Origin of the sequence: Pseudoalteromonas sp. TAB23, assembly GCF_000498075.1 — a bacterium.
GTDB lineage: Bacteria > Pseudomonadota > Gammaproteobacteria > Enterobacterales > Alteromonadaceae > Pseudoalteromonas > Pseudoalteromonas arctica.
The window spans coordinates 1-48,685 of record NZ_AUTP01000280.1; the positions used below are offsets into that span (position 1 = coordinate 1).

The window sequence follows — 48,685 nt, forward strand, 5'->3', positions numbered from 1 at the left end:
GTTGCTTATTTAGCGCAAACATTTCGTGCTGAGGCAGGTATTGTAATTAGTGCCTCACATAATCCGTATTACGATAACGGTATTAAGTTTTTCAATGGTCAAGGCTTAAAGCTTGATGATGCAGTAGAACTTGAAATTGAAGCGATGCTTGATGAGCAAATGACATGTGTTGCTTCAGATAAATTAGGCAAAGCATCGCGTTTAGTCAGTGCGGATGGCCGCTATATAGAGTTTTGTAAGAGCCAGTTCCCGCAAGGCCTGTCTTTAGAAGGTCTTAAAATTGTTGTCGATTGCGCAAATGGCGCAACTTATCATATTGCACCTTCTGTTATGCGTGAACTTGGCGCAGAAGTAATAACACATGCGTGTGAGCCTAACGGCGTTAATATCAACCATGAATGTGGCGCTACTCACGTAGATACCCTTAAACGTAAAGTGCTTGAATTTAAAGCCGACGTAGGTATTGCATACGATGGTGATGGTGATCGCGTGATGATGGTTGATCATAATGGCCGTGTTTTTGATGGTGATGATCTGGTTTATATTATTGCTTGCCAAGCAGCCCAAGATGATAATTTGGGTGGTGGTGTAGTTGGTACTGTTATGTCTAACATGGGTCTTGAAAACGCTTTAAAAGCAAAAGGTATCGAGTTTGCTCGCAGTAAAGTGGGTGATCGCTATGTTATGGAATTACTACAGCAAAAAGGCTGGAAAATTGGCGGTGAAAGCTCAGGCCATGTACTGAATCTAGACTTAATTAGCACGGGTGATGGTATTATTTCAAGCTTACAAGTACTTGCTGCTATGGTTGCACAAAATCGTACATTGCAAGACTTAGGCGCTGGTTTTACCAAGTATCCAATGAAGATGATTAACGTGCGTTATACAGCTGGAACTGACCCGACAAAAGCACCAGAAGTGCTTTCAGCTGTAGCAGAAGTAGAGCTTGCTTTAGGCGATAAAGGCCGTGTTTTACTGCGTAAGTCAGGCACTGAACCTGTGGTTCGTGTTATGGTTGAAGCCGAGCAAGAAAAGATTGTAATAGACAGCGCTCAAAAAATTGCAGCTGTTGTAGAATCTATGAGCAAACAAACTGATTAATAACAATAATCTCTTGTAACTTTGGGCGAGAAAAGTTAATATCTCGCCCGCTTTCTAATGTGGAGTGGATAATGGCAATACGCAAGGCGATGGTCGCAGGCAACTGGAAAATGAATGGCTCTTTAGAGTTAGTTAAACAAATGTCTGACGCTATTAACGATGTAAAATCACAAGAGATGGACATTGTTTTATTTCCTCCATTCCCACTTGTACCAGCAATGGTAGCTAGCGGTGTTTCTACAGGAGCTCAAACTGTTTCTGAAAATACACCTGGCGCATATACTGGTGAAGTTGATGCGCAGCTTATAAAAGATTTAGGTGCAACTTACGTACTCGTTGGTCATTCTGAACGCCGCAGTATTTATAACGAAAGTAATGCAACAGTCGCTGAAAAGTTTGCTAGAGCACAGCAAGTTGGGTTAACACCAATATTATGTGTAGGCGAGAGCGAAAGTGAGCAAGAAAACGGCCAAACCGAACAAGTAGTTGCTGCACAAATTGATGCAGTAATAGAGAAATTAGGTGTAGCAGCACTGAAAGATTCTGTGATAGCATACGAGCCCGTTTGGGCCATAGGCACAGGTAAGACTGCATCGCCAGAGCAGGCACAAACTGTTCATAAATTTATCCGTGACAAAATTGCATCACTTGATAGCAATTTAGCACAAGGGCTTACCATCTTATATGGTGGTAGCGTTAATGAAAAAAATAGCGAATTATTATTTGCACAAACAGATATAGATGGCGGCTTAATTGGCGGCGCAAGTCTAAAAGCAGAATCTTTTACTGCAATCTGTAACAGTGCAAAAGGGACTGTATAAGATGTACGAAATTTTATTAGTAGTTTATTTAGTTGTGGCTTTGGCTCTAGTTGGAATGGTTTTAATTCAACAAGGTAAAGGCGCAGATATGGGTTCTTCATTTGGCGCTGGTGCATCAGGCACAGTTTTTGGTTCGTCAGGTGCAGGTAACTTTATGACAAAAACAACCACAAGCTTAGCAACGGTATTTTTTGTATTAAGCATTGTGTTAGGAAACCTAACTGCTGGTCAAATTAAAAAGACTGACGAATGGGAAAACCTAGAAGCAGCTCCAGCAGTAGAAACAGTAGTTCCTGTTGAAGAAGATGTTCCAGTAACATCTACTAAAGAGCAAAGCTCTGACGTACCAAACTAATTTAGCGTAAAGCTATCGTTAAACGATTTATAGTCCTCAAATAAATCACATGTTTAACAATTAAGCGAAAGCTTAAAAAATGCGGATGTGGTGGAATTGGTAGACACGCCACCTTGAGGGGGTGGTGCTTTAGGGCATGGGGGTTCAAGTCCCCCCATCCGCACCAAATTTAGAAACCAGTAGCAGTGATGTTACTGGTTTTTTTGTATCTGTAATTTATTGTGATTGTTTTTTGGACAGTGTGTGGTTGTTGTTAAATAATCCTTCTATTTGTTAGAAAAAACTAGAAATATTACAAATTTAGCTCACACTTATAGATATCAAGCCGANGTATGGCTTCAGGCTTCTCTTTTCAAAACCTAAGCATAACAAAAAAAATACATGCAATAACATGCATTGCGGTAGTGGCTTTTATAGTGATCGTATTGATAAACTATTTAGCTATGAATGATAATAAGGTTTCTCTCGATGAAATGAGTAACTCATCGTATAAAGTTGTAAAAATAACGTCGCAAAACGTAGGGCTTTTAGAAAAACTTGATGAACTTTATACCCAAGCGGTTACGTTTGGTGAGCAAGACCTTATCGTTAAAGCAGACGAGGTATATCAAACTTTAGAGTCTAATATTACCTTAATAACGCAGCTTAATAACTCCTACATTAATAACGATATTATTAATGAGTTGTCAGATTATGAAAAAATATCCTCAAGTATTGCTACAGGTATGGTTAACGGTACTGCTGATTTTAGTAAGATTCAGCAACAAGCGCAGCTTAAAACAAGTTTATATGGATCTGTTTTAGAAAGTTTTAAAGGCGCTCAACAAAAAGCGGATAATCGTTTTTTTGAACTGGTTGCCAACACTAAAGCGCGCTCTGATGAAGCATTAACTCTAATGTTAGCTGTATCCATTATTTCATTAATTTTATTATTGTTTATGGCTATTTGGATTGCTAAGAATATAGGTTCATCTGCGAGTGATGCAGCTAACAACCTTAGTTTATTAGCAAGCGGCAATGGTTCTTTAAGCACACAGCTATCTGTTAACTCAGAAGACGAAATTGGCCAAGTCTCTATTAATTTTAACGCATTTATTTCCTTACTAAGAGAAACAGTTCTTGAAGTTATTGCTGTATGTGAGCCTTTAATGGAAAACTCAACACGACTAGTTCAAGGTATGGAACAAGCTGAGCGTGCTACAACAAAGCAAACCACTGATGCTGAAATTGTTAAGCAATCTATGGAAGAAATGAAGCAGAGTGTTGGTGATATATCAGAATCTGCTGCTAACGCTTCTCACGCTGCTGAAACGGCCGAGAAAGAAGTTGAACAAAGTCGTACACAAGTACAGATGTCAGTTACCGCTTCTCGTACGCTCAGTGATGAAATTAATCGAGCTGCAGGGACTATTAATAAGCTTGCGGACGATACAAAAAATGTATCGCAGATTTTGAATGTAATTACGTCTATTGCAGATCAGACAAACTTACTTGCTCTTAATGCTGCTATTGAAGCTGCACGAGCAGGTGAACATGGAAGAGGCTTTGCTGTAGTGGCAGATGAGGTTCGTGAACTGGCTTCTCGCACTGCACATTCTACTAATGAAATACGTGAACTATTGGGATCATTAACGACTGCCGCAAATGAATCTGTAGCTGCTATGACTTCAGCACGTGATATGGCAACAGATAATGCTACAGCCGCAGAAAAAACAGGTATTTCAATAGAGAAAATCGCAGAGCAAATGTTAGAAATTAATGGTATGAATTCGCAAATAGCAGCAGCAACTGAAGAACAAACATCCGTTGCAGCTATGGTAGTAGATAATGTGTCAAATATGCATGTATCGTTCGAAGATACTATGGACTCATTACTTGCTGTACGCGACGTAGCCAAAAACCTACATTACCTATCTGATAACCTATTAGATGCAACCGCTAAGTTTAGAATCGAGTAAAGCTTAGTACTGAGCCAGTATAAAAATCTACCCTAGGGTTGATGCCAGTTAGTTAACCGCTGACTGGCTTTTTTGTTTGGATAATTGGTTTGACATACCTAGTATATGTCCACTCTCGCTTTATTAGTAATATGTGATGCTCTACTTTAGCTTACTATTGCTCTATTTATTTAGGGATGCTCCCTGAGATCTCAATAAACATAGTCTGAATTAAGTTAATAATATTAATTGCACACGTCGTAACACTCAGTTGACAGAAGTCTTCTGAATTGGGTGCGTAGCTATTGGCTAGAGAAAGTGTTGTAGTGGGTTGCAAAAAAAGGCCTCTGAATAAATTCAGAAGCCTTCATAAAGGAACCCGAAGGCCGGTTTATCGATTAGTTAAATATTTCTCAACCTATCTGTATTAACCTCTGGGTGGTTTTTTATATCAATTTCACTGCTAAAAGGTCGCAATAACTTTTACTTTATCGGTCACTTTAGCGCTATCAACATAGCCAATTGCATTTCCATTAGCTGCAACAAAATCAATAACAGCTTGGTCAGATGTTAGTTTTTCAGGCGGGGTACCTTTACCTGTAAATACAAGCTTTGACCAATATGCATTTAACTGACTGCTAGACTTACCCACTACTTTGTCGTTAAATTCATCAGCTACAGATGTACCGTCTTGATTTATAGGATTAACTTTATCGCCATTACTAAATGACTTACTTTTTCCCAGATAAATCTTTTTTATTGTGTCAGCATCTACAGAGCTAGCATTGCTTGGATTAATAATCACAGCAACTTCTGCAAATACATTAATTGAGCACAATGAAAGTGCACTTACTAAAATTAATTTTTTCATCATAAGCTCCAATTAAAAGACAAGATCTACACCAACAGCTACAACATCCGTCTCTGTATCAGTTATGTCATCTTCAAAACGACTAAAGTCGATCTTGAAAGCAGCGGAAGGATGAAAATCATAACGCGTACCAATTGTATACACATTACTTTGTGATTTAACTCCATCTAATGCGCTGTTTAGATCACTATTTAGTGAAGGGATAGCTTGGATTTGATTGTAACGAGAGGACTCATGCTCATCGTCATTATCTTCATAAGTGAAGTGTACAATTACGTCATCCATTCTGTAACCAACAGAAGCATAATACTGAGTCTGTTTAGCTAAAAGGCTATTGTCAACTTCAAATTGAGTATACTCGGCATCAAATAACACATTGTTATAATCAATTGAAAAACCAATGCCAATAAACGTACCGTCGTCTTCATTAATATCAAGATCATCTGCTTGTGCTGTTAACCCGCTTTGACGCAATACGTTTTCAAGTTCATTTATTTGAGCACCAACTATATCGTCAGTATCATTCTGACCAAGTGCTATTGATGTGTCTGCGATTAAATAAGCAGCACGTGCACTAAACCAGTCATAAGATAGCGTCCAATTGATACCGGCGATATCAGTTAATTCAGCTTTATCATGGTAAGTGACGGCTTCAATTTCACCATCGAAGCTACCATAAATGACTTGTACTGTAGAATCCCAGTCACCAAGTTGCGAATTATAAAGTAAGCTTAACCCTTCGTAAGTAGAAAAAGGGATGCTGTATACTGACTCTGGTGGACGCACCCAACGGTATGCATAACCTACATCAATAAAGTCAGAATAACGGTAAAAAGGCACTCGCATTTTACCAGCGCTTAATTGAAACTCATCATTAAATTCATAAGTTAAGTAAGCCCACTCAAATTCTGCATCAAAATCATTATTACCACGAGCTACAATTTGTGCTGTCGCACTTAATTTTTCTTGTAAGTCAGTAGATAACTGCAGTGCAAACACACTTTCATTTTTAAACGAAATGTCATCATCATAGCCATAGCGGCCGCGATCATCTTCCAGACTTTTACCACCGACAATTGATGCAAAACCATTAATTCTTACCTCAGCACTAGCATAGCTAGATGCTAAAACTGCACATACAGCCACTGCTACAGATAGCTTTTTCATATGTTGTTCCTATTTGTTATTTACATGTTGATTTCTTTATTAGTATAAGTGCATAACGAGTATTTATCTAATAAACAGAATGGTTTAAAGTTTTTATTTAATTTTTAGTCAATATTATTTTGTTTTTTAAATTAATCAGGTGCGAATGTTTGTGTTTAAAAATGTTTAGTACTGGGGTTGGATATAAAGCATACGATTGGTGATTCTTGTTTATAACGTCTTAATGTAACTTACAAGCCGTAAGTATTGCATTTACTACCATATAGATTTGTTAACATTTAATTATAAGTGTTTTACATAAGTTATTTAGTTTAAATGTTTATATTTTATAGTGTTGCATAGTCGAAATTATTAATAAGTAAAGCTAGATATAAGCAAATAGAAACTTTCTAAACGGTGTTTTTATCATAAGATTACTCCTGTCTTAGCTAGGTTGTTCAAAGGAAATGGCGCTGATGAAGAAGCTAACTTGGTTTTTATTATGTTGCTTTGCAATGAATGCATTCAGTAATGATGAAGTAAGTTTAACTCTGGTAGGTCATATTTCACCAGTGTGCGGCTTTACTACTCAAAATAACAACCTTCAGTTTTCTTCAGATGGCCTTGCGAGTACAAAGCTAGTGATTAATTGTAATTCACCTATGCGAGTATCAATGCAATCTGAAAATGGTGGCCTGCGCCACCAGCAAAGTACTCAAATAAATGCTTATAATATTAATTGGTCAATAGAGGGCGTTTCAAGCGACGTTTCCGCAACAGCACTTGAGCTCAAATCTATGTACAATTTTGATGTTGATAAGATTTTATTTAACAGTGTAGCTAAATTACAGTTAAAACTAGATGAGCCTTTAATTTATGCCGGAAGCTACCAGGATGTGCTTCGCATAGAAATGACACCATCGGTTGTATCTGGTGGAGTTTGGTAAACACTAACTATAAAATATAAACAAATATGTCACATGGATAAGGAATATTAAAATGAAAAAGTTAATCGTGTTATCAGCAATTGCAACTCTAACATCTGGCGCAGCATTTGCTGAAAACCTTAATGTTGGTGGTGCAGTGTCATCGGTTTGTGCAGTGAGTAATATTAACACAACACAATTCTTCCAAACATTAACAAATGGTGCGACTAAAAACGTAGGCTTTGATTTGCAATGTAACGATGCCGATGGTGCTACTATGTCATTAACGACATCTGAAGGGCATTTACAGAATGCTGATCAAGAAAATCAAGGTGTTGGCTACACAGCAATGTTAACTGCAGACGCATTTAATTTTACACTTTCAGCTGAAAATGGTCAAAATGATCAGACAGAATCGCAAAGTCAGCCTGGTTCGTCAACGCTTGCTGCAGGAGGAGTCACAGGTAATATTTTATTAACTGTGACTCAAGAGCCTGTTTATGCCGGTACTTATGCAGATACGCTGATGTTGGCAATAACAGCTAACTAATTAGCATAATAAAAGGCAGTAATTACTGCCTTTTAATTTAGCAGGAGGGACTCTATATGCGTTATATCTTTTTAATGATACTTTTACTCAGCTCTTATTCTACACTGGCTTTTCAAGTTAAACCAATGGTCGCAGAGCTTGAATCATCAGGTAGCCAATCACAACAGACAATTCGCATATCAAATCCTTCAGACAGTCCTTTAACTATCGAAATATCTGCTTTTGATTTATTAATTGCACCTAACGGTGATGAAACATTAAAAGCGAACGAAGATGACTTTTTAATTATTCCTATGACTACAATTATTCCGTCCGGGAAAAGTCAATCAGTAATTGTTCGATATATTGGGGAACCAATATTAGAAAATTCGAAAGCGTACCGTGTAGCCATTGATCAGGTATCTGTTGATTTAGAGAAAGCGGGGCAGTCAGGCGTTGGTATGTCAGTTAGCTTTAGGACTTTATTTAATGTGGTGCCTAAAGGTGCTGAGGCAAAATTATTAATTAAAAATAAACGCCAAGTAGATACAGAAACATGGAATGTGCTTCTGGAAAATACAGGCAATAAATATATTCGCTTATCGCAGGCACAGTGGCTTATTAAAGGCGATGATCAAGAGCTATTATTAGAAGGGGCTGAATTGAGTAAAGCACTGACTGGAAAAATTTTATTACCAAAATCTAGCCGTGAGGTCTCAATAAAAATTCCAACAAAATTTAATGCAGCAAGCAGTGATCTAGAGGTCAATTTTTAATGCTGCGGATATGCAGTTACTTTCTTATATATGTAATTGTAATTGCACCGACCTTTGCTGTAGAAGTAACGCCTATGGTGGTTACTTTCTCCCCTGATAGTCGTTCAAGTAACGCTTCTAGCTTGGTTCACAATCAGTTACCAAGAGACATTGCTTTTGATATCCAAATTTACGAAATTGACTTTTCTCAAGGCACGCCTAAATTAATTTCTTTAGATGACTCTCCATTGTGGGTTTTTCCTCCATCGCTATTTTTGCAACCAGGGCAAAGCCAGCAGTTGCAATTTAGGTGGTTAGATAAAAAACTTCCTAGTACAGATAAAAGCTATCAAGTTAGTTTGATTGAGCAGCCCATTGCAAACCAGTCTATAAATAAACAGTCACAACTTACGATGCTGTTAAATGTAAATTTAATTGTTCATTTGGATCAACCTCGATTAGTTCCTAAACTGACTATAAAAGAACCTCATGTCGAGGATGGCTTTATCGTCACTGAAGTATTAAATGAAGGAAAAGGGGCAGGACGATTAAGTGATTATGAAATAAAAATCACTAAAAATAAAACCCTGAGCGATCGAATTTTAAAAGATCAATTAAAAGCAAACGGATACGATGTTTTTTTTGCTCCTCATAGCACCAGTGTCATAAAAGTCCCTATGCCACAATCTTTACAGGAAGGAAGTTTAAATCATCTACGTTTAGTGCTGGCTCGCTAGTTATGCGAGTTTTATTATGCATATTTTTATTGAGCTTTACTCAATTATGTTATTCAAAAATTAACCCGTCTAAAAGAACCATCGAACTCAGTGTTGAAGCAGAACTGAATAAAAATGCTATTGGTAAATTAACTCTTGCAGTTGACCCAAATGATAATTTATCACTCAAATGGAGTGAAATTAAAGTTTCATTCGAACGACTTTTATTTTCAGAAGATTTTGATTCTTTAGAGTCTAAAGTTAATAAGAATGTCATTGATACAAAAGCATTAGAGTCATTTGGATATAATATTTCATTCGATATGAGTGATTTTAGCTTAGAAATATCAGTACCTCTTACACTGACTCGCCCTCAACAGCTAAGTTTAAAATCTGATTCAAGGAATTTAACAGCATCGGAACCCGCTAAACTAAGTGGATTTGTTAATGCTTATTCAAGTTATTTTTATCAGCAAGATAAAGGCGAGGACACAACAGATGAGCTCTTAGCTATTCGCTCTGAAATGGTAGTGAGCTGGGAAGGCTGGGTTTTAGAAAACGAAGTGGAGTATTTATCTGAAGTAGCTCCTACTTCATCAAATATTAGGCGCTTAGGTACTCGTATAATACATGACCTACCGCTTAGTGGGTTACGTATATCAGTCGGTGATAATTATAGCTCAGGTAGTTATTTTCAATCAACAGCACGGGTACTAGGTTTGTCGCTTTCACATGATTTTTCGCTAGTTTCTGACAGACCTATCAGACCCAGTGCTTCTCGTAGCTTTACCTTAGAGAGTCCATCCTCTGTAGAGGTGTTAGTTGGCGAGCGGATAGTACAAAAACTTAATTTAGCCGCAGGTATATATTCTCTTGATGATATTCCCCTTAATGAAGGAAGCAATAATATTACTTTGAGGATCACTGATATAGCAGGAGTTGTGCGTTTTGTTGATTTTGACGTAACGACAGGTTTAGATCTTTTTGCTCAAGGGCAACTTGAATATGAGTTTCATTTAGGCGTTCCTTCACGCTTAGGTAGTGAGCTAGATTATGATTACGACGAGNATGGCATTACACCTAGCTGGACAGCGGGTGCGGCAGTACAGGGTGATGAGTATTCTCAGCAGGTTGGTTTTAAAAATATTTATGCAGCTAAAATTGGACAGATTGCGTTTGAAAATGCGATAAGTTTCAATGAAAAAACAGGCCATGCTTATCGCATTGTTTATAGTAACTATAGAAATCATAGTGATAATAACACTGACATTACGGTGGGTTATGAATACTCATCAAGATATTTTACAGGCCTTGGTTATCGGCCTGATTCTCAATCTAGTTCTCGCTTAAGAGAGCATTATATTCAGGCTAATTATAGTTTTTTTTGGGGCGATAATACGCAAACATCTTTTTTTACAAGCTTATCAAGGTCATATGATGAAGCTCAATTTGATAAATCAATTGGGGTTAGTCTTTCTGGTGAGATCGATAATAGCCAATGGAGATATAGTTTAGGTGGGCAGTGGGAGGGTCTCGCTGAAGAAAGTCAATGGGATGTAAGGTTGTCTGTCACTTATAAGTTTTCTAATACTCGACGGGCTAAATTATCTCACCAATCTAGGCGTGACAAAACACGTTTAGAATTCTCTCAAGATAGTAATCAGCGCTATGTTGGAGCTTTGAACATAAGAGCTGGGCTTGAAAAAAATGATCAAAATGAAGCTATTTTTGATTTAAATACTCAATATAACGCGAATCGTTTTGTTATGAACTTTGATCATGGGAGTTTTTACGAGCAATTTAATGAGGACTCAGCTTACCATCAGAGCCGATTAAGCTTGGCGTCAAGTATAGCATTTGCAGATAAGAGTTGGGCTGTTGGGAAACCCATATACGATAGCTTCGCTTTAGTAAAACCTCACTCTAGCCTTAAAGGAAAAAAAGTTATATTGGGGCAATATGAAGATGAATATAGGGCAGATAATGAAGACTTCGAGACTATTTTATTGAACGATATAAGTTCATACGCCTCAACCAACGTTGCAGTCGATATTGATAACTTAGCGCCAGGGTATGATATAGGTTCTGGTATTATTACTCTTTATTCACCTTATCGAACGGGTCATGCAATTACAATAGGGACTGCCGCTAACATATCAGTCATTGCAACGCTGTACGACCAACAAAAAAAGCCACTATCGTTACAGGTTGGAACGGCTATTTGTTTAGATAATAGTAGTAAGAAAGAGCATACATTTTTTACGAATAAAAAAGGACGATTTGCATTAACAGGTTTAACCGCCTGTAATTATGAAATTACACTTAAGAATGCAGAAAAGTCACATTTTACGATTGAAGTATCTGAAGGTGAACAATTACAGCGCAAAGGAGCTATTTATGTACAATAAAAAAGTAAGTTTATTATTGGGTGGTTTAGCACTATTTATTTTTACGCCTTTAATTCATGCGCAATGTGCTGCTAGGTTCGATAAGGTTGAACATATTTATGATGATTTTGAAAGCTACCATGCCTTACAGCAAGTAGACTCTAAGAAAGAGCTACGTATAAGCGTTATTAATGATGAGAGTTGTCAATTACAGCTCTTGATTACAAGTGAGAACCAAGCTCAGTTGAAAGGGCAATTTCAAAGTCTTCCGTACCAAATGCAAAGTATACAGAGTCGGTTAGTTAGCACATCAACTTTAAAGTTGAGCTTTACTAATTCTTCGACGATATTGTCATTACTAATACCATCAGGAACGCCGATTAAAGCTGGTGTCTATACAGATAGACTCCAAATGAAATTATACGATCAGGGGAGCAAGTTGTTAGATGAACGAGAATATAGCATTCAAGAAAATATTGCGCCTAGAACAAGTCTTTCTGTACTTGGGTATAATACATTTTCAAATACTATTAATTTGGGAGAGCTAATACCGGGTAAGGAATACACTATGTTACCTAGTTTACAAGTTGTTACTAATTCAGATATTCAATTATCTGTAAGTTCAGATAATAATGGTAAATTAATACACAGTCTCTATAGAGATAAATATGCAATTAATTACAGTCTAGATCTGGCAGGAAGTTGGCTTGAACTAAATAACGTATCACAACATAAATTCTCATATTCAGGGCAAACCGTTTATTTATTACCTTTAAAAATTCAGCTAAATGATTTTGAAAGGCAAGCTGCCGGTGAATATTCTGACATAATAAGGTTTCAAATAAGCCCACTTAACTATTAATTCTATTTAAGTTTTTTTGACACCAAAGTAATGCTTGTTGCTTATTTTTTACAGCAATTTTTTGGTAAACCTTGTGTAGGTGGACGCGAACAGTAGCTTCACTTATAAATAAAGTGTCGGCAATTGCACTTGAATGTAAGCCAGAAAATAATAAGTTTAATACTTTCATTTCTTTGCAGGTTAAGTTGTTTGATTGCAGCGTAGTTTGTTGTTCACTCGCTAGCATTTGCCTCATCCAATCATCGGTTACTGCACGAGGGAACCATAACTTTCCTTGTTCAATGGCTTCTAATCCTTGTTGAAGTAGTACTTCGTCAGTGCCTTCGTAAAACAATCCTTTTAAATTTGGCCACTCTTTTAATGCTAGTACATCGCAGTCTTTTGGCACATCAAAAATTACCAGTCCTTGGTGACCATTTTTTAGCATGAATTGATTAATAAGTTCATAATTGGTAATGACGTTTAAAGCTTGATAATTAACAAGTAAAACGTTGAAGTCAGCTGCAACACAAAAAAGTGAAGTGTAATTTGGATTTGTGAAGCATTTGAGGCTTTTATCAGCTGTGTTTTCAATATTCATAATATTCTATCCATAGACTACATTTTAGTACTATATTCTTATTTTTAGTTAATTTCAATGATAGGAGAATGTGTTGTAGCTCTTTTTTTATACACTAAAGTACATGTGTAAAATACGTTTTATGTGCTTTTTAAAATTGTATTTATGCGGTTTTTTGTTTTAAAACAGCTTTTTAGTGAGGTTGATATTAATGTTCTTTATTTATGATAATCCACCTAAAGCCAACAATGCCTAAATTGCTTTTATTCTTTATGCATTTATTTAAATAATTTATACATTTCTTCACAATTCTGTCATATAATACCCATCCAGAGGAAAGATGCATTACGCATCTTTTTTTATGCCTGAAATTTATACTCTTAAGTATAAATGCATAACTAAATCACACGGTATCCTTTGGAGAATATTTTGAAATTACGTAACCTCTCACAGCTAAGTCTAGCAATTTTTGCTGCACTCACTACCTCTGTAAACGCCGAAGAAACTAAAACAACAGCTAAACAAGACGCATTTGAAAAGATAGAAGTCACAGCTCGTAAACGTACAGAGAGCCTGTTTGAATCTCCAACCGCTATCACTTCAATTGGCGCTAACCTAATTGATAAAGCCAATATGAGTAACCTAGAAGATATTGGTAAATATGTTCCAAATTTAAATATTACCCGCTATGGCGTGGGCAATTCTGCGCATGCGTCTGTATTTATCCGCGGTATAGGTTTGCAAGATCACATAATAACTACCGATCCGGGTGTGGGTGTGTATCTTGATGGTGTGTACTTAGGTCGTCAAATGGGTTCTAACTTATCATTACCTAATGTTGAGCGTGTTGAAGTGCTTCGTGGCCCACAAGGTACTTTATATGGCCGTAATACATTAGGTGGCGCTGTAAATGTAATTACAAAGCAACCTGGTGATGAAGGTATTGTTACTACTACAGCTAAGCTGGGAAGTCGTGGACGTATTGCCGGTGATGTTTATTTTAATAACTCACTAACAGATGATGTAAGTATGTCTGCAAGTGCATCGTACAAAACACGTGATGGTGTGGGCGAAGCTGTTAATTTAGCAAACCCAGAAAAAGAAATTGGTGAGGAAGAAGAATTTAGTGGTCGTGTTGCACTTAAATGGCAAGCAAATACCGACTTAGCATTCACTTTTTCTTTAGATGGTGTTGATAACGAATCTGGCCAATCGCCTTATACAATTGAATTGACAGACCCACTAGACTCAAATGATGTTTTTAATGGCGACTTCCCATTATTGACTCAAGATTTAATTCCATCAGACCCTGATGATTTAGGCACAACTGTTGCAGGTATTGAATCTACCTCTTACTCAGGTTGGGGCACATCGTTTTCAGCCGACTGGGCAATTAACGATACTTATACCACTAAGTTTATCTCAAGCTACCGTACATCTGAGTATGAAGGTGGCCTAGATGATGATGCATCACCTTTAAACTTGTCTGAGTTTCCAGAGGAGGGCGGTGCTGATCAGTACTCATTTGAAGTTCAGCTAAATGCAACATTCGATAATATGGACTTTGTATCTGGTCTTTACTTTTTTAATGAAGATGGCTTTACACGTTCAGGCCCATTTGTATTCAGCCCATTTAATACACCTAATGGCTTGTTGAATGATGGTGTAACAGAATCATTTGGCGGTTACGGCGAATTTGAAATTAACCAAGAAACTAATTCGTATGCAGCATATATAAATGCCAGCTACGATTTAACTGACGATTTAACGGTAGGTGGTGGCCTTCGTTATTCAAAAGATAAGAAAGATGCAAATGCTATATTCCCATCATTTCCAACTCGTAAATATGTAAGTGCTGATTTTGATGCAGTTACATGGGATGTAAATGCTTCTTATCAGCTTAGTAATAATATGAATGTTTATGGCCAGATTCAAAAAGGCTATCAAACAGGTGGTTTTCCACCGCGTCCATTTGGTGGACCAGATCAATTTGTATCGTTTGACGAAACAAAAGCGATTAACTACGAAATGGGCTTAAAAGGCCAAGTACACGAAAATGTATCTATGATGCTTGCGGTATTTGTGACTGATTACACCGATTTAGCATTGCCGTTTTCAGATCCAACAGCGGGTGGTGGCTTTGTAACAATTGTAGAAAATGCAGGTCAATCTAAAGCGCAAGGTATTGAGCTTGAAACAACTGTTGCTATTACCGATGACTTTACTATTCGTAGTGCAGTTGGTTATTTAGATTCTGAAATAACAGAAGTGGCTGAGGGCGTACAAGGCATAGGTAAAGGCGATTCACCAGCACTGACGCCACGCTGGACTGTCATGGTTGCACCTTCTTACTTTATGGATTTAGAGAGTGGCGCAACACTTGCGTTTAATGCTAATTATTCGTATCGCAGTGAAATGCAAGGTCAATCAGTTTACAACCAAAGTGAGACTATTGATTCTCGTGAACTAGTTGGTTTTAATATTTCGTACACTAATCCATATGGCGATATGGAAGTTACACTGTATGGTGAAAACGTTCTAAACGAAGTTTACGATGTTGGTCGCCTACAACAATCAGGTTTTGTTGGTGTAATGCGCAGTAATGACCGCAGTGAATTTGGTTTGAAATTCAAAAAAGATTTTGAGCTATAAACTAAAATCAAGTAAATAAAATTCAATGTAATTGAAGTTTATTTTTCATAATAAAGGCCTAATCATGCTGTGATTCGGCCTTTATATATTCAATAGTAAAATTATTATCCGCATAATTTAAATCCCTAATTTAAATTGCTGATTTAAAACAATCAACATAACCACTTTTAAGTATTTGTATCAGCTAAAATGCGCCTTTTTAGTTTGTGTAAAGGCTTGGTTGTTCGTTACAATGGCGCCACTTAATTGCCAAACGGACTCAGTGATGAAAATTCTTGCCGATCAAAATATGCCTTTAGTTGAGCAGTACTTTGCAGACTTTGGTGAGGTTGAGCGTTTTGATGGTCGTAAATTAACGCCTGAACAATTAATAAATGTAGATGTACTCCTTACTCGTTCAGTGACTAATGTTAATCATGAACTATTGGCACAAGCTAACAAGCTGAGCTTTGTGGGCACTGCCACAATTGGCATTGACCATATTGATACGCAATTACTACATGACAGAAATATTGCTTTTACTAGTGCTCCTGGTTGTAATGCAGTTGCTGTAGCTGAATATGTAATTAGTAGTTTATTTGCATTAAGCCAAGAAAATGCGCGCCCATTGTGTGGTCAAACAATTGGTATTGTAGGAATGGGTAACATTGGCACGTGTTTGTCGCAAAAATTAAAAGCATTAAATGTCGACGTACTGTTATGCGATCCAATTAAGTACGAACAGGGCTTACTACAAGAGCATGTAGCGCTTGATGAGTTATTAGCGCAATCAGATGTTGTTACTTTTCATGTTCCACTTATCAAAAGTGGCGAGCACAAAACGCTGCACATGATGGGTAAAGAGCGGTTACAAGCACTTAAGCCAGGAACCACGCTAATTAATGCAAGCCGAGGCGACGTAATTGATAATCAAGCATTGCTTGAGGTAATGGAAGCTGGGGCTGATTTAGATATAGTACTTGATGTATGGGAAAAAGAGCCCAATATTCTAACTGAATTACTAGAGCATGTGCGTTATGCCAGTGTGCATATCGCAGGGCATACACTTGAGGGGAAAGCACGAGGTACACAAATGTTGTATCAAAAATTGTGTGACTTAAAAGGTGTAGAGGTGAGTAAATCGTTGGATGATTTTTTACCAATACCTGCTATTACAAATGCAACTGTTACGCAAAGCCTTAGCGAGCAAGATATTGCCCGTTTGGTGCATTTAATTTATGACGTACGCCGCGATGACGGAATTTTACTTCGTCATTTAGAAGGTGAGGGCTTTGATAGTTTACGTAAAAACTATCCGGTAAGGCGAGAATTTAGCACCTTATTCCTACAAGGTGATAGCCCACAACTAGCAGCACTTAGTCAACTTGGCTTTAGCATAGCTAAATAATTATTTAACTAACGATGTTGTTTTAATGTCGTTTATAGAGGAAGAAATATGTCGCAAAAATATAACGTTGCCGTACTTGGCGCTACTGGTTTAGTAGGCCGTCAAATCATTGAAACGCTAGCAGATCGTAAGTTTCCTGTAGATCAGCTTTTTTTACTTGCGAGCAGCCGCAGCGCAGGTGAAGACATAAAGTTTCGTGGTGAGACCATTGAAGTACTTGACGTTGAAGGCTTTGATTTTAGCCAAGCGCATATAGGTTTGTTTTCTGCTGGTGGTAGTGTATCTGAAAAATATGCTCCTATTGCTGCTGATGCCGGCTGTATTGTAATCGATAATACATCGCACTTTAGAAATGATTTTGAAATCCCACTAGTGGTGCCAGAAGTTAATGCTTCAAGCCTAGCTGATTTTAGGAATCGTAATATTATTGCTAACCCTAACTGTTCAACTATTCAGATGATGTTAGCACTTAAACCAATTTATGATGCTTACGGAATAGACCGTATTAACGTATCTACTTACCAAGCTGTATCGGGCGCAGGTAAAGAAGCGGTTGATGAACTTGCAAAGCAAACAGCTAACTTGATGAATGCACGCCCTATGGATAATAAAGTATTTCCAAAGCAAATTGCATTTAACGTTATTCCTCAAATTGATAGCTTTGAGGATAATGGCTATACACGCGAAGAAATGAAAATGGTAAATGAAACTCATAAAATTTTGGGTGATACCACTATTGCAGTAAATCCTACATGTGTACGTGTTCCCGTGTTTTTTGGTCACTCAGAATCAATTAATATTGAAACGCGCATGCCTTATGACTTTGAACACGTTAAGCAACTTTTAAAAGACGCGCCTGGTGTCGAGCTAATTGATGATGAAGGTGATTACCCTACAGCAGTGTCTGACGCTAGTGGTAACGATACTGTTTATATAGGCCGATTACGTGCTGATATTTCTCATCCTCATGGATTAAACATGTGGGTTGTAAGTGATAACACTCGCAAAGGTGCTGCAACTAACAGTATTCAAATTGCAGAAGAGCTTATTGCTAATTACATGTAATAGTTAATAGCGCTGAACACACTTTCGAAGCGGTAAACATTATTTGTTTGCCGCTTTTTGTTTATAGAGCTTGTCAATTTTTTGCCGTTTATTTTTAAAAGTGTAAAAACTGATTGATAACACTCAATAAATTAATATTTATAAAGATGTTTTAAGGCATTTATTTTCAAGGTGTTGCGATGGATATTAAGCCTTAACTGGTTTATAGTTTGTAATTGGAATAGAGCTTGCAATAAAAATAGATTGTAATAATAAATGCGAGTCAGTCATTTGGCTGATAACAGCAATAATCAACAATATTTATGCACTTAAGCTTTAAGTGTTTTGTTAATATTTAAATATTAAAGGATCAGCATGCGCGGTTTAGTTACACTTATTATATTAGCGTCTGCATTGATAGTAACGCCAGTTTACTCTCAAGACAGTACCCAATTAAAGGGGCCTAAAGGCGTTGACTATGGTGCGCAAGGGCGATCTATTGGGCCAATTAAACCAACTGATACACTTTGGCGTATAGCGGCTAAAGTGCGCCCAGATAACTCCGTCAGCATTTATCAAGTTATGCAGGCCTTGTATAACAAAAACCCCAACTCATTTTTAGAACAAAATCTTAACCATATTCAAAATGGTGCCTATTTAAAAATCCCAACTTTAGCCGAAATAAAAGGTGTAAATACACAGCTTGCAAAGCAACGTTCTGAGCAAGATGATGCATTATGGGAAAAGAAAAAAAATGGCACACTTACGCAAAGCGAAATTGCCTCAGCACAAACAAAAGTAACTCAAGCTCGTAAAGTCGACGTAGACGATGCCAAAAAAGAGATACAGAAAGAATTAAATGAAATAAAAACAGAGCAAAGTACTAAGCTTGTTGAGTTACAACAACAGTTTAAAAATTCTGTAAGCAATGTAGAAGAAATTTTAGTTGAGAATAATAATCTTAAAAAACAATTATCAGGTATTTCAAACGAACTCGAAAACTTACGCTTACAGTTAGGACAAGACAGTGAAATTCAAAATCAGTTAAAAGAACTAATTGTTAAGCAAAACGAGATTATTGCACAACAAAAAAAACAAGAGATAGTACCAAAAGAATCGTTTGATTTAAGCTCATTATTTTCAAATCCGATAGTGCTAGGTTTATTAATGTTTATTCCTGGGCTACTGATTATTTTTGCAATTGTTATGTTTTTACGCAAACGAGCAAGTAATCAAGAAGAGCCACAAAACGATGATGACTTTTTACCACAAACTCCAATTTACACTGGCGATGATGATTTAGGCCCAAGTTTAAATGACGATCCAATTGTACCCGACCCTTTAGATGACTTGAGTGTTCAACTTGATGATAATCTCGAAAATGATATGTTGCCTGATGATGATTTAGATGACGGCCTAGATGATTTTTCAGGTGGTGAAAATTTACTCGATCAGGATGAGCTTGAAAGTCTACTAAGTGATGACATTGTTTTTGATGATGAAAATACCGATGACGATGATGAACTCGATATTTTTATGCAGCAAGGGTTTGATCAACCTTCAGATGAAAACGCTGAAGATATTGATTTAGACTTATCTGATGACTCAATAAACAATGATGAAATTCTAACTAATGACGATTTAGATAGCTTGTTTGATGAAGACGATAGTCTACCTGAGTTTGATGCACCGCAAACAAGCGAAGCTTTAGAGGATGATAGCTTAGAGTCTCATGATGAAATGGCGGCTTTAAGTGAGGAGCTTGCAGATGATGATAATTTTGATATAGATGAATTATTAGATCAAACATCAACAGAATTAGATACCTCAAATAACACTTCAGCTGAACTTGATACAAGCGACGACTTTGATTTAGACGATATAGATAGCTTAATTGATGAAGCGAATGATCCAAAAAGTGATGTGGCAGATGACTCAATTGATGCAGAGTTACTCGACGAAGATGAACTTCTAGAAGAAAGCGACGATTTTGATTTAGATGACATAGATAGCTTAATTGATGAAGCAGCGGTTGACACTGCAGATGATTCATTAGTTGAGGAAAGCGACGATTTTGATTTAGACGACATAGATAACCTAATTGATGAGGCAGCAGTTGATACTGCAAATGATTCATTAGTTGAGGAAAGTGACGACTTTGATTTAGACGACATAGATAGCTTAATTGATGAGGCAGCGGTTGATACTGCAAATGATTCATTAGTTGAGGAAAGTGACGACTTTGATTTAGACGACATAGATAACCTAATTGATGAGGCAGCAGTTGATACTGCAGATGATTCATTAGTTGAGGAAAGTGACGACTTTGATTTAGACGACATAGATAGCTTAATTGATGAGGCAGCGGTTGATACTGCAGATGATTCATTAGTTGAGGAAAGTGACGATTTTGATTTAGACGACATAGATAGCTTAATTGATGAGGCAGCGGTTGATACTGCAGATAAATCATTAGTTGAGGAAAGTGACGACTTTGATTTAGACGACATAGATAGCTTAATTGATGAGGCCGCGGTTGATACTGCAAATGATTCATTAGTTGAGGAAAGTGACGACTTTGATTTAGACGACATAGATAGCTTAATTGATGAGGCAGCGGTTGATACTGCAGATGACTCATTAGTTGAGGAAAGTGACGACTTTGATTTAGACGACATAGATAACCTAATTGATGATGAACTAAAAAATTCAGATGTAAGAGATTCAGAAATTGATAATGCATTAGCAGACTCAGTTGAGGATTTAGCAGATGCTCAAGAAGAATTAAATGTTGATGATATTGAGTCGCTTGCTTCATCATTAAATGAAGAGCCAGATCTTTTAGAAGAACTTGAGCCTTTAGAAGAGCCTGAGCTTGAAGAAGAGCCAGAGCTTGAAGAAGAACCAGAACTTGTAGAAGAGCCAGAGCTTGAAGAAGAGCCTGAGCTTGAAGAAGAACCAGAGCTTGAAGAAGAACCAGAACTTGAAGAAGAGCCAGAGCTTGCAGAAGAGCCTAAGTTTGAAGAAGAGCCAGAACTTATAGATGTAACGGTTGATGATTTTTCAGACACATCAGAGTCGCTTCTTGATCCTGAAGATGCACTTGAAGAATATACAGATGATACTTTAAAGAGCGTTGATGAGCTTTTAAGTGAGCTACAACAGGCCACTGATGACGACTATATAGAAACACCTGATTGGTCTTTAGATGAGCTTGATGATGATCTTGAAGAAATAGAAGTTGATCTTGGTGACGATCCGCTAGCGGGCGACGATGACTCAGATCTTACTGAAATTGAAGAGCAGCTTGATAGCGAGCTTGTAACGCCAAGTGAAGAGTTGGATGAATATCCTGAACTTGAATTAGACGATGATCAATCATTATTAGAGAATGAGCCTTCGTTTGAGCCGCAAGAGCTTAAAGGAGATGCATCGGGTGATGAAAATGCAGTAGCACTTAGTCAAACAGAGAAAGATCTCGCAAATGCGCTTATGGCAGATGGTGATTTAGATAGTTTAGAAGATGATTTTGATGATGAACTATTAATTGATAATGACTTCTCTGAATTAGAAACTGAAACGGAGATTGAAGATGAGTCGCTTGATGACGATTTACTTCAAGAAATTAATGATGAGGTTGATTCTGTTGAACCACCAAGTATAGAAGATGACATCAAACCTCTTAACCTTGATGAAGTTCAAGAAACATTAGAAAGTGAGTTGCCATTTACCCCTGAAGAATTACAAGGGGATGATTTAGATGGTGAGGCACCGGGAGTCGCTTCCAGCCAAGCTGAGCAAGATTTAGCAAACGCACTTATGGCAGATGCTGATTTAGATAGTTTAGAAAATGATTTTGATGATGAGATTTTAATTGAAAATGATTTTTCTGAATTAGATGCTGAATTTGACGAAGATAGTTTAGAGCAAGCGCTAACTGATGAGTTATCAGACGAATCGCAAGAGCAAACAAATGCAGAGCGCGAAGCACAGTTAACAAGCTTAGATGAAGTGGGTAGCACTGATATTAGCTCTGACGACGAACTTGATGAAGAGTTTATGTCGAATTTGACGCAAACTGATTTTGATTCATTACTTAGTGAGTTAGCAGAGCCTGAAGACTTAAGTGTTGATGACAGCAGTGAATTTGATGTTGACTTTGACAGCTTGCTAAAAGAAGACTTAGAGACAGATGATTCATTAACTACAAAAGAGTCACTTGTTGAAAGTAGTGATGTTGAGCAACTTGATAATGACGAATTTGTAGATATTGATTCATTGTTAGAAGAAAGTGACGACGCTGAACTTGAACACGAACCTTACACCGACGTTAATATGGATGTCGGCTTNGTTGATGCTGAAAGTGGTGGCTACTCAGCTAAACTTGATTTAGCGCGTGCTTATATTGAAATTGATGATTTTGATTCTGCGCTTAAAGTTATTGAGGATGTCATTAACAAAGGTCCTGAAGAAGTTCAAGAGGAAGCACTTAGCTTAAAAGCTAAACTAAAATAATTAAAATGTTTATAAGAACCCGTATCTAGCTTAGCTAAATACGGGTTTTTTTATGTGTATTGGTTTGATTACGACAGGTCTCCTTTTATTGCATCGTTAGATAGCATAAAATACCTCGTTCATTAGCACAGTAGGTAAAACGGTAATTATGCGAGTAGCACTTGGAGTTGAATACAACGGCGCACGTTATAGTGGTTGGCAGCGTCAATCACATGTAAATAGCGTACAGCAAGAAGTAGAAAAAGCGTTGTCGCGTATTTGTAATCATCCTGTTGAAGTTATATGTGCAGGGCGTACAGATGCTGGTGTGCACGGTACAGGCCAAGTAATACACTTTGAAACGCAAGCCGATCGGGATATGGTCGCATTTACACTAGGTATGAATACTTTAATGCCTAAAGATATTGCTATTCGCTTTGCCCAACCGGTTGCTGATGACTTTCATGCCCGTTTTAGTGCTACAGCTCGTCGTTATCGCTATGTTATTTATAACTCCCCCCTACGAGGTGCGGTATTAAACGAGGGTGTTACGCATTTTCATCATCATCTTGATGAAACAAAGATGCAAGAGGCGTGTCAGTACTTAATAGGTAAACACGATTTCACCTCTTTTAGAGCGATACATTGCCAAGCGAATACACCGACAAGAACAATTCATCATCTGTCGGTACAGCGCCAAGGTACTTACGTTATTATTGATATTAAAGCGAATGCATTTTTACATCACATGGTACGTAATATCACAGGCAGCTTAATGGATGTTGGTTTACATAAACAACAACCTATATGGATAAAAGAGCTACTCGATTGTAAAGAACGCGCAAAGGCCAGTGCTACCGCTAAGGCTGCTGGTTTGTATTTAGTGGATGTTGACTACCCTGAGCAATTTAATATTCCTCAAACACCTCTAGGCCCTTTATTTTTGCCTGATATAGATGTGGTATAAGTACTTTTTATGAGCACTTTTAACTACTAAGACCAGTTTTTTATACCGCGTTAGTGTAATTCATGTTTTAATTGAAAAAATTTGTCTGCTAATTGCTATTAGCAGGCTCGCGACACAGAACAGTATTAAGAGAGTTGCAAATGAGTTGGCTAGAAAAAATCTTACCTAAAACGACAAAATCATCAGGTCGTAAAGAAATCCCAGAAGGTGTTTGGGCTAAGTGTACATCGTGTGATTCAATTTTATATAAAGCTGAATTAGAAAAGTCATTAAACGTATGTCCTAAGTGTGACCATCACATGCGTGTTAGTGGCCGTAAGCGCCTAGAGCACTTTTTAGATGAAGGTGATCGTCAAGAGCTTGGTACACAACATGAGCCTAAAGACATTCTTAAGTTTAAAGATTCTAAAAAGTACTCTGACCGTATCAGTGCAGCCCAAAAAGCAAGTGGTGAAAAAGATGCACTTGTGGCGATGAAAGGCCGATTAAAAGGTATTCCAGTGGCAGCGGTAGCATTTGAGTTCTCATTTATGGGTGGTTCAATGGCTTCTGTTGTTGGCGCTCGCTTTGTTGATGCTGTTGATCAATGTTTAGAGCATAACATGCCGCTTATTTGTTTTTCTGCATCAGGCGGAGCACGTATGCAAGAAGCGCTTATGTCGCTTATGCAAATGGCTAAAACAAGTGCTGCACTTGCAAAAATGACGGAAAAAGGTCTTCCATTTATTTCAGTAATGACCGACCCGACAATGGGTGGTGTATCTGCATCACTTGCTATGCTGGGTGATATTAACGTTGCTGAACCTAAAGCGTTAATTGGTTTTGCAGGTCCTCGTGTTATTGAGCAGACTGTTCGCGAAACATTACCTGAAGGTTTTCAGCGTAGTGAATTTTTGCTAGAACATGGTGCAATTGACATGATTATTGATCGCCGTGAAATGCGCGATACCCTTGCACGCATTTTAGCTAAATTTATGAACTTGCCTTCTACGGAACAAGAGCATAGAGTAGCGTAAATTTCAGCTTTACTGATTACACGCTATGACAAAAACAATTCCTAGCCAATCATCAAGCCTTGATGATTGGCTTTTTTATTTAGAAAGTGTTCACCCAGCTAACATTGCAATGGGCCTAGAACGAGTTGCTAATGTTGCCAACAATATTGGCCTTTTAAACACTCCAAGTAAAATTATTCTTATTGCCGGTACAAACGGTAAGGGCACCACTGCACGTTGCTTAGAGTCGCTATTGCTAGCGCAAGGTTTTAGCGTGGGTACTTACGCATCTCCTCATTTAATTCGTTATAACGAGCGTGTACGAGTTAATGGCGAAGAACTGGCAGACCAATTCCATATAGATGCTTTTCACCAGCTTGAGCAAGGCCGTAAAGACACTCCTTTGACTTATTTTGAATATGGTACTTTGGGTGCGTTGGCAATTTTTAAACGCTGTAAGGTCGATTATGTATTACTAGAGGTTGGTCTAGGCGGGCGCTTTGATGCTACAAATATAGTAACTCCCTTTGCAAGCGTGATCACCACTATCGATTTAGATCATAAAGAGTACCTAGGTAATACACGAGAGTTAGTGGCTTATGATAAAGCCGGTATTTTTCGTGAAAATACGCCTGCTATTATAGGGGATTTGAATATTCCTCACACAATGACTGATTACGGCAAAGAAATTAATGCCAATATGACGTTGTCGGGCAGTGACTTTATTTTCAAAGAGAATGCTGAGAGCTTTAATTGGCAATATAAAGAACATAATCTTGTAATAGATAAGCCAGCAATACCGTGTCAAAATGCAGCAACGGCGTTAACTGCGCTAAGCGTTTTAAACTTATTACCAAGTGAGCAAGTCATACGAAGTTGCCTCGCTAATTTAGTTGTAGAAGGGCGGTTTCAGCAGTTAAGCGCTGAGCCTTTAGTCTTTACCGATGTAGCACATAACCCTGAGTCGGCGCGTTATTTAGCCAATAAGTTATCAAGCTATAAAGATAAAGGCTTTAAAATTCATGCATTAGCCGCTATGCTTGCTGATAAAGATAAAGTGGGTGTACTTAAAGAAGTAAGTCACTTGGTCGATGAGTGGTCATTAGCGAGCTTAAGTGGTCCGCGAGGCGACACTGCAAGTAATTTACAAAATGCGCTGCAGGGTATATCTCATCATAATACTATCAATAGCTATGATAGTGTGGCACAGGCACTGAGTGTAATTTTACCAAAACAACAAAGTGATACTATGTTGATTGTATTTGGTTCATTTTTTACAGTGGCCGGCGCTATTAATTACTTTAAAAAATAGAGAGGATGTCGGTGAACTCAAGTTTTATTAATCGCTTAGTCGGAACAAGTATAGTAGTGATCGCAGCAATTGTGTTTATCCCTAATATACTCGATGGCGAAAAAGTGCATTATAAAGAGGGCTTTAAAGCGATACCTGATCGCCCTGAGTTCAAAACAATCGATCTTCAAGAGTCAATTGATGAAAATGTTGCTAACGCTGAGCCACTAAAACAAGATGAAATTGAAGATATTCAAGCTGACGATGAAGCTTTTGAGCAGCAAAACGCTATGGATGAGAGTGACTACGCTGTAGAGAATAAAGTTGTTGAAGCGACTATTGAACCCAAAGCTACACCGATCACTAAGGCACCGGTTCAGGCTAAACCAAAACCTATTGCGCCTCGTAAAAGTGATGAAAACCTAACAAGTATGGCTTACGTTATTCAATTAGGTAGTTTTTCACATGTTGCAAATGTAAAAGCATTACAGGCTAAATTAAAAGTTGAAGGGTTTAAAACGTTTACTAAACCGATTAAAACCCCAAATGGGACATTAACCAAAGTATTTGTTGGCCCTTCACTTGATAAAAGTGAATTACAAAAGCAGCTCCCCCAGCTTAAAAAGCTTACTAAATTAAATGGTAAAGTTACGCAATACGAAGTAACAAAATAATTATAAAAAAGGCTTGTATAACAAGCCTTTTTTATTTATTAATATTTGTTTTTATGATTATCACTCGCCCGCAATACCCATTCTATAATGTTAATTTTTTGTATTGACTACAACCCAGTAATCTCCCGTTTAAACTTGCATACTAACGATGTTTGGGTATAGAATGCGCCCCAAATTAGCGACTAATTGGTTCTTATGATCTGGGTTGATTACGCCATTATTGGCATCATTGCATTGTCTACCATCATCGGTTTAATACGCGGCTTTGTAAAAGAAGCAATGTCATTAGCGGTATGGGCTGGCGCCTTTATCATCTCTAGCTTATTTTACCAATATTTAGCTTCCTTCCTAACAACCATTTCTGAACCCCTTTTAAGAAATGCTGCGGCCATAGCCATATTATTCTTTGCGACGCTACTGTTAGGCGGTTTACTAAACTATATTTTAGGTGAGCTTGTACATCGTACTGGTTTATCGGGTACCGACCGTGTTTTTGGCATAGTGTTTGGTGCTCTACGAGGCGTGTTGGTCGTGAGCGCGTTACTCTTCTTTCTTGATGCTTTTACTGGTGCACCCAATACGCACTGGTGGGGCAATTCTATTTTGATTCCAGAATTTGGCTTTGTTGTTGAATGGTTCTTTTCGTACCTAGAAAACAACTCGAGCTTTTTAAATTCAGTAAACCGTTAATCGGCGAGGATAAATTACATGTGTGGTATCGTTGGAATAGTCGGAACATCCCCTGTGAATCAGGCGATTTATGATGGCTTAACTGTTTTGCAGCACCGTGGTCAAGATGCCGCGGGTATCATTACCATTGAGAATAATACGTTTAGCTTGCGCAAAGCAAATGGCTTAGTGAAAGATGCCTTTCACACACGTCATATGAAACGACTACAAGGTACAATTGGTCTTGGCCATGTGCGCTATCCTACAGCAGGATCTTCAAGCTCATCTGAAGCACAGCCTTTTTATGTTAACTCACCGTTTGGTATAGCACTTGCCCATAATGGCAACCTTACTAATGCAGAAGCTTTAAAAGAGCAGTTATTCTCAGAAGCACGTCGTCACGTTAATACAACATCAGACTCTGAAATTTTACTTAATATCATGGCACATGAATTAAGCAAATCTGATAAGTTGCATTTAGACCCTGAAGATATTTTTACTGCGGTAACCGAAGTAAACAATAAAGTAAGCGGTGGTTATGCAACTATTGCTATGATTATCGGCCACGGCATTGTTGCTTTTCGCGACCCTAATGGTATTCGCCCACTTGTATTTGGTAAACGCGAAACCGAAAAAGGTACTGAGTACATGTTTGCCTCAGAAAGCGTTGCGTTGAAACCGGACGGTTTTGAGTTTGTACGTGATGTAGCCCCTGGTGAAGCTATATATGTTACAGAAGAAGGTGAATTCCATTCACTTAGTTGTGCTGATAAGGCATCTTACTCGCCGTGTATTTTTGAATTTGTTTATTTTGCTCGACCTGACTCAACAATAGACCGTATGTCTGTGTACGCAACACGCGTAAACATGGGGACTAAACTAGGCGAAAAAATTGCACGTGAATGGGCTGACAAAGATATTGATGTAGTTATCCCAATCCCAGAAACTTCATGTGATGTAGCACTGGAAATCGCACGTGTACTTGATTTACCGTATCGCCAAGGTTTTGTTAAAAACCGTTATATTGGTCGTACATTTATCATGCCTGGCCAAGAGATGCGTAAAAAATCAGTGCGTCAAAAGCTAAACGCAATTGATCGCGAGTTTAAAGGTAAAAACGTATTATTAGTTGATGACTCAATTGTTCGTGGTACAACATCAGCACAAATTGTTGAAATGGCCCGAGAGTCTGGCGCTAAAAACGTTTACTTTGCATCAGCGGCACCTGAAATACGCTTCCCTAATGTGTACGGTATTGATATGCCTTCAGCCGCTGAGCTTATTGCTCACGGACGTGAAGTAGAAGATATTAATGCAAGTATTGGTTCTGACGGTTTAATCTTTCAATCGTTAAAAGATTTAATTGCTGCGGTTAGCCAAGAAAATCCTGAAATTACTAAGTTTGAAACTTCAGTATTTGATGGCCAATATATTACTGGCGATATTGATCAAAACTATTTAAATCGTATTGATAAGCTACGTAACGATTCAGCAAAAAGCACCCGAGAAAGTGCGATGTCTTCAGGTTTAGAAATACACAACCAAGACGAAAACGAAGCTGATTAATGATTAGTTAATAAAAAGTCGTTACACAAAAAAAAGGAGCTAATTAGCTCCTTTTTTGCGAAGGAAAGAAAGGGAACATTTCTATCAAACATGACTCTTTTTTTAGGTGAAATTTATTAAGTAAACATTGGGCTAACAATCCCATTAGTCCAAAGCATAGCTGTTACAGCTAAAATAATAACCAGTAATATTAATCCACACGTTACTACCGAGCTGGCGTAAATAAAGCCGCGCTCTTCTGGGATATGCATAAGTATTGGTACGCCGGTATAGAGTAAATAAACCGAGTAAGCCAGTGCAATAATTCCAATACACACTACAAACCAAAGTACAGGCCAAAAAGCGGCGAGTGCCGACATAAACACTGGTGTTGCAGTATATGCTGCAAGTTCAAGTGTTTGTGTAAATGTAGGTTTAGAGCCAAATGTAACCGCCATCCAATGGGCTAAATACGCCAATGCAAAAACACCCGCTATTAAAGCAAAATACATTGCACCTGCAATTAGCAGTGCACTATCGTGCGTTAAAAATACGGGATTGCCTGCACCTATACTCCATCCTAAATAAACAGATGAGTAGTAGCCCATTATTGAAGGAAATAAAGCAATCAGTAAAATATGCGACAAACTATAGGTTAAACTTTCATGGCGATTATCTATTGTTTGCCATTCTTCAAGTGGGTGAGCATAAATGCCCCAGAGGTGATTTAGTATCATAGTACTTACTCCATAAAAGGAACGTATTATTGTTTTGGTTGGTTTATTTTTATACAGTCTATGTACAGTTATGGTTCACTTATTTTGCAAAGTCAAGTTAACTCGTTATTAACATTTAGACGCAGATAAGGGCTTTGATTTATCCCAAGCAAAATTTCGTGTTAAAATAACGGTCTATCAAATTTATTTAGTAATGAGCAGTCAACGTGCCACATAGCCAACTTTTAGAGCCGATTAATAACTTTTTATTGTGTACCACCCCAGAGCAATGGGTGGAGCAAGCAATTAAAAAAGAAAACTTATCAGTCATTTTAATAGATCACTTAATTTGTGAATTAAAAGCAGCTCAAAGTGCGATGTTTTTAATACGTAAATACGCGGTAGATAAAGAGGGTAGTGATGCATTACTCGAGTGGCTAAAGCCATTTGAAACGCTTATTTACAAGCGAGAAGGGAATTGGCGCGATCTGGCTGCTAAAAATAAGCTCACTAAATCAATAATTCCTAAATCGAGTTCTCCATACGGGCAAGGTCTAATCGATAAAATGGTTTTGCTGATAAAAGAAGAGCTGCATCACTTTTATCAAGTGCTCGAAATTATGGACGAGTACGGTGTAGAGTATCAAAGCATTACACCATGTCGTTACGCAAAAGGCATGCTCCGTCATGTTAAAACGTTCGAGCCCGATGCATTAGTCGATAAGCTAATAGTAGGCGCTTATATTGAGGCGCGTTCGTGTGAGCGTTTTGCAAAGCTTGCACCGCATGTTGACAAACGTTTAGGTGATTTTTATATTTCGTTGTTACGTTCAGAAGCGCGTCATTACCAAGATTATTTAACTTTAGCGCAAGAAATTGCTGATTTTGATATTACCGAACGCGTAAACTTTTTTGGTGAAAAAGAAAAAGAGCTAATTTCTACAACCGATACTGATTTTAAATTTCACAGCGGTGTTCCAATAGCGCAAAGCTAATTTTCTTTTAAGAAATTAATATACTCTGCTATTTTCTGATTGCTGAAATTATGTTTTTTCATAATTTTAGCAATGCATCCATTTTTAGTTATTATATCAATTCCTCTATTAAATTTTTGTAAGTATTCTTTGGCTCTATAATTTGATTTAGAGACAACTAAATATAGTTTATGAGAAGCAAGATCTGGCGATAAGTACTCAATATTATTATCATCTGAATCTTCGGTTTTAGTGTGTTCAAGCCAATAATTTCCAACCTCTTTAGTACCCGCGACTAAATCAATACGCCCTTGTTGTAGTAAATATAAGCTTGTAGGAAGGCTTTTAGTGGACGTTATTGCCAGCTCCCTATTTCTAGCAAACTCTTGGCTTACAACGGCATTGTCTTCTGTGCCAATACTATAAGGTGTTAATGATTGAACTGTACCATCGAAATTAATAACACTCTCTTTTCGTTTGAAAACTCCTGAGTGAGCAACTGCAAGTGGACGAGAGTAGTAAAAAACTTCATTTCTTTTTAATGAATAAAAAGCACCTAAAATAGCGGTTTTTCTGTTTTTTTCTAATAGCTTTAGGGCGCGGTCCCAGGTCGTAAACTCGGCTTCGCTATTAATACCTTGCGTTTTAAGAGCTGATTCGGCTATTTCATATAGCCAGCCATTACTAGGTAGGTTTTCGCTAAAATAGGGAGGGTAGTTTTCTGTAACAATTTGCCATGTTTGCTTGCTAAATACTTGTGTAGGAATGGCAATTACTACGATGAAAATTAACAGCTTAATCATTCAACCTCTCACTATTATTCATATATATAGATAAATAATAGTCAGAATTTTAAATTATGCGAAAGGCGTGCTAATTAATTCTTGTGATTGAGGGGTAACGACTAAATAAGAGCCTTGGGTATACCAGTCACCTAGCACTGTGCGAGTAAGTGTTTGTTCATTAACTTTATACGTATGAACATTAGGGCGATGAGTATGACCATGAATCATATTCGTAACGTTATGTTTGGCAAAGGTGGCAAGTACAGCCTCATCGACAACGTCTAAAATTTCGATAGGTTTATCAGCTTGGCTTAACTTACTTTTTTCGCGGGCATTACGCGCTATTTTTTTACGATACCAAAGCGGCATTGCAAGCATCAATTTTGGCCACCACCAACCACGGCTCTTTTTACGAAAGTTTTGATATTCAGTGTCTTGAGTGCACATTTCGTCGCCATGTAAAATAACGGTAGGCGTGCCATATAAATCAATGACCGTTTGTTCATCGAGTAATGTCATTGCGGCCATGTCGGCATATTGCTTGCGCATAATGAAATCACGATTGCCATGTATAAAATAAACAGGTGTGCCACCATCATTAACGGCGCTTAAATGTTTTGCTACATCGGCACTCAGTGCAGTAATGTAGTCATCTCCAACCCATACTTCAAAAAAATCACCCAAAATATAAAGTGCATCTACATCTTTATTTAATATATGTGTATTTAAAAAGTCAAAAAATGCAGCGCTAATGTCGGGGCGGTTTTCGCTTAGGTGTAAATCTGCAATAAAGTAAGTTTGGCGAGTCATAGGTCAGTCTATTCTAGTTTTAAAAAAACGGGCATATACTAATAGTATACACCCGCTTATATACTCACATAATATGAGTAAACGTTACTAGTTAACAGTAACGCTTTCGATGATCACATCTTCAAGAGGTACGTCTTGGTGAAAACCAGTACTACCTGTTGCAACTGCTTTAATCTTATTTACTACGTCCATGCCTTCTACTACTTCAGCAAAAACACAATAACCCCAACCTTGCGATGTTTCGCTGCTGTGGTTTAAAAAGTCGTTGTTGTTCACGTTAATGAAAAACTGTGCTGTAGCTGAATGAGGATCAGGTGTACGTGCCATAGCTAAAGTGCCTACTTTATTAGACAGGCCATTATTAGCTTCATTCTGAATTGGGTCGTTTACTTCTTTTTGTTCCATACCTGGAACAAAACCACCGCCTTGAACCATAAAACCATCGATTACACGATGAAAGATAGTGCCGTTGAAAAAATCAGCATTTGCATACTCTAAAAAGTTTTTAACTGTGTTTGGAGCTTCTTGCTCAAACATTTTAATGGTGATGTCACCAAAATTCGTGTGTAGAACAACCATGTGTTTTCCTATGTCCGGTTTAAATATTGGCGCTATTTTATCGTAGTTGGCTAAGATTAACAAAGTAGATGTTTGGTTTGTTATAAAGCGCTAGAGCAGGGGCTTTTCAAGTGGTAACATAACTGTTCAAGTAAATAGTCAAGGACTCAAAGTAAATGGTAAATATATACAACACACTCACGCGACAAAAAGAGCAATTTAAACCTATGGTCGAAGGAAAAATCGACATGTATGTGTGTGGTATCACCATTTATGATTACTGCCATATTGGACACGCTCGTACTTTTGTAGGTTTTGACGTTATTGTGCGCTACTTACGCCATATTGGTTACGATTTAAAATATGTACGTAACATTACAGATATCGACGATAAAATAATTAAACGTGCGAACGAAAATGGTGAGTCAATAAACGACTTAACTGTGCGCATGACTAAAGCGATGCATGAAGATTTTGATAGCCTAAATATGCTACGCCCAGATATTGAGCCAACAGTTACAAGCCATATGGACGAAATTATCGTTATGGTTAAGCGCTTGATTGAAAAAGGCCATGCCTATGTTGCAGCCGACGGCGATGTTTTGTTTGATGTATCAACGTTTGAGCAATACGGTGCACTTTCTCAGCAAGATTTAACTATGTTGCAATCAGGTTCTCGCGTTGAAGTGGCGCAAGATAAAGACGATCCACTTGATTTTGTGTTATGGAAAAAAGCAAAAGCAGGTGAACCATCATGGTCATCACCTTGGGGTGAAGGGCGTCCGGGTTGGCATATTGAATGTTCGGCAATGAGCTCAAAGCACTTAGGTGAGCATTTTGATATTCACGGTGGGGGGTCTGATTTACAGTTTCCACATCATGAAAACGAAATTGCCCAATCGTGCTGTGCAAACAACGGCAAGTATGTAAATACATGGATACATACTGGCATGGTTCAAGTAAACAAAGAAAAAATGTCTAAGTCGTTAGATAACTTCTTTACAGTGCGTGAAGTTTTAAAAGCATACGATGCTGAATCTGTTCGTTACTTTTTAATTTCAGGTCATTACCGCAGCCAACTAAATTACTCACAAGAAAATTTAGACCAAGCGCGTTCATCACTTGAGCGCATTTATACAGCGCTTCGTGATGTCGAACCGGTAGAGTGCGATTTAGAAGGTAATGAGTTTGTTGCTAAATTTAGAAAAGCAATGAATGACGACTTTAATACACCAGAAGCACTACCTGTGTTGTTCGAACTTGCTAAAGAATTAAACCGCGTAAAAGAAAGTGACGCAGTTCAAGCTGGGCAACTTGCGTTTATATTACGCAGTATTGGTAACGTTTTAGGGGTTGCTCAACAAGCACCGGAAGCCTTTTTACAAGGCGGGCAAGATGACGACGAAGTTGCGACAATTGAAGCATTAATTGTGAAACGTAATGAAGCACGTGCAAGTAAAAACTGGGCTGCTGCTGATGAAGCACGTGATGCGCTTAATGCGTTAGGTGTAATACTTGAAGATTCAGCCGGTAAAACAACGTGGCGTAAAGCGTAAGCGTTTAAAGTAATTCACGTTCAACTAAAAAAGGGTTGCCAAATGGCAACCCTTTTTTGATTTTTTAACAGCTTAGCTGTGATATTTCTCACACGCTTCAAGTGTGTTTTCAATTAAGCTCGCGACCGTCATCGGGCCAACGCCACCTGGTACAGGTGTAATAAAATGCGCTTTTTGTTCAGCCACACTGTATTGAACATCACCAACTAATTTACCCGTGTCTAAACGGTTAATGCCTACATCGATGACTATAGCGCCTTCTTTTATCCAATCTCCAGGTATAAATTCAGGTTTACCTACAGCCACAACTAATAAGTCAGCGCGGCGAACATGCGTTTCTAAGTCTTGAGTAAACTTATGGCATACTGTGGTAGTACAACCCGCCAATAAAAGCTCTAACGACATTGGACGACCAACAATATTTGACGCGCCAACGACAACTGCATGCATCCCTTTATAACGTACACCCGTTGAATCAAGTAATGTAATAATACCTTTAGGGGTACATGGGCGAAGGGCAGGCATACGCTGTGCTAATCGACCAATGTTATATGGATGAAATCCATCAACATCTTTATGTGGGGTAATGCGTTCTAAAATCTTTTCAGCATCAAGACCTTTTGGCAGTGGTAACTGCACTAAAATTCCATCAACTTCGGCATCATTATTTAGCTCGTCAATTAAATCTAAAAGAGTTTGCTCTTGCGTGTCTGCTGGTAAATCAAATGATTTGGATATAAAACCTACTTCTTCACAGGCTTTACGTTTTGAACCAACATAAACTTGGCTTGCTGGATCAAGTCCAACAAGTACTACTGCAAGTCCTGGTGCACGTAAACCATTTGCTACACGTTCACTTACGCGTTCTGCTACAGCGCTACGTACTTGTTTTGCGATTGCCTTACCATCAATGATGTTTGCCGTCATGGGTGACCTTTAATTGGGGTTAATTAACTAGATACCGATACTCTAAAAACGAATGCATAATAAAATAGGGGTAAAAATGCTAATAAAGAAAACATACTCTTTATTTAACTCGTTTTATAATGTGCCTACTATTTTCGCAGAAAAGCATAGCAGCGCCAAGTTGCTTTTAATGTATATAACATTTGAGTTATTAAATAGTTTAAATTTCAGCCTACTATTGTAATATTTAACCATTGTGCACTAAAAATGAGCACTTGATTGGTTTTATTAAAAAAACGTTTGACCTAACCCCGTCAAATCACTATTATGCACCCCGTTGTCAACGAGGTCACTCGCTAACAATAATAAGTTTCGGCGATTAGCGCAGTTTGGTAGCGCACTTGGTTTGGGTCCAAGGGGTCGCAGGTTCAAATCCTGCATCGCCGACCATTTTTATAATTTATTATAATCGAATAGCTTATTGGTAAACTATGAAGTTTTCGATGCGCCCATAGCTCAGCTGGATAGAGCAACGCCCTTCTAAGGCGTGGGTCGAAGGTTCGAATCCTTCTGGGTGCACCATTTGAAAACATGTAAATATAGCGGTGATTGTAGCTCAGTTGGTAGAGCCCCGGATTGTGATTCCGGTTGTCGTGGGTTCGAGCCCCATCAGTCACCCCATTTACAACGAATATCGGCGATTAGCGCAGTTTGGTAGCGCACTTGGTTTGGGTCCAAGGGGTCGCAGGTTCAAATCCTGCATCGCCGACCATTTTCTTAAAATGGTCTTAAACTCTCAGTTTAAGTGTTCAGTATGAAAAAAGAAGTTAACTCTTCAATGTCGGCGATTAGCGCAGTTTGGTAGCGCACTTGGTTTGGGTCCAAGGGGTCGCAGGTTCAAATCCTGCATCGCCGACCATTTTCTTATCTAATAAGAATAATAAGTAAATTCCTCTAAGTTATAAATCTAAATCTGTTAGCCTATAATTCTATTAAATAATTTCTACTTTAATCCATTCAATGTCTAGTTAGCCTGTTTTTTATTCAGTTAGTCTCTATAGTCCCTTATCTAGTCCAAATAATTGCCCCCTATACTCGACTATCATAAATATTAGGTTATAATGCCGCGTCTATTGTTTAACATAGTGCCCGAAGGGCAAAGCAGCAATGGTATCTCATGGTAGCGACGGATGCTTTTAAGTGTGAAAAACCGCTTAAACTTTATCAAGACTCATGCAGATCACTTTGTTTGTAAAGGAAGGCGAACAGTCGCCAAAATTGAATATTGAGGTAAATCATGCAAGTTTCTGTTGAGACGACCCAAGGCCTTGAGCGCCGTATAACTATCACCGTTCCTTCAGAGAACGTTGAGACCGAAGTAAAAAAACGCCTACAACAACTGTCAAAAACACAGCGTATAGATGGTTTCCGTGCTGGTAAAGTTCCAGTATCTGTAATTAACAAGCGTTTTGGCCCTGCAGTTCGTCAAGAAGTTGCTGGCGAAGTAATGCAACGTAATTACATTGAAGCAATCGTTTCTGAAAAAATCAATCCAGCTGGCGCGCCTACATTCGCACCTAAATCACTTGAAGCAGGTAAAGATTTAGAATTCTCAGCAACGTTTGAAGTTTACCCTGAAGTTGAAGTTCAAGGTTTAGATAAAATTACTGTTGAGAAACCAGCGGTAACAGTGACTGACGAAGATTTAGCTAACATGCTAGAAACACTTCGTAAGCAACACGCAGCGTGGGCTGATGTTGATGCAGCTGCTGGCGAAAACGACCGTGTAACAATTGATTTCGTAGGTACTATCGACGGTGAAGTATTTGAAGGCGGCAAAGCTGAAGACTTCCCATTAGAACTTGGCCAAGGTCGTATGATCCCAGGTTTTGAAGATAACATCGTAGGTAAAAAAGCAGGCGAAGAAGTAGTTGCTGATGTAACTTTCCCTGATGATTACCACGCTGAAAACTTAAAAGGTAAAGCGGCTCAATTCACTATCACAGTGAAAAAAGTTGAAGCGCAAGAATTACCAGAATTAAGCGAAGAGTTTGCAACTAAATTCGGTGTTACCGAAGGCGGAGTAGACGCGCTTAAAGAAGAAGTTAAAAAGAACATGACACGTGAGCTAGACCAAGCGGTTAAAGCAAGCGTTAAAGACCAAGCAATCAAAGGTCTTTTAGCTAACAACGAAATCGAAGTGCCTAAAGCACTTGTTGATCAAGAAGTTGATGCTCTACGTCAGCAAGCAGCTCAACGTTTTGGCGGCGACGCTCAAAACATGCCAGAGCTTCCAGCTGAATTGTTCCACGAGCAAGCTGTAACACGTGTTAAAACTGGCCTTTTATTAGGTGAAGTGATTAAAGCTAACGAGATTAAAGTTGATGACGCTAAAGTTGAAGCATTAATCGCAACGGTAGCTTCTGCATACGAAGATCCAACTGAAGTAGTAGAATACTACAAAGGTAATGATCAACTTATGCAGCAAATGCGTAATGTAGCAATGGAAGAGCAAGCTGTTGAAGCTATTTTAGCTAAAGCAGTTGTTACTGATGTTGAAAAAGCATTTGATGACATCATGAATCCACAGCAAGGTGCTTAATAAGTCATTGACTTAAGCTCTCGCTAACGATTAAATGGCTCGTGCTACTCTGTTTATACAGCGTGCCCGGGCCATTTTAGTTTTTGGCTCTAAATTTGCGAAAAACGATAACTATGCTTCCTTATAATAAGGATAAGTATAAGCGCATAAGGAATTAAATAAGTATGAATACTGGTATTACAGATCCCCTAAATGCATTGGTCCCAATGGTTGTTGAACAAACACCGAAAGGCGAGCGCTCGTATGATATTTATTCGAGATTATTAAAAGAGCGTATTATCTTTTTAACAGGTCAAGTTGAAGACAACATGGCAAATCTGATTTTAGCGCAAATGCTATTTTTAGAATCAGAAAATCCTGATAAAGATATCTTTTTATACATCAACTCACCAGGTGGTTCAGTAACTGCGGGTATGGCTATTTACGACACAATGAACTTCATCAAACCAGATGTAAGTACAATATGTGTAGGTCAAGCTGCAAGCATGGGTGCTTTTTTACTTACTGCTGGCGCTAAAGGTAAGCGTTTTTGCCTACCAAACTCACGTGTGATGATTCACCAACCATTAGGTGGTTTCCAAGGTCAAGCATCTGACTTTGAAATACATGCTAAAGAAATTCTGTCTATTAAAGCTAAGCTTAATCGCTTAATGGCTGAGCATACAGGCCAACCATTAGATATTATCTCTAAAGACACAGATCGTGATAACTTTATGAGTGCCACGCAAGCTGTAGATTACGGCTTGGTAGACTCTGTGTTTACAAATCGCGACAAAAAGTAAGCGCTTGGCGAGCAGGATTGCCTGTTTGCCACTTTGAGTTACTATGCGAAAACTAATAAATTTTGGTATAGTTAAAGCGTATTGAAATAGCCGCCAACAGTTTTGGTGGCCAACGTAATAAAATGAGGTAGCTGAATGTCTGACACTCCTACAGACGGCGACAAAAGTAATAAATTGTTATACTGCTCTTTTTGTGGCAAAAGCCAACATGAAGTGCGTAAATTAATTGCAGGCCCTTCAGTATACGTTTGTGATGAATGTGTAGAGTTGTGTAACGATATTATCAGGGAAGAGATCAAAGACATTGCTCCTAAGCATGATACGTCTGACAAACTACCTGTACCAAAAGAAATTCGTAAACACTTAGACGATTATGTTATTGGTCAAGATCATGCTAAAAAAGTATTGTCTGTTGCCGTTTATAACCATTATAAACGCCTACGTAACCAATCGACTAAGCAAGACATTGAATTAAGTAAAAGTAATATTTTGCTTATCGGCCCAACAGGTAGTGGTAAAACATTACTTGCAGAAACATTAGCGCGTCTACTTGATGTGCCGTTTACTATGGCCGATGCCACTACATTAACCGAAGCAGGTTATGTAGGTGAAGATGTTGAAAACATCATTCAAAAGCTTTTACAAAAATGCGATTACGATGTTGAAAAAGCGCAACGTGGCATTGTTTACATTGATGAAATTGACAAAATTTCTCGTAAATCAGATAACCCGTCAATTACACGTGATGTATCGGGTGAGGGCGTTCAACAGGCGCTACTTAAACTGATTGAAGGCACCGTTGCTTCTGTTCCACCGCAAGGTGGTCGTAAACATCCACAACAAGAGTTTTTACAAGTAGATACGTCTAAAATCTTGTTTATTTGTGGTGGTGCATTTTCAGGCCTAGATAAAGTAATTGAGCAACGTAGCCATAAAAATACCGGTATCGGTTTTGGCGTTAGCGTAAAAGAATCTGCGGCGAGTCGTTCTTTAAGTGAAACATTTAAAGACGTAGAACCAGAAGATTTAGTTAAATACGGCTTAATTCCTGAGTTTATAGGTCGTTTGCCAGTAGTTGCTACGTTAACAGAACTTGACGAAGCTGCTCTTGTGCAAATATTGAGTGAACCTAAAAACGCGATTACTAAACAGTTCTCAGTATTGTTTGGTATGGAAGACGTTGAACTTGAGTTTCGCGATGATGCCTTAGCTGCAATTGCCCACAAAGCAATGGAGCGTAAAACAGGTGCACGTGGTCTTCGTTCAATCGTTGAAGGTGTGTTACTTGATACTATGTACGAACTTCCTTCAATGGATGACGTAAGCAAAGTGGTTATTGATGAAACCGTTATTAAAGGTGAGTCAGACCCAATCTTGATTTATGAAAATAATAAACAAGATAAAGCTGCATCAGAATAGTTTTTAAGCTATTTGAATGAAAAAAGGAGCCTTAGGCTCCTTTTTTTATAATTAATTTAATCGAGTATGGGAAAATTGTTGAACTTTAATTAGGTTATCCCCATATACTTGAGTAATCTTTAAAATAAATGAAGTGCGAAGAGAAACTATAATGACGCTTGAGAGAACCGACCGAGTCGAAATCCCAGTCCTTGCACTGCGCGATGTTGTGGTATACCCGCACATGGTGATCCCGCTTTTTGTTGGCCGTGAAAAATCAATAAAATGCCTAGAAGCGGCAATGGACAAAGACAAACAAATTTTCTTGGTTGCACAAAAAGATGCAACTGTAGATGAACCAGAGCAAGATGATATTTATCGTATCGGTACTATTGCCACTGTACTTCAGTTATTAAAATTACCAGACGGTACAGTTAAAGTTTTAGTTGAAGGTACACAGCGCGCACAAATTGAAGAATTTGTAGATAACGATGACTTTTTTGTTGCTAATGCTCAATTTATTGAATCTGATTCGGTAGACGAGAAAGAACAAGATATTTTTATTCGTAGCGCAATTAGCCAGTTTGAAGGCTATGTAAAGCTAAACAAAAAAATTCCACCTGAAGTACTAACTTCAGTTTCAGGTATTGATGAGCCAGCACGCCTTGCCGATACAATGGCAGCTCATATGCCGCTTAAAGTACCTGAAAAGCAAAAAGTGCTAGAAATTTCAAGTGTTACAGAACGTCTTGAATATTTAATGGCATTAATGGAAGGCGAAATAGACTTACTGCAAGTTGAGAAGAAAATTCGTACCCGCGTTAAAAAGCAGATGGAAAAGTCTCAGCGCGAGTATTACCTCAATGAGCAAATGAAAGCCATTCAAAAAGAGCTGGGTGAGCTTGACGATGTACCTGACGAATTTGAAGCACTTAAAAAACGCATCGAAGAATCGGGTATGCCAACAGAAGCACAAGACAAAGCGACGACAGAGCTTAACAAGCTTAAGATGATGTCGCCAATGTCTGCAGAAGCGACTGTAGTGCGTTCATACATTGACACATTAATTAATGTGCCATGGAAAAAACGCTCTAAAGTGAAAAAAGACTTAGCGGGCGCGCAAAAAATTCTTGATAGCGATCACCACGGCTTAGATAAAGTAAAAGAACGCATTATTGAGTACCTCGCGGTACAACAGCGTACTAATAAGCTTAAAGGGCCAATTTTATGTTTAGTTGGGCCACCAGGTGTTGGTAAAACATCACTTGGGCAATCTATAGCGCGTTCAACTGGTCGTAAGTATGTGCGTATGGCGCTTGGTGGCGTACGTGATGAAGCTGAGATTCGTGGTCATCGTCGTACATATATTGGTTCAATGCCAGGTAAGCTAATTCAAAACATGACAAAAGTGGGCGTTAAAAATCCATTATTTTTGTTAGATGAAATCGATAAAATGTCATCAGACATGCGTGGCGACCCAGCATCAGCACTATTAGAAGTGCTTGATCCTGAGCAAAACAGCCACTTTGCTGATCATTACCTTGAAGTAGATTACGATTTATCTGATGTTATGTTTGTAGCAACATCAAACAGCTTTAACATTCCGGGCCCATTACTAGACCGTATGGAAGTTATTCGCTTATCGGGTTACACCGAAGATGAAAAGCTAAACATTGCAAAAGAGCACTTAATTACTAAACAAGTAAAACGTAACGGCTTAAAAGAGTCTGAAATAGTTATCGAAGATAGTGCAATTATTGGCATTATTCGTTACTACACACGTGAAGCGGGTGTACGTAACTTAGAGCGCGAAATCTCAAAACTATGCCGTAAAGCAGTTAAAAATATCTTACTTGAAAAAGACACTAAAACAGTGACTATCAATCAAGATAACCTAGAAGACTTTTTAGGTGTGCAACGCTTTGATTATGGTAAAGCTGAAGATGGCGACCGTATTGGTCAAGTTACAGGTTTAGCATGGACAGAAGTTGGCGGTGATTTGCTAACAATCGAATGTGCGGCTGTACCAGGTAAAGGTAAACTTACTTATACCGGTTCACTGGGCGATGTGATGCAAGAGTCGATTCAAGCGGCAATGACGGTAGTACGTAATCGCGCAGATACATTTCGTATTAATAGCGACTTTTACGAAAAACGTGATATTCACGTTCACGTACCAGAGGGCGCAACACCGAAAGATGGTCCTAGTGCGGGCGCAGCAATGGTAACAGGTCTTGTATCTAGCTTGACGGGTAACCCTGTACGAGCAGATGTTGCAATGACCGGTGAAATTACGCTACGTGGTGAAGTACTTCCTATTGGTGGCTTAAAAGAGAAATTATTGGCGGCGCATCGTGGTGGAATTAAAACAGTAATCATTCCAAAAATTAACGAACGTGACTTAAAAGAGATACCAGACAACGTGCTGGCAGGTCTTGATATTCACCCAGTTACTTGGATTGACGAGGTGTTAAAGCTTGCTTTAGTGCATCCTGTTGAGAGTTTTTCGGTCGAAACACCTAAAAACCAAGAAAAAAGCTAAAAAAAGTGCTTTTTAGGGCTTTTCAAATCTAAACGGTATGATAAGTTAAGCACTGGTTTTCAAGCCTAGCCCTTATGGGGCGTAGGCTTAAGAAAAATATAATCATGTGAGCATTAAATGTTTGCTCTACAATTTTCAAAAAAGTGATGTTAGTTTAAAAAACCATCGCTCTTGATAATAACAATGAAAGAGGATGATATTGTGAATAAATCTCAATTAATCGATCAAATCGCAGCTGATGCTGACATTTCTAAAGCGGCTGCAGGTCGTGCACTAGATTCATTCATCGAATCTGTATCTGGCGCGCTAAAAGAAGGCGACTCAGTTGCACTTGTTGGTTTTGGTACTTTCTCAGTACGTGACCGTGCTGCACGTTCAGGCCGTAACCCGCAAACTGGTGAAACAATCCAAATTGCTGCTGCAACTATTCCAGCTTTCAAAGCCGGTAAAGCGCTTAAAGACGCAGTAAACTAATCACTGTTTTAAACACATTAGTTATGGCGAGTGTAAAGTTACTGATTCACCACAACAGATGAATTAAGTAACTTTACCGCCAGTTACTTCAAGTGAAAAAGCGTATCTGGTAAGATACGCTTTTTTTACATGTGACAAGGTAAAATACCTTGATCAAAAAGAGATAAACAAATGCTTGAGAAAATCAGAGAAGGTTCGCAAGGACCTGTAGCCAAAATAATTTTAGGCGCGGTGATTTTATCTTTTGCCTTAGCAGGGATCGGTAGTTACTTAGGTCAAACCACAGAACAACCCGTTGCTGAAGTAAATGGAATTAAAATTAGTCAAACCGATTTTAACCGTGCTTACCAAAATGAACGTAGCCGTTTAGAGCAACAATTTGGTGAATATTTTACACAAATTGCCGCTGATCCAAATTACATGGCGCAAATTCGCCAAGGTGTAGTTGACCGCTTAGTACAACAAGAATTGCAATCACAGCTAGCGGCTGATTTAGGCCTTCGCGTAAGCGACGAAAGTGTACGTAAAACAATTTTAGAGCTACCGTACTTTCAAATTGGTGAAAAGTTTAATAACGATCGTTACTTACAAGTAATTCGTCAAATGAACTTTCAACCAGATGCTTTTCGTGAATACTTACGTAAAGATATGACACGTAGTCAGGTTGTATCAGCTGTTGCAGGTACAGACTTTGCCCTAGAGAGCGAGCTCAAAAGCGCAATTGCTCTACAGCAGCAAACTCGTAGTATTGACTACTTAGTCATTAATAAAGAAGCGCTAGCCGCGGACGTAGAAGTATCAGAGCAAGAAGTGTCTGACTACTACGAGCTAAACGCATCACAATTTTTATCTCCAGAGCTTATTTCAGTAAGTTATATTGAGCTTAGAGCAGCAGGTATTAATGTTGAATCGGTAACCGAGGATGACGTTAAAGCCTATTACGAGCAAAACAAAGCGCAGTACATAGAACCTGAAAAACGTCGCGTATCACATATCTTAATTGATAACAGTGAAGACGATGATGCAGCAAAAGAAAAAGCCAATGCACTTCATGCACAACTAGAGCAAGGTGCAGACTTTGCTGAGTTAGCAGAATCATCATCTGACGATATCGTTAGTGGCGAAATGGGCGGCGACCTTGAATGGATTGAACGTGACGTAATGGACCCTGCATTTGAAGATGCGACTTTCGCACTGCAAAACAAAGGTGACATTTCTGAGGTTGTTGCTTCTGAGTTTGGTTATCACATAATTAAACTTACAGACATTCAACCACAACAAGTTAAAGCGTATGACGATGTTAAAGCTGACTTACGTGCTGAATTAGAACAAGCTGAAAAAGTAGATGCATTTTACGAAAAGCAAACAGAAATGGGCGCACTTGCATTTGAAATTTCAGACCGCTTAGACGACGCTGCAGAAGTTGCTGAAGTTGAAGTTAAATCTACACCTCTTTTAGCACTTAATGCTCTACCAGAGCCTTTAAACAGCCCTGCAGTTGTAACAGCACTAACATCAGTTGATTTACTTGAAGATAAAGTAAACTCTGAAGTTATTGAGCTTGGTGAGGAGCATGCAATTATTGTTCGTATTAACGAGCATAAACCTGCTGCTACTAAAGCGCTGGATGAAGTAAGCGAGCAAATTAAAGCGCGTTTAGTTAATGAAAAATCATCTGAGCTTGCTAAAGAAAAAGCGCGTAGCTTATTTGCAGAAGTACAAGCAGGTAAGAGCTTAAACGATGTAGCTAACGAGCAGAGCTTAACACTTCGCCAAGAAGCGCAGTTAACACGTCAAAGCTACACTGTTTCACCTGCTATTGTGACTCAAACATTTAAAATGGCTCACCCAGCAGGTTCTGCGGTAGTTGAGCTTGTTAATTTAAATAATGGTGATGCAGCAATTGTTGCGCTTAAGTCGGTAACAGATGCACAAGTTGCAGCTAATATTGACCCTCAAGCAAAACAAAGCATTACTATGGCGCAAGCTAATAAAAACTACATGGTATTTATTGAAGCGCTTAAAGCCAATGCTGAACTTAACTTACCAACGGCTACACAAACTGTTGAATAATTAATTTTAGCTCATAAAGAAAGGCGCTTTTAAAGCGCCTTTTTTATTGTCTTAAATAAAGTTGGTACATTACCAATTCGCTTAATTAAGTATTATTGCGGATTGGTATTAATTACCTCTGGCAATAAACTCAATTCGATTGCCGCTAGGCTCTCTTATCATCATATGTTGGGTTGGACCTTTACCTAAGTTTTCTGGTGCAAACTCTATAATAATATTATTTTGCATTTTTAAGTGTGTATGTAGCTCGCTTAACTTTTTGATACTTTCTACACTGAGTGCTAAATGGTGTAAGCCCACATTTTCTGCCCGATTAAACTCCACACGTTTTTCATCATTTTTTACGCGCCATAATGTAATGGTTATTTTATTGTTTGATAAAAAATAAGCGGGGTAGGTTGGATCACTTCCTAGCGTTTTAAAACCAAGTACATCAGTAAAAAATGCTTTGGATGCATTTAAGTTTGATACGGTTAAACCTAAATGATCAACGCCACCAACCCAACTTTTAGAGCTAGAGTTTTCGTCAGCTATTGAGGTTGTTGATAGCAGTAGTAACGCTAATGATGAAATGCCTGTGAGTAATGTTTTTTTTAGCATAGATCCTCTTTATGGTTTTAGTTGTTAAATTGCGCATTTAACAAAGACCTTCATAAAGGAGATTACATTACACGCTAGGCTGCGTTTAGCAGCTAAGTAATCGCTGCGTTACTTTTGATTGGGGGTTTTGAAAAACATCTTCAGTAGGGCCGTATTCAACTACTTCGCCTTTATCGAGTACAACCACATAATCACTGATGTGGCGCACTAGACTTAAATGATGGGTGATCATCACATACGTAAGGCCTGTGTCGCGCTGCAGCTTAAGTAATAAATTCACTATTTGCGCGCGTATAGAAGGGTCTAAAGACGAAACGGCTTCATCAAGCACAATCACCTTAGGATCTAAAATTAATGCACGAGAAAACGCAACACGCTGTAGTTGCCCCACACTAAACATATGCGGGTAGTAGTATTTATGATCGATTAACAAACCCACCTTTGAAAGCGTTGCATCGATCTTTTCAGTGCGTTCACTAGCATCAAGCTCAGTATTATATTGCAGGCAATCATCAAGCATTTCGCCAATGGTCAACCCCGGGTTGAGCGATGCAGCTGAATCTTGAAAAATCATACGAATATCCCGGCATTGATTATCGCGTACGCCATTATCTTCGATAATATTATTCTCGAGCAAAATTTGCCCGCTATCAGCAGTATCAGCTCCTGAAAGTAGTTTTGCTAATGTACTTTTACCTGCACCTGTTTCACCAATTATGGCAATACTTTCGCCTTTACCGACACAAAACGAAATATTTTTAAGTACTTCAAACTTTTTACGTGAAAAAAGCCCTGCTCGCACATTGAATGTTTTTGATAGCGCTTGTACTTTTAACAGTGGCTGCATTATTTCATGTCCTTAATTAACGGAAAATGGCACGCATAACTATGACCATGATGCTTAGTAAGGGTGGGAGTTACCACGCAGGCTTTTTGTGCTTGCGGACAACGCGGCCCGAGGCGGCAGCCAATAGGCAAGTGTTGCAGGGTAGGGATAGTCCCTTTAAGTGCATAAAAAGGTTCTTTATGCGCTAAACCTTGTTCGTAGTCTGGCAAGCTTTTTAGTAATGCTTGCGTGTATGGATGGCGAGGCTGTTTAAATATTTCATGGGTTGGGCCTGCTTCAACCATTTGCCCGCAATATAAAACATGAATGCCATGCGACCAATGTGCAATCTCTTCAAGTTCATGAGAGATCATCAAAATAGACATGTTTTTAAGTTGGTTTAAGCTTTTTAGTAGTCTAAATACTTGTGCGCGAGTTGTGCTCTCAAGTGCTGTAGTTGGCTCATCAGCTATTAATAACTTAGGCGTGCGAGCAATGGCCATCGCAATCATTACTTTTTGACATACGCCCTCTGAGAGCTCATGAGGGTAACTACTTAATACTGCTTCGTGGTTTTTAATGCCCACTTTATGAATAAGCGCTTTTACTCTGTCTTTTCTCTCGCGGTTGCGCTTTAAAAAGAAACCTTTAGTTGCGATCTCTGGCAATGTTTCGGCAATTTGGTCAAATATTTTAGCGGTTGGGTCAAGGCAGCGACTTGGATCTTGATAGATCATCGCTATATCTTGGCTTACTATTTTACGGCGTTTCTCTGGACTTAAACGCATTAAGTCTACGCCGCGCCAATGAATACGGTCGGCAGTAATATCCCAGCGTTCGTTCAATACACCAATAATCGCTTTTGCTATTAGGCTTTTACCAGAGCCAGACTCGCCCACAAGCGCATGTACTTCGCCTTCTTTTAAGCTAAAGCTCACTCTGTCTACGGCTCTAATTACAGTTTCAGAGGTACGTAGTTCAATTGTTAAGTTACGAACATCGAGTAATTGCATTTAATCAGCCTTACGTGCTTTTAGCACTTGTCGCAGGCCATCGCCTACTAAATTAGTAGATAACACGGCTAAAAATAACAGTATACCAGGTAGCGCTACAGTCCACGGTGCTAAATAAATGAGGCCTAGGTTTTCGGCTAATATTGCGCCCCATTCGGTCGTCGGTGGCTGAGCCCCTAATTTTAAAAATCCCAGTGCTGAAATATCTAATATAGCGGTAGATAGCGCCATCGTGAATATAACCACAATATGCTCATAAATATTAGGAAAAATACCACGCGATATAATATGCCAATTAGACGCACCATCTAGTCTAAACGCAGTAATGTAGTCTTTACTTAATTCATCAACAATCAGGTTACGCACTGAGTGAATAAACTGCGGCAGTAATGCTAAAATAATTGCCCATACGGTATTCATTAAACCCGGGCCGAGTATGGCGATTATTATTATTGCCAGTAACAAAGAAGGAATAGAAAGCGTTATATCAAGCAAGTGATTTAAAAAGCTTGAACGCAGCCCTTTACTAATCCCTGCAAAAGTACCCACTAACACACCAAAAATAGTCGTGATTAGGGCGGCTACAACAGAGAGGCCAAACGTATACGTAGCACCATTCATTAAGCGCGAGAGTACATCACGGCCTAAATCATCGGTACCTAAAAGAAAGCGTACATCGCCCATTTCTCGCCACGATGGCGGAATAAGCAGTGCATCAGTGTGTTGTTGGTTTACACCATACGGGGCTAAAAAAGGAGCGGTGGCGGCTAATAGTGCAAACGCCATAAATATCCATAAACCAACCAAAGCAGGGTGGTTATTTTTAAACTTTCGCCAAAATCGCGCCAGTGGCGATTTATTCGACTCTTCAGAAAATAAATTAAACTTTGCCATGGGCCTGATTCCGCGAGAGTGGATCGAATAAAGTGTAAGTAAGCTCAGCTGTAATAGAAGCTAAAATAACAAATAAAGACACTGCCATTAACCCGCCTTGAATTGCAGGGAAGTCACGCTGATAAATACTATCGATTAACCATCGGCCAATACCCGGCCACGAAAAAATAACTTCGGTAATCATCGCAAGCGTTATTAGCGTACTAAATTGCAAACCAATTTGCTTAATTACCGGCAGTAATGCATTACGCAGTGCATGGTGCATGATAAGTTGGCGGCGGTTAAGGCCTTTTGCCCTAGCTGTTTTAATAAAGTTTTGATCCATTACTTTAAGCATAGACTCGCGAGTAAAGCGCACTAATACAGTGGTTGGATACATCGCCAGTACAATAGTCGGAAGTGTTAAATGGCGCAGCGCATCAACAAAGGCCATTCCTTTATATGGAAAGCCAGCCAGTGCAATATCAATTAAAATAAAACCAGTACTGGCGGG

41 protein-coding genes and 6 tRNA genes are annotated in these 48,685 nt (G+C 38.6%); 34 read left to right on the forward strand and 13 right to left on the reverse strand.

Going from position 1 to position 48,685, the window contains the following annotated elements; all coding sequences use genetic code 11:
• The 5 genes from glmM to L654_RS0117345 form a co-directional block, all read left to right on the forward strand.
• Positions 1 to 1,101 (forward strand): phosphoglucosamine mutase (gene glmM / locus L654_RS0117325; protein ID WP_024608602.1); only part of this gene is annotated, 1,101 nt, incomplete at its 5' end.
• A gap of 71 nt (positions 1,102 to 1,172) precedes the next feature.
• Complete coding sequence (tpiA, locus tag L654_RS0117330) at positions 1,173 to 1,922, forward strand: triose-phosphate isomerase (RefSeq protein WP_024590961.1); 750 nt, start codon at positions 1,173 to 1,175, stop codon at positions 1,920 to 1,922.
• A gap of 1 nt (position 1,923) precedes the next feature.
• Positions 1,924 to 2,277, forward strand: coding sequence for a preprotein translocase subunit SecG (gene secG, locus L654_RS0117335; protein ID WP_002962769.1), 354 nt, complete (start codon positions 1,924 to 1,926; stop codon positions 2,275 to 2,277).
• An 81-nt stretch (positions 2,278 to 2,358) separates the two neighbouring features.
• Positions 2,359 to 2,443: transfer RNA gene (locus L654_RS0117340), tRNA-Leu, on the forward strand.
• A 166-nt stretch (positions 2,444 to 2,609) separates the two neighbouring features.
• Positions 2,610 to 4,235: a methyl-accepting chemotaxis protein gene (locus L654_RS0117345; protein ID WP_024590962.1), complete on the forward strand. Its 1,626-nt coding sequence runs from the start codon at positions 2,610 to 2,612 to the stop codon at positions 4,233 to 4,235.
• A gap of 442 nt (positions 4,236 to 4,677) precedes the next feature.
• Here the strand turns inward: L654_RS0117345 and L654_RS0117350 are convergent, their stop codons facing one another.
• Positions 4,678 to 5,085: a phosphate ABC transporter substrate-binding protein gene (locus L654_RS0117350; protein ID WP_024590963.1), complete on the reverse strand. Its 408-nt coding sequence runs from the start codon at positions 5,083 to 5,085 to the stop codon at positions 4,678 to 4,680.
• A 12-nt stretch (positions 5,086 to 5,097) separates the two neighbouring features.
• A complete protein-coding gene (locus tag L654_RS0117355) occupies positions 5,098 to 6,252 on the reverse strand; it encodes a porin (RefSeq protein WP_024608603.1) in 1,155 nt (384 codons plus the stop codon).
• A 455-nt stretch (positions 6,253 to 6,707) separates the two neighbouring features.
• Here L654_RS0117355 and L654_RS0117360 point away from each other — a divergent pair, with 455 nt between their 5' ends.
• The 6 genes from L654_RS0117360 (at position 6,708) to L654_RS0117385 (ending at position 12,406) form a co-directional block, all read left to right on the forward strand.
• Positions 6,708 to 7,178: a hypothetical protein gene (locus L654_RS0117360; RefSeq protein ID WP_024590965.1), complete on the forward strand. Its 471-nt coding sequence runs from the start codon at positions 6,708 to 6,710 to the stop codon at positions 7,176 to 7,178.
• A gap of 52 nt (positions 7,179 to 7,230) precedes the next feature.
• A complete protein-coding gene (locus tag L654_RS0117365; RefSeq protein WP_010553857.1) occupies positions 7,231 to 7,707 on the forward strand; it encodes a hypothetical protein in 477 nt (158 codons plus the stop codon).
• 56 nt (positions 7,708 to 7,763) lie between these two features.
• A complete protein-coding gene (locus L654_RS0117370) occupies positions 7,764 to 8,462 on the forward strand; it encodes a molecular chaperone (RefSeq protein WP_024608604.1) in 699 nt (232 codons plus the stop codon).
• 74 nt (positions 8,463 to 8,536) lie between these two features.
• Positions 8,537 to 9,178 carry a hypothetical protein gene (locus L654_RS0117375; RefSeq protein WP_225305775.1) on the forward strand — a complete coding sequence of 214 codons (642 nt, stop codon included), beginning with the start codon at positions 8,537 to 8,539 and terminating at the stop codon, positions 9,176 to 9,178.
• A 2-nt stretch (positions 9,179 to 9,180) separates the two neighbouring features.
• A complete protein-coding gene (locus L654_RS0117380; RefSeq protein WP_024608605.1) occupies positions 9,181 to 11,565 on the forward strand; it encodes a fimbria/pilus outer membrane usher protein in 2,385 nt (794 codons plus the stop codon).
• The gene (locus L654_RS0117385; protein WP_024608606.1) at positions 11,555 to 12,406 is read left to right on the forward strand and encodes a hypothetical protein; all 852 of its coding nucleotides are present in this window, start codon (positions 11,555 to 11,557) and stop codon (positions 12,404 to 12,406) included. Before L654_RS0117380 ends, L654_RS0117385 begins: the two co-directional genes overlap by 11 nt.
• Here L654_RS0117385 and L654_RS0117390 read toward each other — a convergent pair.
• Entirely contained in the window at positions 12,396 to 12,986 is a 591-nt protein-coding gene (locus L654_RS0117390) for a LuxR C-terminal-related transcriptional regulator (RefSeq protein WP_010553852.1), read from the reverse strand. The two genes, L654_RS0117385 and L654_RS0117390, sit on opposite strands and share 11 nt — an antisense overlap.
• Positions 12,987 to 13,394: 408 nt before the next feature.
• Here L654_RS0117390 and L654_RS0117395 point away from each other — a divergent pair, with 408 nt between their 5' ends.
• The 10 genes from L654_RS0117395 (at position 13,395) to purF (ending at position 28,704) form a co-directional block, all read left to right on the forward strand.
• Positions 13,395 to 15,617, forward strand: coding sequence for a TonB-dependent receptor (locus L654_RS0117395; RefSeq protein ID WP_024608607.1), 2,223 nt, complete (start codon positions 13,395 to 13,397; stop codon positions 15,615 to 15,617).
• A 265-nt stretch (positions 15,618 to 15,882) separates the two neighbouring features.
• Positions 15,883 to 17,004, forward strand: coding sequence for a 4-phosphoerythronate dehydrogenase (locus L654_RS0117400; protein ID WP_024608608.1), 1,122 nt, complete (start codon positions 15,883 to 15,885; stop codon positions 17,002 to 17,004).
• A gap of 48 nt (positions 17,005 to 17,052) precedes the next feature.
• Positions 17,053 to 18,069, forward strand: a complete 1,017-nt coding sequence (locus L654_RS0117405) for an aspartate-semialdehyde dehydrogenase (RefSeq protein WP_007586655.1) — start codon at positions 17,053 to 17,055, stop codon at positions 18,067 to 18,069.
• Positions 18,070 to 18,423: 354 nt separating this feature from the next.
• Positions 18,424 to 22,563 (forward strand): FimV/HubP family polar landmark protein, encoded by a 4,140-nt coding sequence (locus L654_RS0117410; protein ID WP_024608609.1) that lies wholly within the window; start codon positions 18,424 to 18,426, stop codon positions 22,561 to 22,563.
• Positions 22,564 to 22,711: 148 nt separating this feature from the next.
• Positions 22,712 to 23,509 carry a tRNA pseudouridine(38-40) synthase TruA gene (gene truA / locus L654_RS0117415; RefSeq protein ID WP_007584098.1) on the forward strand — a complete coding sequence of 266 codons (798 nt, stop codon included), beginning with the start codon at positions 22,712 to 22,714 and terminating at the stop codon, positions 23,507 to 23,509.
• Between the two features lie 140 nt (positions 23,510 to 23,649).
• A complete protein-coding gene (gene accD / locus L654_RS0117420; RefSeq protein ID WP_007376856.1) occupies positions 23,650 to 24,525 on the forward strand; it encodes an acetyl-CoA carboxylase, carboxyltransferase subunit beta in 876 nt (291 codons plus the stop codon).
• Between the two features lie 25 nt (positions 24,526 to 24,550).
• Positions 24,551 to 25,816, forward strand: a complete 1,266-nt coding sequence (gene folC, locus L654_RS0117425) for a bifunctional tetrahydrofolate synthase/dihydrofolate synthase (protein WP_024608610.1) — start codon at positions 24,551 to 24,553, stop codon at positions 25,814 to 25,816.
• Between the two features lie 11 nt (positions 25,817 to 25,827).
• Positions 25,828 to 26,469 carry an SPOR domain-containing protein gene (locus tag L654_RS0117430; RefSeq protein WP_024608611.1) on the forward strand — a complete coding sequence of 214 codons (642 nt, stop codon included), beginning with the start codon at positions 25,828 to 25,830 and terminating at the stop codon, positions 26,467 to 26,469.
• Positions 26,470 to 26,664: 195 nt separating this feature from the next.
• Positions 26,665 to 27,159 (forward strand): CvpA family protein, encoded by a 495-nt coding sequence (locus tag L654_RS0117435; protein ID WP_007376853.1) that lies wholly within the window; start codon positions 26,665 to 26,667, stop codon positions 27,157 to 27,159.
• An 18-nt stretch (positions 27,160 to 27,177) separates the two neighbouring features.
• The gene (gene purF / locus L654_RS0117440; RefSeq protein ID WP_007580920.1) at positions 27,178 to 28,704 is read left to right on the forward strand and encodes an amidophosphoribosyltransferase; all 1,527 of its coding nucleotides are present in this window, start codon (positions 27,178 to 27,180) and stop codon (positions 28,702 to 28,704) included.
• Between the two features lie 116 nt (positions 28,705 to 28,820).
• Here the strand turns inward: purF and L654_RS0117445 are convergent, their stop codons facing one another.
• Complete coding sequence (locus tag L654_RS0117445) at positions 28,821 to 29,420, reverse strand: Yip1 family protein (RefSeq protein WP_007580923.1); 600 nt, start codon at positions 29,418 to 29,420, stop codon at positions 28,821 to 28,823.
• Between the two features lie 206 nt (positions 29,421 to 29,626).
• Here L654_RS0117445 and miaE point away from each other — a divergent pair, with 206 nt between their 5' ends.
• On the forward strand, positions 29,627 to 30,394 hold the full coding sequence (miaE, locus tag L654_RS0117450; RefSeq protein ID WP_024608612.1) for a tRNA isopentenyl-2-thiomethyl-A-37 hydroxylase MiaE: 768 nt from the start codon (positions 29,627 to 29,629) through the stop codon (positions 30,392 to 30,394).
• Here miaE and L654_RS0117455 read toward each other — a convergent pair.
• From L654_RS0117455 to L654_RS0117465, 3 genes are all read right to left on the reverse strand, one after another.
• Entirely contained in the window at positions 30,391 to 31,176 is a 786-nt protein-coding gene (locus L654_RS0117455; protein WP_007580927.1) for a transporter substrate-binding domain-containing protein, read from the reverse strand. The two genes, miaE and L654_RS0117455, sit on opposite strands and share 4 nt — an antisense overlap.
• Positions 31,177 to 31,230: 54 nt before the next feature.
• Positions 31,231 to 31,968, reverse strand: a complete 738-nt coding sequence (locus tag L654_RS0117460; RefSeq protein ID WP_007580929.1) for a UDP-2,3-diacylglucosamine diphosphatase — start codon at positions 31,966 to 31,968, stop codon at positions 31,231 to 31,233.
• Between the two features lie 87 nt (positions 31,969 to 32,055).
• Positions 32,056 to 32,547: a peptidylprolyl isomerase gene (locus L654_RS0117465; RefSeq protein WP_007580931.1), complete on the reverse strand. Its 492-nt coding sequence runs from the start codon at positions 32,545 to 32,547 to the stop codon at positions 32,056 to 32,058.
• 155 nt (positions 32,548 to 32,702) lie between these two features.
• Here L654_RS0117465 and cysS point away from each other — a divergent pair, with 155 nt between their 5' ends.
• Positions 32,703 to 34,082, forward strand: a complete 1,380-nt coding sequence (cysS, locus tag L654_RS0117470; protein WP_024608613.1) for a cysteine--tRNA ligase — start codon at positions 32,703 to 32,705, stop codon at positions 34,080 to 34,082.
• Between the two features lie 72 nt (positions 34,083 to 34,154).
• Here the strand turns inward: cysS and folD are convergent, their stop codons facing one another.
• Entirely contained in the window at positions 34,155 to 35,009 is an 855-nt protein-coding gene (gene folD / locus L654_RS0117475; RefSeq protein ID WP_002958348.1) for a bifunctional methylenetetrahydrofolate dehydrogenase/methenyltetrahydrofolate cyclohydrolase FolD, read from the reverse strand.
• 352 nt (positions 35,010 to 35,361) lie between these two features.
• Here folD and L654_RS0117485 point away from each other — a divergent pair.
• The 11 genes from L654_RS0117485 (at position 35,362) to L654_RS0117535 (ending at position 44,859) form a co-directional block, all read left to right on the forward strand.
• Positions 35,362 to 35,438 (forward strand) — tRNA-Pro (locus L654_RS0117485).
• Positions 35,439 to 35,493: 55 nt separating this feature from the next.
• Positions 35,494 to 35,570: transfer RNA gene (locus L654_RS0117490), tRNA-Arg, on the forward strand.
• A 23-nt stretch (positions 35,571 to 35,593) separates the two neighbouring features.
• Positions 35,594 to 35,669, forward strand: a tRNA-His gene (locus L654_RS0117495).
• 14 nt (positions 35,670 to 35,683) lie between these two features.
• A tRNA-Pro gene (locus L654_RS0117500) sits at positions 35,684 to 35,760 on the forward strand.
• Positions 35,761 to 35,830: 70 nt separating this feature from the next.
• Positions 35,831 to 35,907: transfer RNA gene (locus L654_RS0117505), tRNA-Pro, on the forward strand.
• Between the two features lie 378 nt (positions 35,908 to 36,285).
• On the forward strand, positions 36,286 to 37,590 hold the full coding sequence (gene tig, locus L654_RS0117510; protein WP_024608614.1) for a trigger factor: 1,305 nt from the start codon (positions 36,286 to 36,288) through the stop codon (positions 37,588 to 37,590).
• A gap of 164 nt (positions 37,591 to 37,754) precedes the next feature.
• Positions 37,755 to 38,372 (forward strand): ATP-dependent Clp endopeptidase proteolytic subunit ClpP, encoded by a 618-nt coding sequence (gene clpP / locus L654_RS0117515; protein WP_024590978.1) that lies wholly within the window; start codon positions 37,755 to 37,757, stop codon positions 38,370 to 38,372.
• Positions 38,373 to 38,507: 135 nt separating this feature from the next.
• Positions 38,508 to 39,791 (forward strand): ATP-dependent protease ATP-binding subunit ClpX, encoded by a 1,284-nt coding sequence (gene clpX, locus L654_RS0117520; protein WP_002958344.1) that lies wholly within the window; start codon positions 38,508 to 38,510, stop codon positions 39,789 to 39,791.
• A 151-nt stretch (positions 39,792 to 39,942) separates the two neighbouring features.
• A complete protein-coding gene (gene lon / locus L654_RS0117525) occupies positions 39,943 to 42,312 on the forward strand; it encodes an endopeptidase La (protein ID WP_024608615.1) in 2,370 nt (789 codons plus the stop codon).
• Between the two features lie 183 nt (positions 42,313 to 42,495).
• Complete coding sequence (locus tag L654_RS0117530; RefSeq protein WP_157823336.1) at positions 42,496 to 42,786, forward strand: HU family DNA-binding protein; 291 nt, start codon at positions 42,496 to 42,498, stop codon at positions 42,784 to 42,786.
• 171 nt (positions 42,787 to 42,957) lie between these two features.
• Positions 42,958 to 44,859, forward strand: coding sequence for a SurA N-terminal domain-containing protein (locus L654_RS0117535; protein WP_024608616.1), 1,902 nt, complete (start codon positions 42,958 to 42,960; stop codon positions 44,857 to 44,859).
• A 108-nt stretch (positions 44,860 to 44,967) separates the two neighbouring features.
• Here L654_RS0117535 and L654_RS0117540 read toward each other — a convergent pair whose 3' ends face one another.
• The 5 genes from L654_RS0117540 to L654_RS0117560 form a co-directional block, all read right to left on the reverse strand.
• Positions 44,968 to 45,459 (reverse strand): VOC family protein, encoded by a 492-nt coding sequence (locus L654_RS0117540; protein ID WP_024608617.1) that lies wholly within the window; start codon positions 45,457 to 45,459, stop codon positions 44,968 to 44,970.
• A gap of 85 nt (positions 45,460 to 45,544) precedes the next feature.
• Positions 45,545 to 46,306 carry an ABC transporter ATP-binding protein gene (locus L654_RS0117545; RefSeq protein ID WP_024608618.1) on the reverse strand — a complete coding sequence of 254 codons (762 nt, stop codon included), beginning with the start codon at positions 46,304 to 46,306 and terminating at the stop codon, positions 45,545 to 45,547.
• On the reverse strand, positions 46,306 to 47,298 hold the full coding sequence (locus L654_RS0117550; RefSeq protein ID WP_007580952.1) for an oligopeptide/dipeptide ABC transporter ATP-binding protein: 993 nt from the start codon (positions 47,296 to 47,298) through the stop codon (positions 46,306 to 46,308). Before L654_RS0117550 ends, L654_RS0117545 begins: the two co-directional genes overlap by 1 nt.
• Positions 47,299 to 48,192, reverse strand: a complete 894-nt coding sequence (locus L654_RS0117555) for an ABC transporter permease subunit (protein WP_007580954.1) — start codon at positions 48,190 to 48,192, stop codon at positions 47,299 to 47,301. It lies immediately after the preceding gene.
• A partial coding sequence (locus tag L654_RS0117560) for an ABC transporter permease (RefSeq protein WP_024595335.1) occupies positions 48,179 to 48,685 on the reverse strand: 507 nt, incomplete at its 5' end. The genes L654_RS0117555 and L654_RS0117560, both read right to left, overlap by 14 nt.

Coding starts and splice junctions, on each gene's coding strand:
- L654_RS0117365 (WP_010553857.1), top strand. CDS start 7,231: ATGAAAAAGTTAATCGTGTTATCAGCAATTGCAACTCTAACATCTGGC.
- L654_RS0117555 (WP_007580954.1), bottom strand. CDS start 48,192: ATGGCAAAGTTTAATTTATTTTCTGAAGAGTCGAATAAATCGCCACTG.
- L654_RS0117535 (WP_024608616.1), top strand. CDS start 42,958: ATGCTTGAGAAAATCAGAGAAGGTTCGCAAGGACCTGTAGCCAAAATA.
- L654_RS0117390 (WP_010553852.1), bottom strand. CDS start 12,986: ATGAATATTGAAAACACAGCTGATAAAAGCCTCAAATGCTTCACAAAT.
- folC (WP_024608610.1), top strand. CDS start 24,551: ATGACAAAAACAATTCCTAGCCAATCATCAAGCCTTGATGATTGGCTT.
- L654_RS0117360 (WP_024590965.1), top strand. CDS start 6,708: ATGAAGAAGCTAACTTGGTTTTTATTATGTTGCTTTGCAATGAATGCA.
- lon (WP_024608615.1), top strand. CDS start 39,943: ATGACGCTTGAGAGAACCGACCGAGTCGAAATCCCAGTCCTTGCACTG.
- L654_RS0117370 (WP_024608604.1), top strand. CDS start 7,764: ATGCGTTATATCTTTTTAATGATACTTTTACTCAGCTCTTATTCTACA.
- L654_RS0117540 (WP_024608617.1), bottom strand. CDS start 45,459: ATGCTAAAAAAAACATTACTCACAGGCATTTCATCATTAGCGTTACTA.
- tpiA (WP_024590961.1), top strand. CDS start 1,173: ATGGCAATACGCAAGGCGATGGTCGCAGGCAACTGGAAAATGAATGGC.
- L654_RS0117385 (WP_024608606.1), top strand. CDS start 11,555: ATGTACAATAAAAAAGTAAGTTTATTATTGGGTGGTTTAGCACTATTT.
- L654_RS0117355 (WP_024608603.1), bottom strand. CDS start 6,252: ATGAAAAAGCTATCTGTAGCAGTGGCTGTATGTGCAGTTTTAGCATCT.
- L654_RS0117550 (WP_007580952.1), bottom strand. CDS start 47,298: ATGCAATTACTCGATGTTCGTAACTTAACAATTGAACTACGTACCTCT.
- L654_RS0117345 (WP_024590962.1), top strand. CDS start 2,610: ATGGCTTCAGGCTTCTCTTTTCAAAACCTAAGCATAACAAAAAAAATA.
- L654_RS0117465 (WP_007580931.1), bottom strand. CDS start 32,547: ATGGTTGTTCTACACACGAATTTTGGTGACATCACCATTAAAATGTTT.
- L654_RS0117545 (WP_024608618.1), bottom strand. CDS start 46,306: ATGCAGCCACTGTTAAAAGTACAAGCGCTATCAAAAACATTCAATGTG.
- L654_RS0117375 (WP_225305775.1), top strand. CDS start 8,537: ATGGTGGTTACTTTCTCCCCTGATAGTCGTTCAAGTAACGCTTCTAGC.
- L654_RS0117405 (WP_007586655.1), top strand. CDS start 17,053: ATGTCGCAAAAATATAACGTTGCCGTACTTGGCGCTACTGGTTTAGTA.
- clpX (WP_002958344.1), top strand. CDS start 38,508: ATGTCTGACACTCCTACAGACGGCGACAAAAGTAATAAATTGTTATAC.
- L654_RS0117460 (WP_007580929.1), bottom strand. CDS start 31,968: ATGACTCGCCAAACTTACTTTATTGCAGATTTACACCTAAGCGAAAAC.
- L654_RS0117350 (WP_024590963.1), bottom strand. CDS start 5,085: ATGAAAAAATTAATTTTAGTAAGTGCACTTTCATTGTGCTCAATTAAT.
- truA (WP_007584098.1), top strand. CDS start 22,712: ATGCGAGTAGCACTTGGAGTTGAATACAACGGCGCACGTTATAGTGGT.
- tig (WP_024608614.1), top strand. CDS start 36,286: ATGCAAGTTTCTGTTGAGACGACCCAAGGCCTTGAGCGCCGTATAACT.
- L654_RS0117435 (WP_007376853.1), top strand. CDS start 26,665: ATGATCTGGGTTGATTACGCCATTATTGGCATCATTGCATTGTCTACC.
- L654_RS0117445 (WP_007580923.1), bottom strand. CDS start 29,420: ATGATACTAAATCACCTCTGGGGCATTTATGCTCACCCACTTGAAGAA.
- clpP (WP_024590978.1), top strand. CDS start 37,755: ATGAATACTGGTATTACAGATCCCCTAAATGCATTGGTCCCAATGGTT.
- L654_RS0117530 (WP_157823336.1), top strand. CDS start 42,496: ATGAAAGAGGATGATATTGTGAATAAATCTCAATTAATCGATCAAATC.
- L654_RS0117400 (WP_024608608.1), top strand. CDS start 15,883: ATGAAAATTCTTGCCGATCAAAATATGCCTTTAGTTGAGCAGTACTTT.
- L654_RS0117455 (WP_007580927.1), bottom strand. CDS start 31,176: ATGATTAAGCTGTTAATTTTCATCGTAGTAATTGCCATTCCTACACAA.
- cysS (WP_024608613.1), top strand. CDS start 32,703: ATGGTAAATATATACAACACACTCACGCGACAAAAAGAGCAATTTAAA.
- folD (WP_002958348.1), bottom strand. CDS start 35,009: ATGACGGCAAACATCATTGATGGTAAGGCAATCGCAAAACAAGTACGT.
- secG (WP_002962769.1), top strand. CDS start 1,924: ATGTACGAAATTTTATTAGTAGTTTATTTAGTTGTGGCTTTGGCTCTA.
- accD (WP_007376856.1), top strand. CDS start 23,650: ATGAGTTGGCTAGAAAAAATCTTACCTAAAACGACAAAATCATCAGGT.
- purF (WP_007580920.1), top strand. CDS start 27,178: ATGTGTGGTATCGTTGGAATAGTCGGAACATCCCCTGTGAATCAGGCG.